General features: G+C 73.2%; 49 protein-coding genes (1 of these 49 running past the window's edge). 25 read left to right on the forward strand and 24 right to left on the reverse strand.

Annotation, left to right across the window (positions count from 1 at the left end; translation table 11 throughout):
- Positions 1–128 precede the first annotated feature (128 nt).
- Positions 129–1,556 carry a family 2B encapsulin nanocompartment shell protein gene (locus V7793_RS01870; RefSeq protein WP_335581087.1) on the reverse strand — a complete coding sequence of 476 codons (1,428 nt, stop codon included), beginning with the start codon at positions 1,554–1,556 and terminating at the stop codon, positions 129–131.
- Positions 1,557–1,892: 336 nt separating this feature from the next.
- Positions 1,893–2,723, reverse strand: coding sequence for an SAM-dependent methyltransferase (locus V7793_RS01875; protein ID WP_335581088.1), 831 nt, complete (start codon positions 2,721–2,723; stop codon positions 1,893–1,895).
- A gap of 581 nt (positions 2,724–3,304) precedes the next feature.
- Between V7793_RS01875 and V7793_RS01880 the strand changes: the two genes are divergently transcribed.
- Positions 3,305–6,964, forward strand: a complete 3,660-nt coding sequence (locus V7793_RS01880; RefSeq protein WP_335581089.1) for a BTAD domain-containing putative transcriptional regulator — start codon at positions 3,305–3,307, stop codon at positions 6,962–6,964.
- A 47-nt stretch (positions 6,965–7,011) separates the two neighbouring features.
- Here the strand turns inward: V7793_RS01880 and V7793_RS01885 are convergent, their stop codons facing one another.
- The 4 genes from V7793_RS01885 to V7793_RS01900 form a co-directional block, all read right to left on the reverse strand.
- A complete protein-coding gene (locus V7793_RS01885; protein WP_443057826.1) occupies positions 7,012–7,488 on the reverse strand; it encodes a hypothetical protein in 477 nt (158 codons plus the stop codon).
- A gap of 134 nt (positions 7,489–7,622) precedes the next feature.
- Positions 7,623–8,159, reverse strand: a complete 537-nt coding sequence (locus tag V7793_RS01890; RefSeq protein ID WP_335581091.1) for a hypothetical protein — start codon at positions 8,157–8,159, stop codon at positions 7,623–7,625.
- Between the two features lie 416 nt (positions 8,160–8,575).
- The gene (locus V7793_RS01895; RefSeq protein WP_335581092.1) at positions 8,576–9,121 is read right to left on the reverse strand and encodes a hypothetical protein; all 546 of its coding nucleotides are present in this window, start codon (positions 9,119–9,121) and stop codon (positions 8,576–8,578) included.
- Between the two features lie 159 nt (positions 9,122–9,280).
- Entirely contained in the window at positions 9,281–9,769 is a 489-nt protein-coding gene (locus tag V7793_RS01900) for a GNAT family N-acetyltransferase (protein WP_335581093.1), read from the reverse strand.
- 357 nt (positions 9,770–10,126) lie between these two features.
- On the opposite strand from V7793_RS01900, the gene V7793_RS01905 reads away from it, so the two are divergent.
- Positions 10,127–12,019, forward strand: coding sequence for an endonuclease/exonuclease/phosphatase family protein (locus tag V7793_RS01905; RefSeq protein WP_335581094.1), 1,893 nt, complete (start codon positions 10,127–10,129; stop codon positions 12,017–12,019).
- A gap of 90 nt (positions 12,020–12,109) precedes the next feature.
- Here the strand turns inward: V7793_RS01905 and V7793_RS01910 are convergent, their stop codons facing one another.
- The gene (locus tag V7793_RS01910; RefSeq protein WP_335581095.1) at positions 12,110–13,066 is read right to left on the reverse strand and encodes a hypothetical protein; all 957 of its coding nucleotides are present in this window, start codon (positions 13,064–13,066) and stop codon (positions 12,110–12,112) included.
- 223 nt (positions 13,067–13,289) lie between these two features.
- On the opposite strand from V7793_RS01910, the gene V7793_RS01915 reads away from it, so the two are divergent.
- From V7793_RS01915 to V7793_RS01930, 4 genes are all read left to right on the forward strand, one after another.
- Positions 13,290–13,943, forward strand: coding sequence for a hypothetical protein (locus V7793_RS01915; protein WP_335581096.1), 654 nt, complete (start codon positions 13,290–13,292; stop codon positions 13,941–13,943).
- Between the two features lie 8 nt (positions 13,944–13,951).
- Positions 13,952–14,971 carry an NAD-dependent epimerase/dehydratase family protein gene (locus tag V7793_RS01920; protein ID WP_335581097.1) on the forward strand — a complete coding sequence of 340 codons (1,020 nt, stop codon included), beginning with the start codon at positions 13,952–13,954 and terminating at the stop codon, positions 14,969–14,971.
- A 235-nt stretch (positions 14,972–15,206) separates the two neighbouring features.
- Positions 15,207–15,641: a lasso peptide biosynthesis B2 protein gene (locus V7793_RS01925; protein ID WP_335581098.1), complete on the forward strand. Its 435-nt coding sequence runs from the start codon at positions 15,207–15,209 to the stop codon at positions 15,639–15,641.
- A gap of 170 nt (positions 15,642–15,811) precedes the next feature.
- On the forward strand, positions 15,812–16,027 hold the full coding sequence (locus V7793_RS01930; RefSeq protein WP_335581099.1) for a hypothetical protein: 216 nt from the start codon (positions 15,812–15,814) through the stop codon (positions 16,025–16,027).
- A 46-nt stretch (positions 16,028–16,073) separates the two neighbouring features.
- Here the strand turns inward: V7793_RS01930 and V7793_RS01935 are convergent, their stop codons facing one another.
- From V7793_RS01935 to V7793_RS01980, 10 genes are all read right to left on the reverse strand, one after another.
- Entirely contained in the window at positions 16,074–16,673 is a 600-nt protein-coding gene (locus tag V7793_RS01935; RefSeq protein WP_335581100.1) for a dihydrofolate reductase family protein, read from the reverse strand.
- Positions 16,654–17,901 carry a M6 family metalloprotease domain-containing protein gene (locus tag V7793_RS01940; RefSeq protein WP_335581101.1) on the reverse strand — a complete coding sequence of 416 codons (1,248 nt, stop codon included), beginning with the start codon at positions 17,899–17,901 and terminating at the stop codon, positions 16,654–16,656. The genes V7793_RS01935 and V7793_RS01940 overlap by 20 nt, the downstream gene beginning before the upstream one ends.
- 50 nt (positions 17,902–17,951) lie before the next feature.
- On the reverse strand, positions 17,952–18,632 hold the full coding sequence (locus tag V7793_RS01945) for a GntR family transcriptional regulator (protein WP_335581102.1): 681 nt from the start codon (positions 18,630–18,632) through the stop codon (positions 17,952–17,954).
- A 129-nt stretch (positions 18,633–18,761) separates the two neighbouring features.
- A complete protein-coding gene (locus V7793_RS01950) occupies positions 18,762–20,132 on the reverse strand; it encodes an aldehyde dehydrogenase family protein (RefSeq protein ID WP_335581103.1) in 1,371 nt (456 codons plus the stop codon).
- Positions 20,129–21,133, reverse strand: a complete 1,005-nt coding sequence (locus V7793_RS01955) for a proline racemase family protein (protein WP_335581104.1) — start codon at positions 21,131–21,133, stop codon at positions 20,129–20,131. Before V7793_RS01955 ends, V7793_RS01950 begins: the two co-directional genes overlap by 4 nt.
- Before the next feature lie 66 nt (positions 21,134–21,199).
- Positions 21,200–22,108, reverse strand: coding sequence for a dihydrodipicolinate synthase family protein (locus V7793_RS01960; RefSeq protein ID WP_335581105.1), 909 nt, complete (start codon positions 22,106–22,108; stop codon positions 21,200–21,202).
- Positions 22,109–22,196: 88 nt separating this feature from the next.
- Complete coding sequence (locus V7793_RS01965) at positions 22,197–23,873, reverse strand: FAD-dependent oxidoreductase (protein WP_335581106.1); 1,677 nt, start codon at positions 23,871–23,873, stop codon at positions 22,197–22,199.
- Positions 23,854–24,168, reverse strand: a complete 315-nt coding sequence (locus V7793_RS01970) for a (2Fe-2S)-binding protein (RefSeq protein ID WP_058041797.1) — start codon at positions 24,166–24,168, stop codon at positions 23,854–23,856. Before V7793_RS01970 ends, V7793_RS01965 begins: the two co-directional genes overlap by 20 nt.
- Positions 24,169–24,269: 101 nt before the next feature.
- Positions 24,270–25,415: an NAD(P)/FAD-dependent oxidoreductase gene (locus tag V7793_RS01975; RefSeq protein ID WP_335581107.1), complete on the reverse strand. Its 1,146-nt coding sequence runs from the start codon at positions 25,413–25,415 to the stop codon at positions 24,270–24,272.
- Between the two features lie 88 nt (positions 25,416–25,503).
- Entirely contained in the window at positions 25,504–26,874 is a 1,371-nt protein-coding gene (locus V7793_RS01980; RefSeq protein WP_335581108.1) for an aminopeptidase P family protein, read from the reverse strand.
- A 127-nt stretch (positions 26,875–27,001) separates the two neighbouring features.
- Between V7793_RS01980 and V7793_RS01985 the strand changes: the two genes are divergently transcribed.
- The 11 genes from V7793_RS01985 to V7793_RS02035 all read left to right on the forward strand — a co-directional run bounded on the left by V7793_RS01985 (position 27,002) and on the right by V7793_RS02035 (position 40,627).
- A complete protein-coding gene (locus V7793_RS01985) occupies positions 27,002–28,750 on the forward strand; it encodes an ABC transporter substrate-binding protein (RefSeq protein WP_335581109.1) in 1,749 nt (582 codons plus the stop codon).
- A gap of 13 nt (positions 28,751–28,763) precedes the next feature.
- Positions 28,764–29,711 carry an ABC transporter permease gene (locus V7793_RS01990; protein ID WP_335581110.1) on the forward strand — a complete coding sequence of 316 codons (948 nt, stop codon included), beginning with the start codon at positions 28,764–28,766 and terminating at the stop codon, positions 29,709–29,711.
- Positions 29,708–30,694, forward strand: a complete 987-nt coding sequence (locus tag V7793_RS01995; protein WP_335581111.1) for an ABC transporter permease — start codon at positions 29,708–29,710, stop codon at positions 30,692–30,694. The genes V7793_RS01990 and V7793_RS01995 overlap by 4 nt, the downstream gene beginning before the upstream one ends.
- Positions 30,694–31,755 carry an ABC transporter ATP-binding protein gene (locus tag V7793_RS02000; RefSeq protein WP_335581112.1) on the forward strand — a complete coding sequence of 354 codons (1,062 nt, stop codon included), beginning with the start codon at positions 30,694–30,696 and terminating at the stop codon, positions 31,753–31,755. The genes V7793_RS01995 and V7793_RS02000 overlap by 1 nt, the downstream gene beginning before the upstream one ends.
- The gene (locus tag V7793_RS02005) at positions 31,752–32,738 is read left to right on the forward strand and encodes an ABC transporter ATP-binding protein (RefSeq protein ID WP_335581113.1); all 987 of its coding nucleotides are present in this window, start codon (positions 31,752–31,754) and stop codon (positions 32,736–32,738) included. The genes V7793_RS02000 and V7793_RS02005 overlap by 4 nt, the downstream gene beginning before the upstream one ends.
- Positions 32,739–32,929: 191 nt before the next feature.
- Positions 32,930–35,308: a collagenase gene (locus tag V7793_RS02010; protein WP_335581114.1), complete on the forward strand. Its 2,379-nt coding sequence runs from the start codon at positions 32,930–32,932 to the stop codon at positions 35,306–35,308.
- A 368-nt stretch (positions 35,309–35,676) separates the two neighbouring features.
- Positions 35,677–36,294, forward strand: coding sequence for a hypothetical protein (locus V7793_RS02015; protein WP_335581115.1), 618 nt, complete (start codon positions 35,677–35,679; stop codon positions 36,292–36,294).
- A 116-nt stretch (positions 36,295–36,410) separates the two neighbouring features.
- Positions 36,411–37,493 (forward strand): polyprenyl synthetase family protein, encoded by a 1,083-nt coding sequence (locus V7793_RS02020; protein ID WP_335581116.1) that lies wholly within the window; start codon positions 36,411–36,413, stop codon positions 37,491–37,493.
- A gap of 137 nt (positions 37,494–37,630) precedes the next feature.
- Positions 37,631–38,827 carry a UDP-N-acetylglucosamine--N-acetylmuramyl-(pentapeptide) pyrophosphoryl-undecaprenol N-acetylglucosamine transferase gene (locus V7793_RS02025; RefSeq protein ID WP_335581117.1) on the forward strand — a complete coding sequence of 399 codons (1,197 nt, stop codon included), beginning with the start codon at positions 37,631–37,633 and terminating at the stop codon, positions 38,825–38,827.
- Positions 38,824–39,837: an SDR family NAD(P)-dependent oxidoreductase gene (locus V7793_RS02030; protein WP_335581118.1), complete on the forward strand. Its 1,014-nt coding sequence runs from the start codon at positions 38,824–38,826 to the stop codon at positions 39,835–39,837. The genes V7793_RS02025 and V7793_RS02030 overlap by 4 nt, the downstream gene beginning before the upstream one ends.
- 220 nt (positions 39,838–40,057) lie before the next feature.
- Positions 40,058–40,627, forward strand: coding sequence for a universal stress protein (locus V7793_RS02035; protein WP_335581119.1), 570 nt, complete (start codon positions 40,058–40,060; stop codon positions 40,625–40,627).
- Positions 40,628–40,635: 8 nt separating this feature from the next.
- Here V7793_RS02035 and V7793_RS02040 read toward each other — a convergent pair whose 3' ends face one another.
- From V7793_RS02040 to V7793_RS02055, 4 genes are all read right to left on the reverse strand, one after another.
- Positions 40,636–41,649: a lytic polysaccharide monooxygenase gene (locus V7793_RS02040; protein WP_335581120.1), complete on the reverse strand. Its 1,014-nt coding sequence runs from the start codon at positions 41,647–41,649 to the stop codon at positions 40,636–40,638.
- 138 nt (positions 41,650–41,787) lie between these two features.
- The gene (locus V7793_RS02045) at positions 41,788–43,269 is read right to left on the reverse strand and encodes a glycoside hydrolase family 18 protein (RefSeq protein ID WP_335581121.1); all 1,482 of its coding nucleotides are present in this window, start codon (positions 43,267–43,269) and stop codon (positions 41,788–41,790) included.
- A 200-nt stretch (positions 43,270–43,469) separates the two neighbouring features.
- Positions 43,470–44,939 carry a sensor histidine kinase gene (locus tag V7793_RS02050; protein ID WP_335581122.1) on the reverse strand — a complete coding sequence of 490 codons (1,470 nt, stop codon included), beginning with the start codon at positions 44,937–44,939 and terminating at the stop codon, positions 43,470–43,472.
- The gene (locus V7793_RS02055; RefSeq protein ID WP_335581123.1) at positions 44,936–45,658 is read right to left on the reverse strand and encodes a response regulator transcription factor; all 723 of its coding nucleotides are present in this window, start codon (positions 45,656–45,658) and stop codon (positions 44,936–44,938) included. The genes V7793_RS02050 and V7793_RS02055 overlap by 4 nt, the downstream gene beginning before the upstream one ends.
- A 33-nt stretch (positions 45,659–45,691) precedes the next feature.
- Here V7793_RS02055 and V7793_RS02060 point away from each other — a divergent pair, with 33 nt between their 5' ends.
- From V7793_RS02060 to V7793_RS02075, 4 genes are all read left to right on the forward strand, one after another.
- Positions 45,692–46,246 (forward strand): hypothetical protein, encoded by a 555-nt coding sequence (locus tag V7793_RS02060; protein ID WP_335581124.1) that lies wholly within the window; start codon positions 45,692–45,694, stop codon positions 46,244–46,246.
- A gap of 178 nt (positions 46,247–46,424) precedes the next feature.
- Positions 46,425–48,821, forward strand: a complete 2,397-nt coding sequence (locus V7793_RS02065; RefSeq protein WP_335581125.1) for an FUSC family protein — start codon at positions 46,425–46,427, stop codon at positions 48,819–48,821.
- 56 nt (positions 48,822–48,877) lie between these two features.
- On the forward strand, positions 48,878–49,666 hold the full coding sequence (locus V7793_RS02070; RefSeq protein WP_335581126.1) for an aminotransferase class IV: 789 nt from the start codon (positions 48,878–48,880) through the stop codon (positions 49,664–49,666).
- Positions 49,667–49,838: 172 nt separating this feature from the next.
- Positions 49,839–50,384 (forward strand): hypothetical protein, encoded by a 546-nt coding sequence (locus V7793_RS02075; protein WP_335581127.1) that lies wholly within the window; start codon positions 49,839–49,841, stop codon positions 50,382–50,384.
- A 45-nt stretch (positions 50,385–50,429) separates the two neighbouring features.
- On the opposite strand, the gene V7793_RS02080 is transcribed toward V7793_RS02075, so the two are convergent.
- A complete protein-coding gene (locus tag V7793_RS02080; RefSeq protein WP_335581128.1) occupies positions 50,430–51,263 on the reverse strand; it encodes a class I SAM-dependent methyltransferase in 834 nt (277 codons plus the stop codon).
- 157 nt (positions 51,264–51,420) lie between these two features.
- Between V7793_RS02080 and V7793_RS02085 the strand changes: the two genes are divergently transcribed.
- From V7793_RS02085 to V7793_RS02095, 3 genes are all read left to right on the forward strand, one after another.
- Positions 51,421–52,062: a CatB-related O-acetyltransferase gene (locus tag V7793_RS02085; protein ID WP_335581129.1), complete on the forward strand. Its 642-nt coding sequence runs from the start codon at positions 51,421–51,423 to the stop codon at positions 52,060–52,062.
- Positions 52,063–52,180: 118 nt separating this feature from the next.
- Positions 52,181–52,513, forward strand: coding sequence for a trypco2 family protein (locus V7793_RS02090; protein WP_335581130.1), 333 nt, complete (start codon positions 52,181–52,183; stop codon positions 52,511–52,513).
- Positions 52,510–54,711, forward strand: a complete 2,202-nt coding sequence (locus tag V7793_RS02095; protein WP_335581131.1) for a serine protease — start codon at positions 52,510–52,512, stop codon at positions 54,709–54,711. Before V7793_RS02090 ends, V7793_RS02095 begins: the two co-directional genes overlap by 4 nt.
- Positions 54,712–54,754: 43 nt before the next feature.
- Here the strand turns inward: V7793_RS02095 and V7793_RS02100 are convergent, their stop codons facing one another.
- A complete protein-coding gene (locus tag V7793_RS02100) occupies positions 54,755–55,873 on the reverse strand; it encodes a hypothetical protein (RefSeq protein ID WP_335581132.1) in 1,119 nt (372 codons plus the stop codon).
- 69 nt (positions 55,874–55,942) lie between these two features.
- On the opposite strand from V7793_RS02100, the gene V7793_RS02105 reads away from it, so the two are divergent.
- Positions 55,943–56,434: a MarR family winged helix-turn-helix transcriptional regulator gene (locus V7793_RS02105; protein ID WP_335581133.1), complete on the forward strand. Its 492-nt coding sequence runs from the start codon at positions 55,943–55,945 to the stop codon at positions 56,432–56,434.
- 171 nt (positions 56,435–56,605) lie between these two features.
- On the opposite strand, the gene V7793_RS02110 is transcribed toward V7793_RS02105, so the two are convergent.
- On the reverse strand, positions 56,606–57,671 hold the 3' portion of the coding sequence (locus tag V7793_RS02110; RefSeq protein WP_335581134.1) for a hypothetical protein. It continues 530 nt past the right edge of the window; 1,066 of the gene's 1,596 nt are visible here — the last part of the coding sequence; its start codon lies beyond the right edge, outside the window; the stop codon is at positions 56,606–56,608.

The raw sequence follows: 57,671 nt of genomic DNA on the forward strand, positions 1-57,671 counted from the left end.
GCGGGCGCCCTGGCGGTGGGTGAGCAGCGTGGCCACGAGCCGCGCCACGTCGTGGTGGGCCGGGGGCGCGGTGATCCGGGACAGCAGTGACAAGGTTCTTCTCTCCGTTCCGCGGGGTGGGGTGCCCGTCAGGACGGGGTGTGGAAGACCTCGGCGTTCTCGAGGACGCCGAGGGCGTCGGGGACGAGAACGGCCGCCGAGTAGTAGGTGCTGACCAGGTAGGAGATGAGGGCTTGGTCGTTGATGCCCATGAACCGCACGTTCAGGCCGGGCTCGTACTCGTCCGGGATCCCGGTCTGCCGCAGGCCGACCACTCCCTGCTCGCCCTCGCCCAGGCGCATGGCGAGGATGGAGGAGGTGCCCTCCTCCGAGACGGGGATCTTGCCGCAGGGGAGGATCGGCACGCCCCGCCAGGCGGGCACGGGGTGGCCGTTCACGTCGGCGCTGTCAAAGGACAGGCCCCGCTTGTTGCACTCGCGGGCGAGGGCGGAGATGGCCCGGGGGTGGGCGAAGAAGGCCTTGGTGCCGCGCCGCATGCTCAGCAGCTCGTCCATGTCGTCGGGCGTGGGCGGGCCGGAGTGGGTGGAGATGCGCTGGCTGTAGTCGGCGTTGTGCAGCAGGCCGAACTCGGGGTTGTTGACGAGCTCGGACTCCTGGCGCTCGCGCAGGGCCTCGATGGTCAGCCGGAGCTGGTGCTCGACCTGGTCCATCGGGTCGTTGTAGAGGTCGGCGACGCGGGTGTGGACCCGGAGGATGGTCTGGGCGACGCTCAGCTCGTACTCGCGGGGAGAGAGCTCGTAGTCGACGAAGGTGCCCGGCAGGGCCGGCTCGCCGGTGTGGCCGGAGGCGAGGGAGATGTTCGCCTCGCCCTTCTTGTTCTGCGGACGCGCCTTTTCGGCCTGGCGCCGGCGGACGTGTGCCCGCAGCTCCTCGTGGCGGCCCGCCACCTCCTCGTAGGCGTACCGGGGCAGGGCCAGGACGGTGCACGCGGTCATCGCGCGCGCCGTGAACTCCCACTTCCCCGGTTCCTCGGCCACCGCCTGCGCGCCGAAGAACCCGCCGTCGGCCAGCACGCCGCGCCGGGTCTCCTCGCCGTACTTGCCGGTGCCGGCCTTCTCGACCTTGCCGTGGGCGATCAGGTAGACGTGGTCGACGGGACGGCCCCGTTCGGCGATCACCTGGCCGGGTTCGTACTCCTGCTGCCGGCAGCGCTCGGCCAGCGCCCGCAGCGCCTCGTCGTCGTGGAATCCGCGCAGCAGCGGCAGCTCCCCCAGTTCGGCGGGGACGACCTTGACCGCGGCGCCTTCCTGGACGAAGGTGACCCGGCCGTCGCCGACCTCGTACACCAGGCGCCGGTTGACGCGGTACGTGCCGCCCTTGACCTCCACCCACGGCAGCATGCGCAGCAGCCACCGCGAGCTGATGCCCTGCATCTGCGGGACGGTCTTGGTGGTGCTCGCCAGATTCCGCGCAGCGGCGATCCCCAGGCTGAGCTGGGCCCGGCCTGCGTGCTGTTCGGGCTGCTCCGGCTGCTGCCAGTGCGCTGCGGTCGACATCCCGGTCCCTCTTCCGTCTCGGCGCATGCGTCAAGAGGGAGCCCCTGAAGTCGCCCGATCGGGCGACGGGAGCTCCCGCCGCGCAAGTGAAGCAGCGCCCGATGATGTTGGTCGAGGTGACCGGGACGGCACCGTCGTCTTTGCGCCATGAAGGGGACACATGTTCATGCGGCCCACACCGGCCTTCCGGAGTGTTCAAGGAGGGAAACCAAGGCCGACCTGGTGCGATTATCCGCATTTTCCTCGCTCCGGACCGGCGCCCCGGAAAGCCCTGCCTCAGTGGCGAGGTGGCTGATTATGTGCGGTTGCGCCGTGCGCCCGAGGTATGACGGCCCGTCAGGTCGGCTTCTGGGCAACCAGCAGCACGGCGCCGAACTCGTCGACGTCGATCATGTCGGCGGGGCCGAACTTCTCCCCCGCGGCCTCGTCGAACGCGGTCCGCATGCCTCCCTGGCCCCGGCGGGACCTGCTCATCCGGTCGAACGTCCGGCGCACGCACTGCTCGGTGATGTCGAGGAGTTCCGTGAAGCGCAGCCCCGCCCGGCTCAGCATGGGCACGTATTCCTCGGGCCGCGCCAGGGTCATGATGAAGTCCCGCAGGCACCGGTCCATGGCGGAGCGCAGCCCGGCCGGGATCGGATCCCGTTCGAAGAAGTCGGTCAGCACCAGCCGGCCCCCGGGGCGCAGCACCCGCCGGATCTCGCGGAACACCTGCTCGCGGTCGGGCATGTGGAAGATCGATTCGATGGCGATGGCGGCGTCGAAGGAGTTGTCCTCGAAGGGGAGCCGCATGGCGTCGGCGTAGCGGAACTCCACGCGGTCGCGCAGCCCCGCCGCGTCGGCGAGCGCGGTGGCGCGGGCGACCTGCCCGCGGCTGACGGAGATGCCGGTGACGTGCGCACCCGTGCGCCGGGCGATCCGCATGGCGGGCTGCCCCACTCCACAGCCGACGTCGAGGACCCGGTGGCTCTCGTCGACCTGCAGGCGGTCCGTCATCATGTCGGTGAGCCGGTCGGCTGCCTCCACGAGCGGCACACCGTCGTCCTCGGCGTCCCAGTAGCCGAGGTGGAGGCTGCCGCCGACCGTGCCGGTGTCGAGCGCGGTCAGGCGGTCGTAAAGGCGTCCGACCTCTTCGGGGACGGGGAAGACGGTGTGAGCACTGGACACTAAGGTCCTCCGTTCTCTTCTGGACGTTTCTTCCGGACGTGTTTACTGAAGGGCCTGCCGACCTGCTGGGGGGCTGCTGAACGGGGCTTCTGGCAGGGGCTTCTGAACGGGTCTTCCGACCAGGGAAAGCGAAGTCCCTCACACCACCCCCGTTGGCGTGAGGGATTCCGTGCGTTCTGCCACGCCACGTTTGCCGTCGGCAGCGATGGCTCTTCCGATGACGAACATCGTGCGACACCGCCCTTGCGGCAGCCTGGCCGTGCCACTGACATTTCCTTGCCGGTACCTGCGGCCGGATTCGGCCGCACTGGCGAAGTCCCTGCAGTACCCTCGCCGTCCGCTTGCCATGCGCTTGCCGATGGCTTGTCGTGATCTTGGATTGCCCTGGTGCGTATGCCAAGATCCGATTTGTAGGACACCGGCCTCTCTACGCCGGACGCCCGTCATCAGTCGCGCGTACGAGAACGATTGGGACCGACATGCCCGCATCTCCGACGCCGGAGCCGACACCGACAGCCCAGCCGGCAGCCGAGCCGGCGACCAGCACCCCGAGCGAACCCCTCCTGAGCGTTCTGGGTCCCATGTCGGCGCGCCACGACGGGCACGACCTCCCGATCGGTCCCCCGCGCAGGCGGGCGCTGCTCGCCCTGCTCCTCATACGCCCCGGCCGCGTGGTGCCCACGGAACTGCTCGTCGAGGAGCTGTGGGGTGAGGAGCCGCCGGGCCGGGCCGTCGCCACGCTCCAGAGCCACGTCTCCCACCTGCGCCGCGCCCTCCAGCCGGCGGCCGGGCCGGACGGTGCGTCGGTGCTCCGCCACCGGGCTGGCGGCTACGTCCTGGAACTCGACCCCGCACGGATCGACGTCTGCCGCTTCGAGCTCCTGGTCACCGAAGGACGGCGGCTGCTGGAGCAGCGCGACCCGCCGGCCGCGCGGGACCGGCTCACGCAAGCGCTGGCGCTGTGGCGGGGCACGCCCTACGGGGAGTTCGACGGGCATCCGCCGCTCAGCGACGAGAGCACACGGCTGGAACACGTCCGGCTCACGGCCGTGGAGTCCTGCGCGGAGGCGCGGCTGGCCCTCGGAGCGGCCGAAGAGGTGGCCGCGGACCTCGAGCAGGAAGCGCGCCGCCATCCGGCGCGGGAGCGCCTCGTCGGCCACCTGATGACCGCTCTGTCCCGGCTCGGCCGGCAGGCCGAAGCCCTCAAGGCCTACGAACGGACGCGCAGCCACCTGGCCGATGAGTTCGGTGTGGGCACGGCCGCCGCGCTCCGCCGCGTCAGGACGGCGATACTCCGCCAAGAACCGGGAACGGCGGGCCCTGCCGAGGAATCGCGCCACGGACGCGTCGATCCCGTGGTCCGCGGCACGGAGGGCCGCGTGGCCGATGCTGCCGATTCGGCGGATGCAGGGAATGCAGGGGTTGCAGCGAATGCAGGTGGGGCACTCGGGGCACTTGGTGCAGCCGAAGCAGCCGAAGCAGTTGGTTCGGCTGACATCGCCGCTGTCACCGCCGCCGTCACCGCAGCCGTCACCGCCGTGCCCAACGGAACCGTCCCGGCGGGCGGCCCCATGGGCGTCGTACAGAACGCGGAGCGCGAACGGCCCGGCACGGCCGCGGCCACCGCCGGCGGCGGACCAGCCGGAAGCACCGGAGCTGCCGTACCAGCCGGAGCAACACGTACAGCCGACACCGCCGACACCACCGATACGGTCGACACGGCCGATACAGCCGATACAGCCGATACGGCCGATACGGCCGATACGGCCAGCACCTCCGACACTACTTACACCACTGACCCCACCGACACCCCCGAGCCCGGGCTCCCCTTGGGTCAGTCGCCGTTCACCGGCCGCAGCGAGGAGCTGCAGCGGCTGACCGCCGCGGCGACGAGCGCGCTGTCTGGGCACGGGCACGTGGCCGGCGTCCTCGGCCCCGCCGGAGTCGGCAAGACCCGGCTTCTCCTCGAACTCGCCCCACGGCTGGAGGCGGTCTGCGCGACCCGGGGCGGCGCGGACCTGGAAGTGATCTGGAGCCACTGCTTCCGCAGCGAGGGCGTACCGCCCTACTGGCTGTGGACGCAGGTCCTCCGGCGGCTGTCCGCCACCCGCCCGGAGGCCTTCCGCCGCGCGGCGGAACCTTTCGGCTGCCTCCTCGCCCCGCTCATGCCCGAGCGGTCGGCCGGGCCGGGTGGCTGCGGGCCGGGCACCGATTCCGACTGGGGGCAGGCGCGGTTCCTCACCCACGACGCGGTCTGCGAGGTCCTGCTCACCCTGGCCGGGCAGCGTCCCCTCGTGCTGTTCCTGGAAGACCTGCACTGGGCCGACACCGCCTCGCTCGACCTGCTCCGGCTGCTGAGCACCCGCCGCCAGGGCCACCGGCTCGGCATCGTGCTGACCGCCCGCGAGTTCGAGGTCGAGGCCGACGCCACGATGCGCCGGATGCTCTCCGAGGTCCTGCGCGGGCCCAGGACCGAGACCCTGCGGCTCGACGGGCTCTCCCGGCAGGCCGTCGCGGCCATCGTCCTGGCGCAGGCCGGGCCGGGCGTGGACGCGAAGGTCGTCGAGGTGCTGCACCGGCGCAGCGAGGGCAACCCGTACTTCGTCATGCAACTCCTGTCCCTCCTGGGGGATCCCCGCAGCCTGCACCGCCCCGACGCGGCGGACGTGTTGCTCGCACGCGTTCCGACGGGGGTGCGCGAGGTGCTGCACCAGCGGTTCGCGGCGCTGCCCGAACCGGTGCTGCAGGTGCTGCGGCTGTGCGCCGTGATCGGCTCCGAGGTCGACACCGATCTGCTGCACCGCACGGCCGCAGCGGACGAACCGGTCGCCGCGGCACTGGGGTCGGCGATCCGCGCCGGGCTGCTCGGGGAGGAGCCGCACCATCCGGAACGGATCCACTTCGCCCACGCCCTGGTCCAGGAGACGCTCATCGAGGAGCTGGCGCGCGAGGACCGGCAGCGGCTGCACGCCAGGGTCGCCGAGGCGCTGTGCGCCCGCAGGCACGGGCAGGCGGGGGACGGGGACGTCGAGCGGGTGGCACACCACTCCTGGCACGCCGGCAGTGTGCTGCCGCCCGCGCAGGCGCTCCCGCGGCTGCTGCGCGCCGCCGACCAGGCCGAGCAGCAACTGGCGTACGAGCGCGTGGAGACGTGGCTGCGCCGGGCGGCGCACCTCGTCGGTCTGCTGCCCCACGACGACCCCTCGGCCCTGCCCCTGGAACAGCGGCTGAACATCCAGCTCGGGCAGGTGCTGGCCACGACCCGGGGCTACGGTCACCCCGAGGCCGAGACGGCGCTCGCGCACGGCCGGGCCCTCAGCTCGGCCACCGAGGCGCCCGAGGACCCGTCGGTGCTGTGGGCGCTGTGCGCGGCGTACCTGGTGACCGGCCGCTACGACGCCTCACGGCGGTTCTCCGGCCTGCTGCGCGGCCTCGCGGAACAGACCCGGGAGCCCGTGGCGGTGCTCGGTGCGGCATACGGCGAAGGCATCGTGCTGCACATCCGCGGGCGGCTGCCGCAGGCGCTGGCCGAGCTGGAGCACGGGGTCGACATGGCGGACCGCTACGCCCGCGAAGGCCATGCGCTGGCCCGCACCTTCCAGCACGACCCGCGCGTCTCCTGCCGCTCGTACGACACGTTCACCCACTGGCTCCTCGGCGACCGGCGGACCGCGGCGGCGCGCCGGCGCGAGCTGCTGCACCTGACCGAGTACGACAGCAGGCCCTCCGACCGGTCCTTCGCCCTCTACGTGGACGCGGTCGTGGCGGCCTGGGAGGGCGACGCCCGTACGGCCCGCGCCTCCGGCGCCGAAGGTGCCCGCCTGGCGGGCGAACACGGGCTGCTCTACTGGAAGGCGATGCTGGGCCTGCTCGAAGGGTGGGGCCTGACGCATTCGGGGTGGGAGGACGACGGGCTCGCCCTGATGCACGTCTCCCTGGCCGAACTGCGCCGCTCCAGCACCCTCTTGCGCCACCCCCTCCATCTGGGTCTGCTCGGCGAGGCCCAGCACCGCGCCGGGCGGCCCGAGGAGGCGAATGAAACGTTCCGCGCACTGCTCGCGGCCGTCGAGCAGCGCGGAGAGCACGTGTACCTGCACGAGGCCCTGCCCGCCACGCGGCTGCTGCGCGACCTCCTGGGGAGCGGTGCGGCGGGGGCGGTGGAGAGGGCGGCGGCCGGGGCGACGCCTCCCCATGCCCGGTGGGGGTCCCGGAGGCCTCCGGGTGGCCTCGCCGCCATCTGACGCACGGAGACGCCTCGCGTGCGGGCTCCTCGCGTGCGGGCTCCTCGCTACGTGGCGGGCTCGGCTTCGAGCCAGCGCTGCCGGCGTGCCCCGCGGTACTCCAGCGCCGGCCACCCCAGGCCCTCCAGCACGCGGGCACAGCGCCGGAGGGCCTCGTGCTGCCCGGCGGCAGCCCCGCTCCCCGGCGGGCCGAGCCACTCGACCCGTACGCTCCCCGGCTGTTCCCCGGGGCGGACGCGATAGCCGGTCGCGGAGCGCCGCCCGTCGGCGTCGAGAGCGGAGGGAGGGATGCCTGCGGCTTCGAGGGCGAGGGCGACGGCACGCACCGGCTGACGCCGTTCCCAGTCGGCGGGGCCGGACACCGGGTCCGTGAGGTGGCCGTTCATCAGCCGCCGGATCTGCAGCAGCCCTTCCATCGCCTCGCGCACCGCAGCCGCCCGCCCGGAAGCGTCCCCCGGCGGCGGGCAGCCGTCTCCGGTGTCCACCTCGAACGTCCCTTTCACGTGCCTGGCCTCCTCGCGCATCGGTCCGGACATGGATCCGGCGTCGTCCGCCCGCCCGGCTCCCCGTCCGGCTGCCCGTCCGGCTCCCCGGAACCCACTACGGGCCCGGAATCCCACTATGGGCGCAGCCACTGACAACACCGCGCGTACGGCCGTCAGGCGCGGCGCCGCCTCAAGCGGCCGTACAGGATGAACGCCTCCATTCCGGCCAGCAGACCCCCGCAGGTCCAGGCCATGCCCGGCGACAGCCCCGGGGCGTCGCCGCCCAGGCGCGGCCTCAGCCAGTCCTCCGGGTCCGTGACAATCGTGGCCTTGTCGCCCTGCCGGACGCTCTCGTCGCAGCCCCTGCGGTCGCCCACTTCGGCTCTGTGCGTCTCCCCCGAAGCGGACCATACGACCGAGCAGGTGCGGCCTTCGCTGCTGTGTTTCCGGGTGTACGTGGAGATGTCGTCGACCAGCGCCTCGTGGACGGTGCCGCGCTGTCCCAGGACGTAGTCGTCCAGAGCCGGGCCGGTGAAGAGGACGAAGAAGAAGCCGAGGATCGCCATGCCCGCGCCCGGTCCCGGGCCGCACATGCACCAGGCGGCGATCAGGATGATCACCGTCAGGGCGAACCCCGCGAACAGCAGCAGCATGTCATCGGGCGGGTTCAGCCACGAGACGGCGGCAAGGAGGGCCGGTGTGAGCAGCATCGTGGCCACCGTGCCCGGCCACCGGGGCCTGCCGCCGGCCCGCCGTGCGGGCGCCGCGCCCGGGTCCGCCGGCAGCTGTCCCCGGCCCAGCGCCCCTCCGCGTATGCCGGTATCCGCATCCGCATCCACCCTGCCGTTCACCACGAGCTCACCACGCCTCGATCTTTCCCGCTCCGTACGGGGAGCCCCGTCGGAGGACCCCGACGGGTGAGGTTACGCGGTGACGGAATCCACGGGGCCGGCCGTGTCGGCGATACCTGCGGTGCCGGCTGCGCCGCCCTTCGGTGATGGGGGGACGGGGCCGTGCCCCCGGCGGGGTCACGGACCCTCACACGAGCGCATGCGGTCATGAGGATTGCCACGCGGCACGACCTCGGGGTGTCGCCCCGGAGATGACGGCTCGGGGCAGCCCGGCCTTACCGTTTCGCCTGGCCGAGGCCCTCGCTCCGGTGGGCCCACAAGGTCGCCTGCGGGTCGACGTAGGGGGCGGCGCCCGCGGCGCGGTCCTGGTCGTGGCCGCAGCGCAGGCTGATCGTCGCGGAGCTCGTGCTGGTGAAGGCTCCGTGGACGCTGACCGTGGTCACGAAAGTGCCCGTGCCGGCGCTGCCCGGGCCGGGGCTCCCGACGATCGCGCTCGCCCCGCCGATGTTGGTGTTGCCCGTGTACAGCATGCAGCGCGTGTAGTCACTGGGTCCCCAACTGACCAGCGTCGCGTTGGCCGACAGCACCCACGACCCCGCGGGCACCGACTCCGAGACCACCGTCGTGTGCGCTCCGCCCGCGGTGCTGAGCTGCACCGCGGACGTGCTCTGTCTCACGACGTCCTGTCCGTTCGCGAGGTTCGGCGCGTCCACCACGGCTCCTCCCGCCGTGCCCGCCGAGGCCGTCGCGCCCGTGAGAACTCCACCGGCCACCAGCACACCGGCGCCCAACCCCATCACCAACCGGAACGACATCTTCATGTTCCTGGCTTCCTCTCGCAGAACCGGTGAGTCCTTGCGTGCCAAAGGATGCTGCCGGGGAGGGCGACTGGATAGGGCGAGTTCGGCCGTCCGGGACCGGGCCCGACTCGGGAGCCGGAGCCGGCCCCGGACGCGCAGACGCCATTACGCCGCTTTCGTTCAGAATTGGCGGTACATGAGATGCAGGCCCACCGGCCCGAGTTCGGGATGCATGAACGCGCCGGGAACGGTGCCGAGGACGGCGAAGTCGAGGCGCTTGTACAGGTCCACCGCGGCGTGGTTGGACTCGACCACGGCGTTGAACTGCATTCCCGCGTAGCCGCGTTCCTGCGCCCAGTCCACCGCGAACCGGCACAAGGTCCCGCCCACGCCCTTCCCGCGCGCGTCGGCCGCCACCATGAAACTGGCGGTGGACACGTGGGAGCCGGGGCCCGGCCGGTTCGGTCCCATCTTGGCGGTGCCGAGGACGCGTTCGCCCTCGACCGCGACGACGGTCAGCCCCGGCGGCTCCTCGACCCACATGCGGGCGTCCGCCTCGGTCATCTCCGGGTCGTAGACAAAGGTTTCCCGCTCCTGGACGACGTCCCGGATGATTCCCCACACCTGGGGCCAGTCGGATTCTGCGAATTCACGGATGTGCAGGTGCATGGCCGTACGCTAGCCGGACCCTCGAGGCTGGCAGCGTGCGGAGGGCGTCGCGAGAGGGTGCGCCGGGCCGCGGCCGTCGGCATCGTGGACGGCTTCGGCCGCTGCGCCGACGGACTCCTGGTCGGTGATGTCGGCCACATGACGGCGAAGTACCCATCCTTGGAGGGGAGTTCGTCTGCTTGCAGACTCGTGCGGCCGGACCTGCCGGGACGATCCGGCCGGGCGCCGGCGCCCGGCCAGATCGCTCGCCCGCGGGGGGCACGTGGCGCGCGAGGAGCCCCTTGACGCGGGCCTTCCGACAGTGAACGGATCGTTACTGCGGTTGTTCGTACCCGATCGCTCCGTGAGGAGACCACGATGCGTTTACCGTTACCACCGCCGCCCTCCAAGGACCGCCCCGGACCACGCGGATCGCGACTGACGGCGGCCCTCACCTCCGCCTTGCTGGCGGCCGGACTCCTGGTCGGCGCCGCTCCCGGGCCGGGCGGCTCCACGGCGCAGGCGGCCGACCGGCCGACGAGGCCGGCCGCCCCGGCGTCCGGCGGCAACCTGCCGTTCGCCACCTACAACATGCAGGGCTCCGACCACGGGCTGCGCTGGAGCGGCGAGGTCGGCCCCTTGACGATGCGCCACAACGTGGTCGCAGTCCAGGAGGCGGGCAGCGGGCCGCCCGCCGAACCGCACCAGCACCGCGGCACCGGTGAGTCGATCCCCATCCCCGGCCCGTTCCCCGCGGGCCTGCCGAGCGCGGTGAACCACACCCAGTGGGAGTACCGCCACCACCGCCGCCACGTGTACTTCCTCCAGACCGACCCGCAGCGCGACAGCACCACGAGACGGGACCGGTGGACCGGCGGCCGGGTCAACCTGGCGGTGGTCACGCACGCACGCGCGGACGAGGTCCGCGTCATCGAGAACCCGCTGTACAACCGGGACGAGCCCCGCAATGAGTACCGCTACCGCCGCGCCCTCGGCCTCCGGTTCGGCAACACCGTCTATTACAACGTCCACGCGCGCGGCGCGGACGTCGCCCCGCTGCTCAGGCGGATCCGTGCCGCCACCCGGGCCGGCGAGAACTGGGTCATGGTCGGCGACTTCAACCTCGACATCCGCAACCGCACCGACCGGCAGGCCCGGGAGCAGACCCTCCACCTGCGGCCCGACGAGCAACTGGCCCGGCCCGGCCGCTCCACCCACCAGCGGGGCGGCGAGCTCGACTACGCGATCACGCACGGCACTCCCCGGTTCAACGCGGGCATCCCCGCGGGGCGGGGCTCGGACCACTATCCCGTCCAGTTCGAACCCGCCCCCACTCCGGTACCGGCCGCGCCCGACGGCCCGGTGCACAACTTCTCCACCGCCCTCGAGAACGCCGCGACCGGGCAGGTCCTGGATGCTCCGGACACCGCCGGAGGCCGGGTGACCACGGGCCGGCAGCGGTACAACCTCCGTCAGCGGTTCCGTATGGACACCGTGCAGGGGCACTGGTACCGCTTGGCCCGCGGCAACAGCCCCCGAGCCGCGTCCGGCGCCCTCGCCGCCCGCGCCGACGGCGAGCTGTGCCCCGGCATCAACCCGTTCCTCCCGCTGTCCGTCATCATGCTGCCGTGCAACGCGCCCGGGGCGCAGTGGCGCCCCGAGGACCCCGGCGCGCCCGGCGGCCCGCTGCGCTGGCGCAACTCCCGCCACCCGGAGCTGTGCCTGACCGGTGGGGGGAACGGGGTTGTCGCGGCCCTCGCGTGCGGAGACAGCCCCGCCCAGCAGTGGTGGGACAACTCCCGTGCGGTGGACGAGCGCGCGTGGGAGGACGAGGAGAAGCGGGTCCAGTTGCGGGCGTACAACGGCCTCTTCCTGGACAACTTCTCCGGGCCCGGCCACGACGGCACGCCGCTGACCACCCGCCGGCGTGACATCGGGGTCATCAGCCAGCGCTGGGACGTCCGGTACGCCGGCAGCGGCGACAACCTCGTCCGGATCAAGGGACACGGCAGCGGAAGGTGCGTCGACCTCCTGAACGAGGAGCGGCCCCGCCCCGGTGACCGTTCCGTGCTGCACGGCTGCACCGACCGCGGCAGCAAGATCGACGGCACGGGCCACCGCTGGCAGGCGGAGACCTACGCCGACGGCAGCCTCCGCTTCCGCAACGAGGCCGCGCACATGTGCCTGGTGGCACCCGCGCGGGAGACGGGCTACGTCACGATGGAAACGTGCAGCGACGACGCCCGTCAGCGCTGGACGGTCGTGCCGTAACTCCGTAGCCGCGAGGCGAACCGGGCTTGAGCTGGGCGGCGCGCGCCGCCCGGCTCAAGCCCCCCGGGACCCGGTACGGGCCCTCCCGCCTCAGCCGAAGAAGACCGAGGAGATGTCGTTGTCGAAGCCGATGGAGGCCAGGTCGGCGACATCGCCGTTGACAACCTTGGACTTTCCGGTGCAGTTGCGCCCGGACCAGATCTTCAGGCTGCCCTGAACCTGGAGGGAGGAGGCCACGTTGTCCCGGGCCACGTTCTGGCAGCCCTTGCCGGCCAGGCCCTGGGAGGGGTCGCCGAAGTTGCGGTTGTCGAAGAGGACGACGCTGGTGGCGGGCTTGGCCTGCGAACCTCCGCTGCCAGTGCCGCTGCCACTACCGCTACCGCTCCCCGTACCCCCACCCGCGCCGCCGCCGGCCTTCTTGCCGTCGGGGGTGACGCCGAACCAGGTGCCCCCGACCCCCTGACCCTTGGCGTCGCCGGGCTTGGTGTCCTTGCTGAAGCGGTAGACGGGCCAGCCGCCGACGGTGACCTGCCGGGTGCCGTCGTCCCGCTTGACGGTGCCGACCTTCGACTTGTCGACGCCGTCGAGGAAGATCCTGCCGCCCTGGGCGACGACGACCGGCGGCCAGGTGACCGCGCAGTCGCCGTTGCAGGCGGACTTCGACGGGTTCGCGGTGTCCTTGTCGAAGCGGTAGAGGGTAAAGCCGGCGCCGTTGACCACGACCGGGTTCAGACTGCCCGCCTTGGACGCGGAGAGCTGCACCCAGCGCTGCGCCTCGGGCTTCGTGGCGGGCTTTCCGGGCTCGTTCGCCCAGTCGCCCGTCATGGGCTGAGCGTTGTTCTTCTTCGCCGTGCCGCTGAGGAAGTCCGGCGCCTGCCCGTCGGACGGGGCGCCGGCGTTGGCGCCCGCCCGGGCGGCAGCACCGGCGGAGGCCGACGAGGCCGGCGCCGAGGAGTCCTTGCCGTCACCGCCTCCTCCGCAGGCGGTGAGTACCAGCGCTCCGGCGACGGCCGACGTCACGATCGCTGCAGTGCTCTTGCGGAACATAGGAGATCCCCCCACCTGTGGGCCCCGGTTCCCTCCCGGGGCCGTCTCCCCCCTGTACGGAACCCGTTCCGCGAAGACCTCAGCCGGTTACCGTTCCGATACACGACGTGGACGATGTAACAGCGCGATCAGCCGCTGCCGGCGCGGCGGCGGTGCCCGCCCTCAGCTGAACCGGGCTGCGGAACAGGCCGCCGCACGGATCACGGCGGACGCCCGGAACTGCATGCCCCTGCGCAACGTCACCGTGGCCGGCGCCTTCGACCCCTTCTGGGAGGTGCTGCTCAGCCTGCACATGCTGCAGGAGCGCGGCAGCATACCCCTGGCCCTGGGCGCATGGCGCCGCCGCGTCCGCTCCGCCGCGGGGCGGTCGGTCTCCTTGCGCCTGCTGACCGAACTGGCCCGGCCCTGGGGCTACTCGCCCGACTTCCTCACCCCCGGCCGGGGCGACGCCGGATTCCGGACGCAACCGGACCGGGTCCTCTCCACACCCCGCAGCCGGCTGCGCGCCGAGTTCTCGACCCTGGCCGGGGAGAGCCCCGCCACGACCTGGACGCGGGCGCTCGGCCACGGGGAGCCCGCCGCGCTGCGCCGGCTCGGCGGCGCCCTGAGCACGTACCACCGCATCGCCCTCGCCCCGTACGAAAGCGCCATGCGGGCACGGGTCGAGGCCGACCGCGCCCGGCAGGCGGCGGCGCTGCTCGACGGTGGTACCGGGGCTGGTCCAATGCGGCTGAAGCCTGGTCACACGGCTATGTGCCCGGCGCACACCTGGTCATACGCAGCCACCCGAAGCCGGGCGTTCCCGTCTGCTGACCCTCCGGTTCCCGGCTCTGCCCGCAGCAGATCCCTCTTGGTGCCCTGCGTACGCGGTGCTTGAGTGACCGCATGGAGATCTTGGTACTGGGCGGGACCGCATGGTTGGGCCGGGAAGTGTCGCGGCAGGCGCTCGGGCGCGGCCACCGGGTGACGTGTCTCGCGCGCGGCGAGAGCGGGCAAGTGGCGGACGGTGCGGCGCTGGTGACCGCGGACCGGCGCGATCCTTCGGCGTACGATCCGCTGCTCGACCGCGAGTGGGACGCGGTCGTCGAGGTGTCGTGGCAGCCCCGCTTCGTCCGCGAGGCGCTGGAGGCCCTGGGCGGCAGGGCGAAGCACTGGGCCTACGTGTCCTCGGTCAGCGCCTACGCCTCCCACGGCCTGCCGGGCGCGGACGAGTCCGCGGAGCTGCTGGCGCCGACCGGCCGGGACGAGGTCGGCCGCGAGCTGTACGGCGAGGCGAAGTCCGCCTGCGAGCAGGCGTCGGCGGCCGCGGTGGGCGACCGCCTCCTCATCGCGCGCGCAGGCCTCATCGGCGGCCCCGGTGACCCGAGCGGGCGCTGCGGCTACTGGGTGGCCCGCGCCGCGCGCGATCCGCACGGGCCGATGCTGGTCCCCGACACGCCCGCCATGCCGACGCAGGTGATCGACGTACGGGACCTCGCCGCCTGGCTGCTCGACGCCGCGGAGGCGGGAGCCACCGGCACGTACAACGCCGTCGGGCCCATCCTCCCGTTCGAGGAGTGGATCGAGATGTCCCGCAGCGCGGGCGGGCACACCGGGCCGCTGGTCCGTGCCGGATCGGCCTGGCTGCTCGACCACGGCGTGGCCGAGTACATGGGGCCGGAGTCGCTGCCGATGTGGCACGTCGAGCCCGGGTGGGAAGGGTGGTCGGCCAGGGGCGGCGCCGCGGCCCTCGCCGCCGGGCTGCGCCACCGCCCCCGGGCGGAACTGCTGGCGGACACGCTGGTGTGGGAACGCGAGCAGGGGCTGGACCGGGAACGGCGGGCCGGGCTCAGCGCCGGGCGCGAGCGCGAACTGCTCGACGCCCTCGGCCGGGGCGTCAACCCGGCGGTGCCGCACCTCCCTTGAGCCGGCCGGCCTGCGCCGCGGGCCCGGGGATCGCATCGGATGTCCGTCACGCCCCGCCGTCCACCACTCCTTCGGGTGGACGGTGCCCCCGGCCGGCGTGACGGGTCCATGCCCGGGCAGGGACCGCCGGGTCGTGGTTCGACCCCGCACAGCCGCCACCGGAGGTTTCCATGCCCCTGAGCTTGCCCAGCACCGTCTCCGCCCCGGGCACCCGCGACGACGGCATGGTGCCGGCATGAGCCGGGCCGTGGTCCCGGAGCTCGGCGACCGCGCCGCCGTCCCGTGGCACCGCCGCCCGCCGGTGCTCCTGGCCGTCGCCGTGGCCCGGCTGCTCGTCCTGCTGCCGCCCCGCCGCATCCGCCGCGTCCTGACCGCCGTCCGCAACGGGGCCGCGCCGGCCACCGCCGAACAGGCCCTCGACGCCCGTCAGGCGGTCACCGCGCTCAGCCCGCGCTGTGCCGGAGAGGGCTGTCTGCAGCGCTCGGTCGCCACCGCGTTGCTGTGTCGGATGCGGGGCGTCTGGCCCGACTGGTGCACCGGGGTGCGTACCGGCCCGTTCCGTGCGCACGCGTGGGTGGAGGTGGACGGACGGCCGGTCGGTGAAGCCCACCAGGCTCCGGGGTACTACCACCGCCTCATGACCGTTCCGGCGCGGGAGCCGCGAGCCTGATGGTGCGTGCGGCATCGCGCCGCCCTCGAAAGCCGTCCCTGCGAGGGGGCGCAAGGGAGTTATGAGTGCGCCGGGCGCACACTGCCGCGCACCGAGCGGCCACCGTTTGTCGGACTACCGGACGGAAAGAAACTCGACTCGCCCCGCGCCTGATCACCCAGGGAGAGTCCATGAAGGCCACCGTCCAGCGCGTCCTGATCGCTTTCGCCGCCACCGCCCTGCTCACCGCCGGGTCGGCGGCACTGGCAGCAGCACCTGCACACGCCGAAATCAACTCCTCCGTCCTGGGGGGTGTGGTCGGGGTGAATGGGAACGGCACCTTGGCCGTCTCCCTCCAAGGCCAGGACATCCTCGTACTCCCGAACCCCGTCTCCCCGATCGTCTGACCCGGAGCGGATCAAGGCCGAGGGCCCGGCCCGGCGGGCCGCTGTCCTACTGCCCGCCGGCGACCGGCCGGTACGTGCTCACCTGCACCCCCGCGCTGCTGGTGACCGCCGAGACCAGTTCCAGCGTGTGCTGCGCACCGTCCTCGGGGAAGACCGACTTTCCGCCGCCGAGGAGCACCGGCATGATCATGAGGCGGAGTTCGTCGACGAGACCCTCGCTCAGGAGGGTGCGCACGAGCGTGGGGCTCCCCATGACCAGCAGGTCGCCGCCCTCCTTCGCGCGCAGCTCCCGGATGCGGGCGACGGCCTCGCCGCCGGGGATGCGCGTGGTCCTGTCCCAGGTCAGGTCGGCGTCGCTCAGCGTCTCGGACACGACGTACTTGGGGATGGCGTTCATCCGGTCGGCGAACGGGTCCCCGGCCCGCTCGGGCCACGCCGCGGCCATCGTCTGCCAGGTGCGGCGGCCGAACAGCAGCGCCTCGGCGCCGGACAGCGCGTCGTCGAAGGCGCCGCCCACCGTCTCCGGGTCGAAGAACGGGTGCGACCAGCCGCCGTGGGCGAACCCGCCGTCGGTGTCCTCCTCGGGGCCGCCGGGGGCCTGCACGACGCCGTCCAGGCTCATGAACTCACTGACCACGATGCGCACGGGACTTGCTCCTCTTCCTCGCTCCAGGGGGCACGACACGCGGCCGCGGCGAGGCGGCGGTGGCGTTCGGAACGATCGTCGCACCGACCACTGACAACGCCCGGGGCGACAGGCGGACGACGCGCACCACGTCCCCGGCGCGGCCGCCCGCGACCACGTCGATGCGGACTCCCGCCACCGGATCGGTGAAGGACTCCCCGGGGGCGTGGGCCCGGGTCCTCACGACGCGGACCGGTCCTTCTCCGGTGGGGGTGGCGGAGTCGACCTCGTAGATGAGGACGCCGGCCGAGGGCGCGTCCTCGTCGTTGCCCTCGGCGCGCCGTGACTCGGCGACGTAGGCCGTCGCCGGGCCCGTGCGCACCACCGCGATCTTGGTGCCTCCCGGCCGCTCCACCGGGGTCAGCCGGACCGTGCGCCGGCCGGGGGCGGCGAGGCAGGCGACCTGGTCGTCCCGCGTCCAGCCGAGCTTCCAGGAGTGCCAGCCGAGGTACTGCGGGGCGGTGCCGGCGATGTTGCCCATGAGGTCCCAGCCGCCGACGTGGCGGTGGGTCTCGCCCGTGAAGGCGTAGAGGTCGGGCAGGCCGAAGACATGGCCGGTCTCGTGGGCGGCGACCTTGTGCCCCCAGCGCCACATGTCCTGCCCGAAGGTGACGGCCCATCGGATGCGGGAGCCGTCGGCCGTGACGCCGGGGGTGGCGGGGTCGAAGAGGTAGGTCGGGGAGAAGGAGATCGCGGACGCTTCTCTCGCGGGGACGACGTACACCATGTCGTAGCGGGAGAAGTCCGCGTACGGGTCGGCAGCCGTGACCGCGTCGCGGAGGTAGCGCTCGTGGGCCTCGAAGGTGAGGCCGCGCTGGAAGCCGTAGGAGGCGGAGGGCGCCGGCATCCGGATCCAGCGGTGCAGCGGCGTGACCTCCAGCCGCGCCCGCCCGTAGGAGGCCTTGCGCAGCCAGTCGGCGGCGGGGGCGAGGTGGGCGGCGTACGGGGCGGTGGGTCCGGTGGCCGGTGCGTCGGGGAAGTCGGCGAACAGGGTCAGGACGCGGTGCGTGCCGGTGGCTCGCCGGAAGCGGACGGGGTCGGTGTCGTGGCCCTCGTCCGTCCAGCCCGTCGCGCCCTTGAGCGCACAGGCGCGTGCGGACGGGGGCCGGGCGGGGGACGACGCCCGGGCCGTCGCGGGGACCGCCAGGCAGCCGGCGAGGGCCGCCGCGATCAGGGGTGAGGTGCGCATGTCCGCCCTCCTTCTCGCGCGCGCCGAAGCCGCCGGCCTCCCGCGCGCGGTCATGAGTCCTTGTCGCTGCTCCCCTTCGCCCACAGGGAGCGCACGTGTCCGAGGTGCCGTGCCATGCACTGCTCGGCGCCCTCGGCGTCGCCGGCCAGCATCAGGTCGAGCAGTTCGAGGTGTTCCTCGGCGGAGGGGATGAGTTCGCCGCGCCGGTCGAGCGCGGTCAGCCCGTACAGGCGCGAGCGCTTGCGCAGGTCGCCGACGGTCTCGACGAGGCGTTCGTTGCCGGAGAGGGCCAGCAGGGTGAGGTGGAACCGCCGGTCGGCCTCCAGGTAGCCGATGAGGTCGTGATCGCGGGCGGCGCGCACGATCTCCTCGGCGACCGGGCGGAGCGCTTCGAGGTCCTCGCGGGCGGCGGTGCGCGTGACACGGCCGGTCGTGGGGACCTCGATGAGCGTGCGGATCTCGGTGTACTGGTCCAGGTCGCGCTCGTTGACCTCGGTCACCCGGAACCCCTTGTTGCGGACCGGCTCGACCAGGCCCTCGCGGGCGAGATCGAGCATGGCCTCGCGCACCGGGGTCGCGGAGATACCGAAGTCCTCCGCGAGCTGCGGCGCGGAGTAGACCTCGCCCGGGTGGAGTTCGCCGGAGATGAGCGCGGCCCGCAAGGCGTGGGCGACCTGGTCGCGCAGCCGCTCGGTGGCGGTGATGAGAGTGCGCTGCTTGAGGTGGCCCATGGTCCCGTGTCCCTTCGTCGCCGGTGCGGCGGCCGAGGTCCGGCAGCCGCGTCCGCGGTACGTGCGCAGCCGCGCCCCCGGCTGGTCCGTACCTGGACGGACCAACGAGCGTACAATGTCACATCTTTCTCAGGGAGCGAGGGTGTAGGTCCGGCTGGAGGTGTAGAACTCCAGGGCCGCGCGGCCCTGCTCGCGCGGGCCGTGCCCGGAGGCCTTGGTGCCGCCGAACGGCAGGTGGAAGTCGACGCCCGTGGAAGGGGCGTTGACGCGGATCATGCCCGTGTCGAGGCCGTCGAGACCGTGCAGCGCCGCCTCGAGCCCGCCGGTGTGGACCGAGGTGACCAGGCCGTACGGAACGGAGTTGCTGATCCGTACGGCGTGCGCCAGGTCGTCCGCGGGCAGCAGGGCGGCGACTGGGGCGAAGACCTCTTCGGTGAGCAGCCGGTGGCCGGCCGGGACCTTTTCGGCCACGGTGGGCGCCGCGTACCAGCCGGGGCCCTCCGGAGCGGCGCCGGCGGCCAGGACGGAGGCGCCGGACAGGGCCTGGTCGAAGCGTCCCCGGGCCCGGGCCGAGATGAGGGGGCCGCACACGGTGTCCGGGTCGGCCGGGTCGCCCACGGGCAGGGCGCGCAGGGCGTCGGCAAGGGCCTCGCGCAGGGGATTGAGGGCCGCGCCGACGGCGATCACCCGGCTGGTCGCCGTGCACTTCTGCCCGGCGTATCCGGCGACGGCCGCGGCGATGTGGGCCGCCGCCCGGCCGATGTCGGCGTCGGGCAGGACGATCGCCGCGTTGAGTCCGCCCGTCTCGGCCTGGACCGGGATGCCCCGGGCGGTGGTGTCCCGGGTGACCACGCCGCCGACGGCGGTGGAGCCGGTGAAGGAGACGGCGTCGGCGGTCGCGAGGACGGCGTTCCCCTCGGTGGCGCCGCCGGGCACGACCGTGAACACCGCGGCGGGCACCGCCTGCTGGACGAGCTCGGCGAGGCGCAGGGCGCACGCGGTGGCCTCGGGCGCGGGCTTGAGGACCACCGCGTTGCCGGCCGCGAGCGCGGGCGCGGCCTTCCAGGAGGGGATGGCGAAGGGGAAGTTCCAGGGCGTGATGAGGCCGGCGACGCCGTGCGGGCGGCGCCGGGTCAGCAGCAGGCCGGGGCCGCCGGCCGTCTCGTGGACGGCGCCGGTCGGCTCGTAGGGGGCCTGGGCGTAGTACCGCCAGATCGCGGCCGTACGGGCCACCTCGGCGCGCGCCTCGGCGAGGGGCTTGCCCACCTCGCGCACGGCCAGGGCGGCGAGTTCGCCGGCCGCGGCATCGATCGCCGCGGCGACGGCGGAGAGCGCGGAGGAGCGGGCGGCGGCACCGGCCCGCAGCCAGCCGGGCTGGGCGGCACGGGCCTGCTCGACGGCCTCGGCGGCGCCGGAGGCACCGGAGGCGGGCACGTCGCAGACGACGTCGGACGGGTCGGCCGGGTTGTGCGAGGCGAAGGAGGTCGGGGCGGCGGTCACAGGAGGAAACCTCCGGGGAAGGGGTCGTCCGGGTCGAGGAAGTACTGGGCGGTGCCGGTGATCCAGGCGCGGCCGGTGATGGCGGGCACGACCGCCGGCACTCCGCCGACCTGCGTCTCCCCCACCAGGCGGCCGGTGAACCGCGTGCCGATGAAGGACTCGTTGACGAAGTCCCTGTCGAGCGGGAGCGCGCCGCGGGCGTGCAGCTGTGCCATCCGGGCGGAGGTGCCCGTGCCGCAGGGGGAACGGTCGAACCATCCGGGGTGGATGGCCATGGCGTGCCGGGAGTGGCGGGCGTCCGAGCCGGGCGCGGCGAGGTAGACGTGCTTGAGGCCGCTGATCTCGGGGTGTTCGGGGTGGACGGGCCGGTCCGGCGAGGCGTTGACCGCCTCCATGACGGCGAGCCCGGCGGCGAGCAGGTCGTCCTTGCGGGCCCGGTCGAAGGGCAGCCCCAGGGCGTCGAGTTCGACGAAGGCGTAGAAGTTGCCGCCGAAGGCGAGGTCGTAGGTGACCGTCCCGTAGCCGGGGACGTCGGCCTTGCGGTCGAGACCGACGCTGAAGGAGGGCACGTTGACGAGCGTGGCGGACTTGGCCGCGCCGTCCTCGACCTGGACGTCGACGGTGACCGGGCCGGACGGGGTGTCGAGGCGCACGGTGGTCACCGGTTCGCTGACCGGCACCATGCCCGTCTCGACGAGCACCGTGGCGACCCCGATGGTGCCGTGCCCGCACATCGGCAGGACCCCGGAGACCTCGATGTAGAGGACCCCGTAGTCGGCGTCGGGCCGGGTGGGGGGCTGCAGGATCGCGCCGCTCATCGAGGCGTGGCCGCGCGGCTCGTACATCAGGAGCGTGCGCAGGTGGTCCATGTGCTCGATGAAGTGGAGCCGGCGCTCGGCTATGGTGGCGCCGGGGATCACGCCGACGCCACCGGTGATGACGCGCGTGGGCATGCCCTCGGTGTGCGAGTCGACGGCATGGAAGACATGACGGGTACGCACGGATGTCCTTTCCTGTCGGCAGCGGGGAACAGCGGGAGAGAAGGAGGACCCGGAAGCCGGCGGCGGTCAGTGGTGCCCGTCGGCGACGGCCTTCTCCGTGGCGGCGCGCACCGCGGCCTCGCTCTCGCCCGTGAGCGGGAGGCGCGGCGGGCGGGTGGGGCCGCCGTGGTGGCCGGTGATGTCCATGGAGAGCTTGATGGCCTGCACGAACTCGGTCTTCGAGTCCCAGCGCAGGAGCGGGTGCAGCGAGCGGTAGAGGGGCAGTGCCGTCCGGAGGTCCCCGGCGACGGCGGCGCGGTAGAGCGCGGCGCAGGTGGTGGGGAAGGCGTTGGGGTATCCGGCGATCCAGCCGACGGCGCCGGCGGCGGCGAGTTCGAGGAGGACGTCGTCCGCGCCGATCAGCAGGTCAAGCTCGGGGGCGAGTTCGGCGATCTCGTAGGCGCGCCGGACGTCGCCGGTGAACTCCTTGACGGCCACGATGGTGCCGTCGGCGTGCAGCCGGGCCAGCAGGGCCGGGGTCAGGTCGACCTTCGTGTCGATGGGGTTGTTGTAGGCGACGACCGGTATCCCGGCCGCGGCGACCTCCGTGTAGTGGGCGCGGACGGTGTGTTCGTCGGCGCGGTAGGCGTTCGGCGGCAGCAGCAGGACGGAGCCGCAGCCCGCCTCGGCGGCCTGCTCCGCCCAGTGGCGCGCCTCGGCGCTGCCGTAGGCGGCGACGCCGGGCATCACCCGCGCCCCGTCCCCGGCCGCCTCGACGGCGGTGCGTACGACGCGGGCGCGCTCCTGCGGGGTGAGGGTCTGGTACTCGCCGAGGGAGCCGTTGGGGACGACGCCGTCGCACCCGTTCTCGACGAGCCTGCGGACGTGTTCGGCGTAGGCGTCGTAGTCAACGGAGAGGTCCGCGCGCAGCGGGAGGGCGGTGGCGGCCATGATGCCGCGCCAGGGGCGGTCGGGGGTCCAGGAGGAGGCGGTCATACCGATAACCCTTCTATGGCGTTCTATGGCGTGGGACGTGCGCGAGCGCGGGTGGGGCGGTGCCGCGGCGGTGCGGTGGTGCGGTGGTTCAGGCCTCTCCGGGTTCCTCGGGCCCGGCGGCGAGGGATCCCAGTGGTACGGGCACGGCGAGCGGCCTGCGCTCGGCGGACGGCGGTACGGTCCCCTGCGCCGTACCGGACGCCGCGAGGCAGGCCACGGCCGCGCCGCACATCCGGCCCTGGCACCAGCCCATGCCGGCCCGGGTGAGGAGCTTGACGGTCCGGGCGTCCCGGGCTCCGAGGCCGGTGACGGCCTCGCGGATGCTTCCGGCGGTCACCTCCTCGCAGCGGCAGACGTCGGTGTCGTCGTCGAGCCATGCGCTCCAGCCGGGGCCGGGGGCGTGGGCGGCGGCCATGGCGTCGGCGAAGGCGCGCATGCGGTCGCGGCGCCGGGCCAGGTCCCGTACGTGCCGGCTCCGGGTGAGCGCGGGGAGCGCCCGCAGCCGGGCGGCCACCGCGATGCCCGCCAGCTCGCCCTCGACGCGGGCGAGTTGCCAGCCTCCGGTCCCGCCGGCCTCTCCGGCGGCCCACAGGCCGGGCACCGAGGTCTCCTGGAGGCCGTCCAGGACGAGGGCGTGCGTGCCGTCGGGCGTACGGCGGGTCGCGCAGCCGAGTCCGGTGGCCGGTTCGGTCTGCGGCGCGAGCCCGTGGCCGACGGCCAGGGCGTCGCAGGCGATGCGGCGGCCCGTGCCGGGCACGGGGCGCCAGTCGCGGTCGAGCCGGGAGACGGTGACGGCCTCGACGCGGTCGATGCCGTGCACCTCGGTGACCGCGCTGCGGGTGTGCAGCGGGATGCGGTGGCGCAGGAGTGCCGTGCCGTGGACGGCGGCTTCGAGGAGCTTGCGGGGGTTGGCCGCCAGGGCACCCGGTCGGCGGGCGTAGCCGAGGTAGCCGGACGCCTCGGCCACCGCGGGGACGCGGGCGCCGGCGGCGGCGAGCGAGGAGGCGACGGCGAGCAGCAGCGGACCGCTGCCCGCGACGACGATCCGCTGCCCGGGCAGGACGAGCCCGGACTTCAGCATGGCCTGGGCGCCGCCGGCCCCGACGACGCCGGGCAGGGTCCACCCGGGGAAGGGCAGCTGCCGCTCGCCCGCGCCGGTGGCGAAGAGCACGGCGCGGGCGTGCAGGCGCACGGGGCGCTCGCGCTCTCGTTCGCCGCTGAGGCCCGCTGGGGTGCGGTCTTGGCTGTCACTGCCGGCGCCGCTGCAGCTGCCGCTGCGGGTATCCGGAGCCTCGCCGTTTCCGCTGCCGGAGCCGCCTGCGCCGCCGCGGCCGCTGCCCGTGCCGTCTCGGCTGCCGTCCCGGCTGCCGTCGGCGAGGGCGCCGTCATCGCCGGGGGCCGTACCGCCCTCGCGGCCGACGTGCGCGCCGCCCTCTTCGCCCACGAGCGCGTGCACGCTCCACCCCTCCTCGCCGTCCTGCCGCGTGACGGCCCACACGTGGTGCCCGGCCAAGTGCGCGGCGCCGCTCACCTCGAAGCGCGCTCGCAGCTCGGTGAAGGCGGCCCAGTCGTGGTGGAGGGCCTGCGGGTGCGCGGCGCCCAGGCCCGGGGCGGGGTGGCGGAAGTACTGGCCGCCCACCTGTGCGGCGGCGTCCAGGACGGCGACGGACAGGCCGAGCCGGGCGGCGGTGGCGGCTCCGGCGAGGCCGGCGGGTCCCGCGCCGATCACGGCGAGGTCGTACGGTTCAGACGGCGAGCCCGGCACGGCCGTGTCCTTCCTGGGTGGTGATCGCGTCCCCGGGCCGGGCGGGCACCAGGCAGGCCCGGCGGTTGGGCTCGCCGTTGACGGTGGCGAGGCAGTCGTAGCACTGCCCGATGCCGCAGAAGGCCCCGCGGGGGCGGCCGCCGTAGCGGGTGGTGCGCCAGGCGAGGATGCCCGCCGCCCACAGGGCGGCGGCCACGGACTGGCCGGGCAGGGCGGTGACCGTACGGCCGTCGAAGGTGATCTCGAAGGGCGGGTCGGGCTCCGCCCTGACCAGGTCGGCGGGTGTACGGGCCACGTGCGGGCCTCCTCTCGGGACGGTTCGGAGCAACGGGCGGGCGCGGGACGGGAGTTCGAGCGTCGGAGGTTCGGGGAGGCGGAGGTTCGGGAGGCGGAGGTTCAGGCGGCCGGGGCGAAGCGGCCGGGGCGGAACGGGCCGAGGCCGAGCGGGGGTTCGCCGCCCGTCAGCTGCCGGGCGACGGCCAGGCCGGTGGCGGGGGCGAGCCCGATCCCCGCGCCTTCGTGGCCGCAGGCGTGCAGCAGCCCGGGGACGCGGGGGTCGGAGCCTATGGCGGGCAGGTGGTCGGGAAGGTACGGGCGGAAGCCGGCGTACGTGCGGATGGCCCGCACCCCGGCCAGCACCGGGAACAGGGCCGTGGCCTGGGCGGCCAGGCGCCGGAGCACCTCCACCGACAGGGTCCGGTCGAAGCCGACCCGTTCACGGCTGGCGCCGATCAGGACCGGGCCGGCCGGGGTGCCCTCGACCACCGCGGAGGTCTGCAGCGCCGCCGAGCCGCTGGCCACGTCGGCGACGTAGTCGGCCGCGTAGACCTTGTGCCGCACCACGCGCGGCAGCGGTTCGGTGACGAGCACGAAACCCCGGCGGGGCAGTACGGGCAGGTGCCCGCCGGCGAGCCGGGCGACCTCGCCGCCCCAGGTGCCGGCGGCGTTGACGACGAAGGGGGCGTGCAGCTCGCCGGCCGCGGTGCGCACGCCCCGCACCCCGCCGTCGGTGCCGGTGAGGACGGCGGTGACCTCCTCTCCGGTACGCACCCGTGCGCCGGAGGCGCGCAGCAGGTGGGCGGCGGCGAGGGCGGGCTGGACCTGGGCGTCCTGCGGATAGCGGAAGCCGCCTCCCAGGCCGGGGGCCAGGTGCGGCTCCACGTCGTGCAGCCGGTCGGCCGGGACCTCCTCGGCCGTGACGCCCGCCCCGGCCTGCGCGGCGGCGAACTTCCGCAGCGCGGCCATGGCGGAGGCGTCGGAGGCGACGACGAGGCCGCCCTTGGCCTCGTACTCGATCCGGGCCGGGAGCTCCTGGGCCAGCTCGTGCCACAACCGCGTGGAGAGCAGGGCCAGTTCGAGCTCCGGTCCGGGTTCCTTGTCGGAGACCAGGAGGTTTCCCTCTCCGGCGCCCGTGGTTCCGCCGGCGACGGGGCCGCGGTCGACCACGGTGACGGAGAGGCCGCTGCGAGCGGCGTAGTAGGCGCAGGCGGCGCCGACGACACCCGCTCCGACGACGATGACGTCCGAGGAGGAGTTGCTCATGAGCACGTCAGTAATATTTCACATTGCACTGCATGCTGCCAAGAGCCGGTCCGTACCTTGTGGTTGACGATTCGCCTGCCCCCTCCCCCTATCCCGCGAGGAGTTCCCCCATCCACGCCTCGACCGCGTCGGGCGTGCGGGGCAGCGCGTGCGACATCAGCCGGGCCCCGTCGGCGGTGATGACCAGGTCGTCCTCGATCCGTACGCCGATGCCGCGCAGTTCGGCCGGCAGCGTCTCGTCGTCGGGCTGGAGGTAGAGCCCGGGCTCGACGGTGAGGACCTGCCCCTCCTCCAGGACGCCGTCGAGGTAGGCGTCCGCCCGCGCCTGGGCGCAGTCGTGGACGTCCAGGCCGAGCATGTGGCCGCTGCTGCACAGGGTGTACCGGCGGTGGAAGTCGCCTTCGGCGCTCTTGAGCACGCCCCACTCGGCGAGCCCTTCGGCGATGACCCGCATGCCGGCGCGGTGGAAGTCGCGGAAGCTCGCCCCCGGCTTGAGGGCCGCCATGCCCGCGTCCTGGGCGGCGAGGACGAGTTCGTAGACCTGCCGCTGGACGGGCGAGAAACGTCCGGACAGCGGCAGGGTGCGAGTGATGTCGGAGGTGTAGAGGGTGTCGGTCTCGACCCCCGCGTCCAGGAGGAGGAGTTCACGGGGGTCGAGGCGGCCGTCGTTGCGTATCCAGTGCAGCACGCACGCGTGCGCGCCGGAGGCCGCGATGGTCTCGTAGCCGGGGCCGTTGCCCTCGGCGCGGGCCCGCAGGCCGAAGACGCCCTCGATCCACCGCTCGCCGCGCGGGTGGGCGAGGGCACGGGGCAGCGCCCGCACGACGTCCTCGAAGCCGGCGGTGGTGTGGTCCACGGCGAGCTGCAGCTGCCCGACCTCCCACGCGTCCTTGACCAGGCGCAGTTCGCTCAGGGCGGCGGCGAGTTCGCCGTCGCCGGACGCGTCGCGGCCCGGCGGCAGCCGGTCGTACTCCCCCCGGTGCACGCAGCGGATGCCGGTCATGCGCTCGGCCTCGGCGAGGTCCGGGCGGCGGCCGACCCAGAACTCGCCGTAGCGCCGGTCGCGGTAGAACTCCTCGCCGGCGCGCGGCGACCGCGGCCGCACGTACAGCACCGCCTCGTGCCGGTGCGGGCCGTCGGGCTCCAGGACCAGCACGTGCCCGGCCTGATCCTCGCCGGTCAGGCCGGTCAGCCAGGCGTAGGCGCTGTGCGGGCGGAAGCGGTAATCGCAGTCGTTGGAGCGGACCTTGAACTCGCCCGCGGGCACGATCAGCCGCTCGCCGGGAAAGCGTGCCGACAGCTTCGCGCGGCGCGCCGCGGCGAGGCCGGCCACGGGCAGCCGGATCTCGGCGGGCAACGGCGTCGCCGCCCAGCTGTTCGCCATGAACGCCTCGAACTCGGCCGAAACCGGCAGGTCATGACTGACCGTACGGATCGCGGCAACTGCGGGTTCCTGCACGGGACTCCCCCTCGGACACAGGTGGGTAACGGAGCGACTGACGCCTTGTCAGTGCAATTTCACATTACTATGTTACGGGTCACATTTCAGCCGTCCGGCTGTTCGACTGTTCACGGAGTGACCACTGATGAACAAGCGCACGTGTACTGCCATGGCCACCGTGCTGGCGGCCTCCCTCGCCCTGGGGACGGCCGGTTGTTCCGGCGGAAAGCGGTCGGCCGGCGGCAAGGACGGCGGGAAGAACCCCGCCGCCGCCCACGAGGGCAAGACGATCGGCGGCACCCCGCAGAAGGGCGGCACGCTGACGGTGCTGTCCAACCAGGACTTCACCCACCTCGACCCGGCCCGCAACTGGGTCATGAACGACATGGACTTCGGGACCCGGCTCCTCTACCGCACCCTGGTCACGTACAAGGCCGCGCCCGGAGCGCAGGGCGGCGGGCTGGTCCCCGACCTCGCCACCGACCTGGGCACGCCGTCCGCCGACGCCAGGACGTGGACGTTCCACCTCAAGCCGGGTGTGAAGTACGAGGACGGCTCACCCGTCACCGCGCAGGACGTCAAGTACAACGTCGAGCGGTCCTTCTCCCCCGACCTGCCCGGCGGCGCCGACTACGCCGCCCGCTACCTCGTGGGAGCCGAGGGCTACCGGGGCCCCGCCCAGGGCAAGCACCTCGACTCCGTCAGGACGCCGGACGACCGCACCATCGTCTTCGAACTGCGCAAGCCCTTCGCCGAGTTCCCCAACGCCACGGTCATGCCCGCCTTCGCGCCCGTACCGCAGGCGCAGGACAAGGGCCCGCAGTACGACAACCGGCCGTTCTCCTCCGGCCCGTACAAAGTCGGCTCCTACGCGCGCGGCAAGAAGCTCGTCCTCGTCCGCAACGAGCACTGGGACCCCGCGACGGACGAAGTCCGCAAGGCGTACCCGGACAAGCTGGTCGTCATGATGGGCCTGAAGGCCAACCAGATCGACGACCGGCTGATAGCGAGCCAGGGCGCGGACGCCTCCGCCGTCTCCTGGGGCGCCCTGCGGCCGGAGAGCGCCGCGAAGGTCCTGCCCGACGCCGGAGTGCGGGAGCGGCTGCTCGCCGAGTCCACCAACTGCACCGACATGGTCCAGATGCACACCGGCCGGGCTCCCTTCGACAACCCGAAGGTCCGGCAGGCCGTGCAGTACGCCCTCGACCGGGACGCCGTCCTCACCTCCTCCGGCGGCCCCGCCTTCAACGACCCGTCGACCGCCTACATGCCGGCGTCCCTCTTCGGCGGCAAGCAGCCCGACACCCTCAAGGTCCCCGCGACAGGCGACCCGGAGAAGGCGAAGCAGCTGCTGAAGGAGGCCGGAAAGTCCGGCGGCTTCACGACGGAGATCACCGCGTCGGCCGGTGACAAGGGCCGGGCCGAGGCCATTCAGCAGGCCCTGGCCCGGGCCGGCATCAAGGTCACCATCGAGACCGTGGACCCGTCCGCCTTCTACGCCACGATCGGCGACACGAAGAACCGCACCGACATGGTCTACACCGGCTGGTGCCCCGACTACCCCTCCGGCTCCACCTTCCTGCCCTTCGTCTTCGACGGCCGCTTCATCAAGGAGAAGGGCAACTCCGGCAACCACTCCCTCTTCCGCGACGACGCGACGATGAAGCGGATGGACGCGATCGCCGCCATGACGGACGCCAAGGAGGCCGCCGGGGCCTGGCAGCAGCTCGACGGGCAGATCCTCGCCCAGGCGCCGGCCGTCCCGGTGCTCGTCCGGCGGTGGCCGCTGGTCCTGGGCACCAACATCGCGGGAGCGTACGGGCACACCTCCTTCGGCGGCCAGATCGACTACGCCACGGTCGGTCTCAAGGACCCCGCCAAGGGCCGGGACTGAGGGCCGGCACGCCATGACCACCACCGCAAACACCACCCCACCCGCCCCGGCGGCCGTCCCCGGGGGCAGCGGCCCCTGGCAGCTGGCCCGCGCCGAACTGCGCCGCCGCACCGCCGTCAAGGTCTCTCTCGCCGTCGTCGCGCTCTTCCTGCTGATGGCGGCGGGCGCCCCGCTGCTGAGCTCGCTCGCCGGCTGGTCGCCCGAGGAGTTCGACAAAACCGCCGTCGACCCCTACCTCGGCGGCCGGCCCCTCGGCCCGCTGGGCGGCATCTCCGCCGACCACTGGCTCGGCGTCGAACCCGTCACCGGCCGCGACCTGTTCGCCCGGGTCGTGCACGGCGCCCAGGTGTCGCTGCTGATCGCCCTCACCGCCACCGCGATCGTCGTGCTCGCCGGGACGGCGGCCGGTATCACGGCGGGCTACTTCGGCGGCCGCACCGACGCCGTCCTCTCCCGCCTCATGGACCTCACGATGTCCTTCCCCTCCCTCATCTTCATGATCGCGATGATGTCGGTGGCCAAGGACGTCAACCGCATCCTGCTGATGACCGCCGTCATCGGCCTGTTCGGCTGGCCGGGCGTCGCCCGCGTCGTACGCGGCCAGACCCTCTCGCTCCGGCACCGCGAATACGTCGACGCCGCGCGCGTCGGCGGCTCCGGGCCCTGGCGCATCCTCACCCGCGACATCCTCCCCGGCGTCGCCGGGCCCGTCATCGCCTGCACCACCCTCATCGTCCCCGGCATGATCGCCACCGAGGCGGCCCTGAGCTACCTGGGCGTCGGCGTCCGCCCGCCCACCCCCTCCTGGGGCCAGATGATCGCCGAGAGCGTCGCCTTCTACGACACGGACCCCATGTACTTCGTCGTCCCGAGCACCTGCCTGTTCCTGACCGTCCTCGCCTTCACCCTGCTCGGCGACGCGCTGCGCGACGTCCTCGACCCGAGGAGCGGCCGCACATGACCCTCTACCTCGGCCGCCGCCTGCTGGCCGTCGCCGGCGTGCTCGTCGCCATCGCCGCCGTCACCTTCACCGTCTTCTACGTGCTGCCCTCCGACCCCGCGGCCGCCGCCTGCGGCAAGTCCTGCAGCACCGACCGCCTGGAGGCCATCCGCGCCCACATGGGCCTGGACCGGCCGCTGTGGCGGCAGTTCGCGGACTTCGTCACCGGCATCTTCACCGGCCGCACCATGGGCAGCGGCCGGTACGCCCTGCACTGCGACTTCCCCTGCCTCGGCTACTCCTACGAGAACTCCGAGGCCGTCTGGGACCTGCTGACGGACCGCCTGCCGGTCTCCGCCTCCCTGGCGCTGGGCGCGGCCGTGCTGTGGCTGACGCTCGGCCTGAGCGCCGGCGTCACCGCGGCCCTGCGCAAGGACACCCTCACCGACCGCGCCCTGATGGTCGGCGCCGTCGCCGCGGCCTCCCTGCCGGTCTACTTCACCTCGATGATGCTGATCCACGGCCTGATCCGGACGGCCGGGCTGCTGCCGTACCCGCAGTACGTGCCCCTGGGCGACGACCCCCTGCGCTGGGCGTCCAACCTGCTCCTGCCCTGGCTGGCGCTGGCCGTGCTCTACGCCGCCATGTACGCCCGCCAGAGCCGCAGTTCGATGATCGAGACAATGGCGGAGCCGTACATCCGCACCGCCCGCGCCAAGGGCCTGCCGCGCCGCACCGTCGTCGTCAAACACGGGCTGCGGGCCGGCATGACGCCGGTCCTGACCCTCTTCGGCATGGACCTGGGCGGGCTGCTCGCGGGCGCCGTCATCACCGAGTCGATCTTCGGGCTCCCGGGGATCGGCCGGCTCTTCTACGGCGCGCTGTCCACCGGCGACCAGCCGGTCATCCTCGGCGTCACGCTGATGGCGGCCGCCTTCATCGTCGTCGCCAACCTGGTCGTCGACCTGCTCTACGCCGTCGTCGACCCGCGAGTGAGGTACTGATGGCCATCCCAGCCGCCCCAGCCGCCCCAGCCGCCCCAGCCGCTCCGCAGGAACAGCCTTTGCTGTCCGTCACGGACCTGACCGTCACGTTCCCCACCCGGCACGGGGACGTACGGGCCGTGGACTCCCTGAGCTTCGCGGTGCGCCGCGGGCAGACGCTCGGCATCGTCGGCGAGTCCGGCTCCGGCAAGTCCGTCACCTCCCTGGCCGTGATGGGGCTGCACACCGGCGCCCGGGTCAGCGGCTCCATCGCCCTCGACGGCCGTGAGCTGACCGGCCTGCCCGAGCGCGAGCTGAACCGGCTGCGCGGCCGCCGCATGGCGATGATCTTCCAGGACCCGCTCTCCAGCCTCCACCCCTACTACACGGTCGGCGAGCAGATCGCCGAACACCACCGGGTCCACTTCGGCTCCCGCAGGGCGGCGGCCCGCAGACGGGCCGTCGAGATGCTCGCGGAAGTCGGCATCCCCGAGCCCGCACGGCGGGCCGGCGAACACCCGCACCGGTTCTCCGGGGGCATGCGCCAGCGCGTGATGATCGCCATGGCCCTCGCCTGCGAGCCCGACCTGCTCATCGCCGACGAGCCGACCACCGCCCTCGACGTCACCGTCCAGGCACAGATCCTGGAGCTGATCGCCCGCCTGCAGGAACAGCGCGGACTCGCCGTCGTCATGATCACGCACGACCTCGGCGTCGTCGCCCGCGTCGCCCGCGAGGTCCTCGTAATGTACGGCGGCAGGGCGGCCGAACAGGCCCCGGTCGACACGCTGTTCACCGACCCCGGCCACCCCTACACCCGCGGGCTGATCGACTCGCTCCCCCGCCTCGACGACGGCGACGACGCACCCCTGCGGGCCATCCCCGGCAGCCCGCCCTCGCTGCTGGACCCGGCCCCGGGCTGCGCCTTCGCACCGCGCTGCCCGCGCGCCGCCGCAGCGGCACCGGCCGAGCGCGAGCACTGCGCCGCCACCCGGCCCGGACTCCGGCCTTCCAGGGGGCATCTGGTCTCCTGCCACCTGCCCCTGCACACCGCCTCCCCCGTGCCGGGAGGCACCCGATGACCACCCGAACCGCACCCCTGCTGTCCGTACGGGACGTGACCATGACCTTCCCCGGCAAGCGGGGCCGCGCGGCGCCCGTCCGGGCCGTCGACGGCGTCTCCTTCGATCTGGCGGCGGGCGAGACCCTGGGCCTGGTGGGCGAGTCCGGCTGCGGCAAGTCGACCACCGGCCGCATGATCGTACGGCTCCTGGAGCCGACCACGGGGTCGATCACCTACGACGGCCGCGACATCAGCCGCCTCGGCAGGCGCGAGCTCAAGCCGCTGCGCAAGGACCTGCAGATGGTCTTCCAGGACCCGCACTCCTCCCTCAACCCGCGCCAGACCGTGGCCCGCATCATCGCCGACCCGCTGCTGGTCCAGGGCGTGCCGGCGGCGGGCGCACGCAAGCGGGCGGCGGAGCTGATGGAACTGGTCGGGCTCATCCCCGAGCACATCGACCGCTATCCGCACGAGTTCTCCGGCGGGCAGGCGCAGCGCATCGGCATCGCCCGCGCGCTGGCGACCGGGCCGCGCCTGATCGTCGCCGACGAGCCGGTCTCGGCCCTGGACGTCTCCGTGCAGGCCCAGATCGTCAACCTGATGGAGCGCCTCCAGCGTGAGCTCGGGCTCGCCTACCTCTTCATCGCCCACGACCTGTCGGTGGTGAAGCGGGTGTGCGACCGGGTGGCCGTGATGTACCTGGGACGGATCGTCGAAGTCGGCCCCAAGGAGCGCGTGTACGCGGCCCCGGCCCATCCGTACACCCAGGCCCTGCTCTCGGCGGTGCCGCTGCCGGACCCGGCCGCCGAGCGGACGCGCGAGCGGATCACCCTGCTCGGCGACCTGCCGAGCCCGGCGGCTCCCCCGCCCGGCTGCACGTTCCACCCGCGCTGCCCCAAGGCGCAGGAGATCTGCCGGACCGAGGCGCCGCTGCTGCGGGTCGCCGTGCCGGGCGAACCACGGGAAGTGGCCTGCCATTTCGCCGTCATGGACAACCTGTAGCGCCTGAGGGGTTGTCAGTACCATTTCACATTACTACGTTACGCATGACATGGCGCAGCAGCAGACTCCCACGTCTCTTCTGGCAAACGGCAGTTGAACAACTCCCTGCGCCACTTCCTCCGCTGTTGCCGTGCGCACACCCTCACTTCGCGTACGCGCGGCAACCCACACCTCCCACACAGGAGTCATCGGTGTCCCACTCCAGATCGCTGCGCAGATCCCTGCGCGCATCGCTGCTCACCACCGCCATAGCCACGGCGCTCTGCGCCACCGCCGTCCAGCCCGTTCACGCGGACTCCCCCTCGCCCGCCCCCAAGCCGTCCTCCGCCGCTTCCGCCCCGGCGCCGGCGGCGGGCGTGCGGCAGGACACCCCCACGCCCAACCCCTTCGACGAGGTCACCCGGCTGGCCGATGCGCCCGAGCCGGCCGCCGCTTCCCCCACCGCACCCGGCGGCCTCACGCACGGCCGCGTCCCCGGCGCTCTCACCGCCAAGCCGAAGCCCACGGCCGCACCGCCCCGCGCCACCCTCGGCGGCACCGCCGTGCCGTGCACGCTCGACGGCATCACGCGCCTCTCCCCCGAGCAGTTCGCCGACTTCCTCGCCGACCGGGCCGTCACCGCCGACGGCTGCCTGCGTACGCTCATCTGGACCTGGGACCAGCGGCTGGTCCCGGTCATGTCGAGGCCGCACGTCCAGGCGGTCTCCCGCCGGATCGAGGGCCTGGCAGCGGCGCACGACGGCAAGAACAGCAGCCACCTGCTGGAGATGTTCACCTACCTCCACGCCGTCGCGTACCACGACTTCTCCCGCAGCGAGATCGACCTCACCGACGCGCCGACCGTGGAGGCGATACGCCGCGCGGTGTCCGCCTTCGGCACCGCCTCGCGCACCTTCGAGGTGACCCGCACCAACGCCGAGACCCTGCGCGAGGCCCTCTACGCGGCCAGTGCCCCGGGGCTGCGCCGGCACCAGTTGCCGCTCGTCAAGCGCGTCCTGGCCACCATGGACGCCGCGCACCCCGACACCGCCAAGGACACTTCCTGGGCCGGCGCCGCGCTCGCCGCGCTCTCCCTCAACTACCTGGGCGTCTACCCGGGCAACCACGACACCGCCTTCCACGCCGCCGTCACGGCCGACGCCTCCTACCGCGCGGCCTTCAAGGCCTTCGCCGGCTACACCCACCTCAAGGGCACGTCCAACGCCTGGGTGGTGCGCGACGCCGTCGGGGAGTACGGGCGGATGGGCCAGATCGACGCGCTCAAGGGGCAGATCACCTCCGACCTCGGCGGGCTGCTGGCCACCACGACCCGCAACTTCGGCGAGGGCAGCGAGCCCTGGGCCAAGGTCGTCACCTGGCTGATCGAGTTCGACGCCTGCAAGCAGTACGGGGTGTGCAAGGCCGACATCGAGCGCCGCATCTTCCCGTCGGCCTACACGTACGACAACGGCGCCATCAAGGTCCGCACGGCCCTGCCACGCGCCACCGTCGACCGCCTCTACTACGCGAGCAAGCAGGTCAAGGCGCAGTTCCACCGGGTCCTGGGCACCGAGCAGCCGCTGGCCGGCGACACCAACACCACGCTCAACATCGTGCTGTACGCCTCCCGCGCCGACTACGAGGTCTACCACCCGCTGCTGACCGGCATGGGCACCAACAACGGCGGCGTCTACATCGAGAACGGCGCCACCTTCTACACGTACGAGCGGCGCGTCCCCCAGGACTCCACGCTCACGCTGGAGGAGCTCTTCCGGCACGAGTACACGCACTACCTCAACGGCCGCTGGGCCGTCCCCGGCTCCTTCGGCGAGGGCCCGTGGTACCAGGGCGACCGCACCACCGCCATGGACGAGGGCACGGCCGAGTTCTTCGACGGCGCCACCCGGGGCGAGGGCATCAAGGTCCGCAAGTCCCTGGTCCAGAGCATCATCAACGACACGGCGGGCGGCACCAAGCCGCGCATGAGCGTGTACGAGCTGCTGCACGCGGAGTACGACCGGGACGGCTTCCGCTTCTACTCCTATGCGGGCACGTTCTTCGAGTTCCTGTGGACGGAGCGCCCCTCGCTGCTCAAGGAGATGTACGGCCTGCTCCGCGCGAACGACGTCGCGGGCTTCGACGCCTGGCGCGACCGGCTCGGCCGGGACACGGGCCTGCAGCGCGCGTACGACACCTTCCTCGACCAGCAGATCGCCAAGGTCAAGGACCTGTACGTGCCGGACACCTCGTTCACGCCCGTCGGCGGGCTGGACGCCGGCCACCCCGCCACGGTCCGCGCCTCCTTCCAGGCCACCACCGGCATCGCGCCCGAATGCCGCACCAACGAGGCCCCGGAGCGCCCCCGCTTCACCTGCACCGGCCGCATCACCGCCAACCTGAGCGGCCCGGGCAGCCCCGACCTGGTCTTCAAGGACATGTCCGGGACGGTCGACTACTTCATCCTCGACCGCACGAAGAAGGGCACCAACAACTTCGCGGACATGAACTGCTCCTTCGGCAAGGTCGACCTCTGGCCGGACCGCCCCGCGGGAACGGCGGACTTCACCTGTGAGGGGCCGCTGAGGGGCTGATTCCACGGGGGTTTCGGGCCGCCCGTGAAGGGCAGTCCGAAACCCCCTGCTCATGCGTGCTCACGCACCCGCCCAAGGAATGTACCGCGTCACACATTCCCCAGAAGAGCGTTCGCCGTTCCGCGACCGCCAATTCGCCGCACGGCCCGGAATGCATACGGATCAATAGCCGCCCATTCCCTTCATGACCTGCGAAGCTTGCGATTTCCTCCCGAGAGTGTTCAGGTTTATCGGGCACCGAGCCCGGCCCTTCCCCGAGAAAGTCTCATTCCGGCAACAAGCCGATAACGCACGGCCGGTCATCGACAAGCCTTTCCGCTGTAAGGTCCTGCGTCCGCCGCCAGGGCCTGTGTTGGGAGAAATTCCGCGTGTCCGCTCTTCCGTCCGAGACGCCCCTGTCCGTCGTCCGCCCGCCTGAACAGACCCGCACCCCCGCCTCCGGCGCCCGCCACGCACGGCCGCTGAGCCTGTACGACTCCTGGTGGACGGTGGCCGGTGCCGCGCTCATGCTGTGCGCGGCCTGGGCGGCCTGCGTGTGGATCTCCTTCCACCTGACGGCCGACGCGACGCTCCACACCGCCGCGCTCTTCGTCCACCTCGCGAGCCTCGTCCTCGGCTTCGGCGCCGTGCTGGTCGCCGACTACTACGGCCTGCTGTGGATCACGGGCCGCTGCAGCCTCCAGGAGGCCCTCGGCAGCGCGGGCCGGCTGCACCTGCCCATCTGGGCCGGTCTCGTGGGACTCGTCCTCAGCGGCATGCTGCTCCACCCCAGCCCGTCCTCCACGCTCACCGCCGTCAAGCTGGTGCTGGTGCTCCTCCTCGGCCTCAACGGCCTGCAGGCGGGCCTCCTCGACAAGCGCATGGCCGAACGGGCCTCCGCGTCTCCCGCACCGCGGCTCCTGGCCTGGGGCGGCGCCACCGCCCTCGTCTCGCAGATCTGCTGGTGGGGGGCCGTCGTCATCGGCTTCATGAACAGCCGGAGTTAGCGCACCGGCCGGTTCCGGCGCGTCACGGCCGGCGCCCGCCCGGCCTGGCCGCTGCCGGGCCGATGCGATGATGGAGACGCATCGCCGAGCGCCTGACCTGCTGAAATGGTGGTCCCATGGATAAATCGACCGCGGCCGCCGCCCAGCAGCGGGTCGCCGGCTACCGGCGCCGGTTCGACAGCCGCTTCGAGGCGTACTTCGACTCCCTCGCGCAGAGCCTCGACACCCCGCCGCTCAGCCGCTTCACCCCGCGCTGCCTGGAGCTCCTGCGGGACCTCTCCCTGCGCGGCGGGAAGCGCCTGCGGGTGGCCCTGCTGTACGAGGCGGCCCGGCTGGTGACCGACGAGCAGGTGCCCGGCCTGGAGGAGGCCGCGCTGAGCATCGAACTGCTCCAGACGCACGGCCTGGTCCACGACGACATCATCGACGACTCGCCCGTGCGCCGCGGCGGCCCGTCCACGTACTACGCCTACCGCCGGGAGTTCCCCGGGGACGAGGGCACCGCGCTGGGGCTCGCCGTGCTCGCGGGAGACCTCGCGTCCTTCCTGTCCATGCACGTCCTGCTGGGGGCGGACGCCCCCGCCGAGCGCAAGCAGGCCATGCTGGAGGTGCAGTTGCGTGCGGGCGCGGAGACCGTCGCCGGCCAGATCGCCGACCTGGAACGCGACTTCCAGCCCCTGCCGTCCGAAGACCTGCTGCACACCGTCTGCGAGTACAAGACCACCCGGTACTCGATCCTCGCCCCGCTGCGGCTGGGGCTGCTGGCCGCCGGCGAGGATCTGGCCGGGCACGACGAGCGGCTGCGCCGCTACGCGACACCGGCCGGCATCAGCGGACAGATGCGCGACGACTACCTCGACCTCTTCGGCGACGAGGACGTCATCGGGAAGTCACCGGGCTCCGACATCCGCTCCGGCCGCCGCAGCTACGCCGTCCGCGCCGTCCTGGCCGCCGCCACGCCCGCGGAGCGCGGCCTGCTGGAGTCCGCGCTCGGCGACCCCGGCTGCACGGCCGGAACGATCGACCGCATCCGCCGGATCGCCCGGGAACACGGCGTGGACGACGCGCTCCGGGCCGCCATGCTCCGCCACGCCGAGGAGGCCGCCGGGGAAGCCTCCGGCTGGCGTGCTCACTGGCGCGAGGAGGCGGTGGCCTTCTTCGAGGGGCTGCCGCTGTGGGCCGTCCGGCGCGCCCACTGAGTGGGGCTGCCCGCGGAATCGGCCGGCGCTCCGCGGCACGCCCTGACCCGACTGGCCCTACCCGGTCGAGGGCGACGAACACGGAGACGTCGAGTTTTTCTTAGTGGCTTCTTAAGGCGTTTCGCCAAGCTGCGGCCATGGCTACAGCAGACGACAACCTTTCGGTGGTCATCGGCGCAGGCGGGACCGGCGGTCATATCTACCCCGGGCTGGCCGTCGCCGACGCGCTCCGCAGAGCAGTGCCGCACGCCGTCATCAGTTTCATCGGTACGGAACGGGGTCTGGAGACCCGTCTGATACCGGGCGCGGGATACCGGCTCCACACCGTGGACATGATCCCCTTCGATTCCTCGCTCGGGGCCCGCCGGTATCTCCTCCCCGCCGATCTGTTGCGCTCGGGGAGACAGGCGCAGCGCGTGATCGAGGAGCAGGGTGCGCACGTCGTCGTGGGCATGGGCGGCTATCCGAGCGCGCCCGCGGTGCTGGGGGCGCGGATGGCGCGCCGGCCGGTGCTGGTGCATGAGTCGAATGCGGTGCCCGGCAGGGCGAACCGTTTCGCCACGACCCTCACCCCGCACATCGCGCTCGCCTTCGACCGCACCCGCGAGCACCTGCCGGCGCGTACGGCCCTGCGCGCGGAAACCGTCGGCATGCCGCTGGTCAGCGATGTCGCGGGGCTCGACCGCGGCGGGCGGGCGGCTCTGCGCGGGGAGGCCCGCCGCTGGTTCGGCGTGCCGGAGAGCACGCGGCTGGTGCTGTTCAACGGCGGGAGCCTGGGCGCGGCGCGGCTGACGGAGGCGGCGCTCCAGCTGGCCTCGCGGTGGCGCGGGCGGCCGGACGTCCACCTGGTGATCAAGTCCGGGCCGGGCGCGCTGGAGCAGGTGCGGGCCCGCCTCGCCGCCGAGGGCGGCGACCGGGTGGCCACCGCGGTGGGCTACCTGGACCGGATGGACCTCGCCTACGCGGCCGCCGACGTGATGGTGTGCCGGGCGGGATCGGCGACGGTGGCGGAGCTGTCGAGCGTGGGCGTGCCCGCGGTGCTGGTCCCGTACCCGCACGCGCCGCACGACCACCAGACCCACAACGCCCGCGTACTCTCGGACGCCGGCGCGGGGCTCCTGCTCCCCGACGGCGAGGCCACCGGCGACCGCCTCGCCGGCCTGATCGAGCCGCTGTTCGCCGACCCGGCCCGGCTCGCCGCGATGGGTACCGCGGCGGCCCCGGGCACCCACGCCCTCGCGGCCGGCCTCATGGCGGCCTGGGCGCTGCGCCTGGCAGGCCGCGCCCCCGCGAATCCCCTTCCGTTCCAGGCTGTTGAGAGGAACCACGCATGACCACCGAACCGAACGACACCATCGACTGGGCCGGCCGCAGCGTGCTGGTCACCGGAGCCGAGGGCTTCATCGGGTCGACGCTCGTCGACCTGCTCGTCGAGCGCGGGGCGCACGTGCGGGTGCTCGTGCACTACAAGCCGTACGCCGAGCGCGGCCACCTCGCCCGCTACCTCGGGCCCGATTCGCCGGTGGAGACGCTCGCCGGTGACGTCCGCGACGCCGGGCGCGTGATGGACGCGGTGGCAGGATGCGACACCGTCTTCCACCTGGCGGCGCTCATCGGCATCCCGTACAGCTACGCGTCGCCGGAGGCGTACGTGCAGACCAACGTGGCCGGTACGGAGAACGTGGCCGCGGCCTGCCGCCGCCACGGCGTGCGGCGCATGGTGCACACCTCGACCAGCGAGGTGTACGGCACGGCCCTGACCGCGCCGATCAGCGAGGAGCACCCGCTGCAGCCGCAGTCGCCGTACTCCGCCTCGAAGATCGGCGCGGACATGCTGGCCCTGTCCTACGCGCACTCCTTCGAGCTGCCGGTGACGGTCGTGCGGCCCTTCAACACCTACGGGCCGCGCCAGTCGGCGCGGGCGGTGATCCCCACGATCCTCGCGCAGCTGCACTCGGGGGCCGAGGAGATCCGGCTGGGGTCCACGTCGCCGACGCGAGACTTCACCTACGTCACCGACACCGCCGAGGGGTTCCTGGCGCTCGCCGGCTGCGACCGGGCTGTGGGACACGCGGTCAACCTGGGCACCGGGCGGGAGATCTCCATCGGCGACCTCGCCGAGTCGCTGGTCCGGGCCTCCGGCCGGGACGCGAAGGTCGTGGTGGACCCGTCGCGGCTGCGGCCCGCCGGCAGCGAGGTCGAGCGGCTGCTGTCGGACAACCGCCGGGCCCGGGAGTGGGCGGGGTGGCAGCCCCGGGTGGGGCTGGAGGAGGGCCTGACCCGCACCTCGGACTGGGTCCGGGAGAACCTGCACCTCTTCGCCCCGGACCGCTATCAGGTCTGATCAGGGCCGATCGGCGACCGGCCCGCCACTGTCCGTGACGGGCGACGGTGGTGGCGGGCTTCGCCTTCACGGGCGGCGGCTCCGCCGGATACCCCCTCCGACCGGAGGGTGTATCAACCGATTTGCTACCCATTAGGACGATACGGATGCGGCGGGCGCTTCGTAGCGTGGATCACGTTGCCGTACAGCGCACAGACGAATCCCGAGGGAGGCGGACGGTATGGCTCGAACGGTGGAGCGCGTCGTCGTAGGCGTGGACGGTTCGGCAGGGAGTGTCGCCGCGCTCAGGCAGGGCGCACAGGAGGCGGCCCGCCACGGCGCGGCCCTGTGTCCCGTGCTGGCCTGGTCGCCGCCGGGCGGAGAGGCGGCGGACGCCCTGCAGCCCGCCCCGGCCGACGTCCGCGCGTACTGGGAGGCCCAGGCTCGCAGCGCCCTGACGAAGACGTGCGAGAGGGCGCTCGGCGCCGCACCGTTCCGCCTGAGGGTGGCCCCGCGGATCGTCCGCGCGGAGCCGGGACCGGCCCTGGTGGCCAGCGCCCGGCACGACACGGACATGCTGGTGCTGGGCGCCGGCAGCCACGGGCTGTGGCACCGGTTCCTCCACGGCTCGGTCAGCCGTCACTGCCTCCGGCACGCCCGCGGACCCGTCCTGGTCGTCCACCCCGACGAGGCGGACGTGAAGGACGCCCGCGGGGCCGCGCGACCTCCCCGGAGGCACCCTCCTGTGGTGGTGCCGGTCGGCCCGACGGACACCTGGAACCGCACGGCCGGCCCCGAGCGCAACAGCTGACCCGGACCTCAGGCGTGGTTGCGGGCGGAGCGGCGCCGCACGGCCAGGAACAAGGTGGCGGAACCGACAGCCAGGACACCGGCGCCCGCGACGGCCAGCATGGCCGTACTGTCCTCGCCACCGGTCTCCGCGAGGCGCCCGCCCTGGGCGGCCGGGGCGTTGGCCGCCTTCACCGAGGACCCGGGCTCGTTCCCGGCACCGCCGTGACCTCCCGCGCCATGGCCTCCCGCACCCGGACCGCTGTCGCCGGGGCCGTCACCGCCGTGCCCGCCGTGGTCGACGGTCGACTTCCCGGCCTCCTCGGCTATCTGCCGGTCGCTGGGAGCGGACGCGGCCGGGGCTGCGGCCGCGGCCTGCGCCGCCGTCTCAGCCGTCGCCGCCTTCCCCTTCCCGCCGAAGTCCACGTCCGAGCAGGTGTAGAAGGCCTCGGGGCTGTCGGAGCGCTGCCAGACGCTGTACACGAGGTGGCGGCCGGACCGCTTCGGGACGGTGCCGTCGAAGACGTAGCTCCCTTCCTTCAGCGTGGGGTTGGTGACCTTGGCGAACGGCTTGGCCTCCAGGTCGGACCACTTCAGCGGCTTCCTCGGGTCGTAGCCGTCCTTCGTGAGGTACAGCTCGAACGTGCCGCGGTGCGGTGCGGTCGCCCGGTACCGGAAGGTGTGCTTGCCCGGGGCCAGCTTCGAGCCCGGCCAGTCGGCGCGCGGCAGGTCCAGCCCCTTGTACTTGGCGCGGCCGGCGCTGCACAGCTTGCCGTCCGGGATGATCTGGCGGTGGCGCCCGGCGGCGTCGCCGATGTTGACCTCGTTCCAGTCGTAGAGGGGCTGGGTGCCGCCCGCCGCGACCATCGCCTTGCAGGCGGCCGAACGCGGATGCTCCGGCCCCTCCGCGAAACAGGCGGACACCCGGCTGACCGGGTCCGTCATGGAGCCGTGCGCCTGGGCCGGTGCGGCGGTCAGCGCGGTGAGCGCGAGAGGGGCGGCGCCGAGCAGGGTCATCCGTACGGCCTTGTGACGCGTGCGCATGAGGGTCTCCTTGTGGGTGAGGGGTGGCCCCGCACGCCGGCCGTGAGGTGGGGGGTGCCGGACGTGCGGGGCGGTGTGGGGGGTGTGGGGCTGCTACGTGGGGGGCTTGAGGGGCGGGAAAGGGGAACGGGAAGCGCGTCAGCCCTTGCGGGCGGCGAACGCCTTGGTGAAGGCGAGTTCGTCCTGGACGATCGAACTGCAGGTCGCGGACGCGGAGTTCTGCGCACCGCCCGGGCACTGCTTGTCGCGCGCAGCGGACCACATCGACAGCCAGCCGATCCCCTTGGACCGGCCGAACGCGGCCAGCTGCGCCGCGTCGTCGACCTTGAAGACCTCGGCGGCCACGTCGTTGACACCGATCATCGGGGTGACCGCCACGGCCTTCCACGCGGCCTTGTCGCTCAGCCCCAGCACGCCCTTGACCTGCGCCTGCGTCGCGGTGGCGGCGTCGATCGCGTACTGCCCCATGTCGCCGTTGAAGGACGAGCCGTAGTCCATCGCCATGATGTTGACCGCGGAGACGGAGACGCCGTTCTTCTTCGCGTTCCCGACCAGGTCGACGCCCTCCTGGGTGAGGCCCGTGGGCATGACCGGGAGGGTGAAGGAGACGTCCAGGCCGGGGTGCTTCTTCTGGAGCGTGGCGATCGCCTGGGCGCGCCGGGTGTTGGCTGCGGCGTTGGGCAGGGCCGCGCCCTCGATGTCGAAGTCGACCTTGGTGAGCTTGTACGCGTCGACGACCTTGCCGTACGCGGCGGCGAGTTCGTCCGCGGAGGAGCAGACGAGCCCCAGTTCGGAGCCGGCGGCGCCGCCGAAGGAGACCCGTACGTCGCCGCCCGCCTGGCGCAGCTTGCCGATCTGCTGCGCGACGGGGTCGTTCCCGAGGTCGGTGACCCCGCCCCACTTGGGCGTGCAGCCGCCACCGGAGGTGACGAAGGCGAGGTTGAAGTTCTTGACCCCGGCCTTCTTGGCGGTGTCCAGGAGGTCGTAGGCGGGGTGGAGGGAGGTGTCGACGTAGGGGGCGAAGGCGGCGTTCGCGCCGGCGGGGGCCGGGGAGGTCACGGTCGGCTGCGGTTGCGGCTGGGGCGGGGCGGACGTGGGGGTGGTGGGCTTGGTGGGCCCGGTGGAGCCTGTGGACCCCGTCGACCCCGTGGACGGCTGCGGGCCGGGGTCCTTGTCCACGGAGCACTTCGTGCCGTTGATCCGGCAGTTGGCCGGGGCGTCGGCCGCACCCGCGCCGATCCCGTTGCCGGCCGCGACGAAGCCGACGGTCACGGACTGGCCGGGGGCGATCGTCGCGTTCCAGCCCTCCGGCTCGACGGTGACGCTGCGGCCGCTGACCGTGTGCTTGCCGTTCCACAGCGAGGTGATCTTCGCGCCGGCCGGGAGGTCGAAGGTGAGCTTCCAGCCCGCCAGGTCCTTGCCGGTGTCGTTGGTGAGGACGTACTGCCCGGTGTAGCCGTCCGACCAGGCGCCGGTCCGGGAGAAGGCCGCGCCGACCGAGGCGGCCTGCGCCGTACCGGTGAGCGTGAACGCGGCGCCCGTCGCGATCGCCGCGGCGAGGCCGGCGCCGGCGAGCTTCGCCTTGCGGCTCACTCGTCGGCGGTGTGCGGAGGAACCCATCGCGTGCCTGCCTGTTCTGGGTTGGGGGGTGGGTACGTGCGGCACGCTAGCGAGACCAAAACCGGCAAATCGTCGAATCGGCTTTCCGGGCCCGGTCCTTATGGCGGAGTTAAGGAAGGCATCGGCGGGGGTTAATGAGGAGTGAGAGGTGAGAGGCGAGAGGTGAGAGGTGAGGGGGCCGGCGACGGGGCGGGCCGGGGTCAGCGGCGCGACCGGCCCCGCCGTACCCGCCGGCGGCGGCGCTCACGGCCCTTGGAACCACCGCCGTCCGGCGAGAGCCACACCCGCACCTCCGTTCCGCCGAGCACCGACCGCCCGATCCGTACGTCGCCGCCCGTCGACTCCGCGACGCGGCGCACGATGTCCAGGCCGAGGCCGGTGGAACCGGGGCCGCCGTCACCGTGGCCGCGGCGCAGCGCGGCGTCCGGGTCGGCGATGCCCGGGCCCGCGTCGGAGACGAGCACGATGACGGCGTCGTCGCTGTGGTGCACGTCGACCGCGAACGCGGTGCCCTCGGGGGTGTGCCGGAAGACGTTGCCGAGCATCGCGTCGAGGGCGGCGGCGAGTTCGGGGCGGGCGACGGGGACGCGTACGGTCGCGTCGACGCCCGAGAGCCGGACCGTGCGGCCCTCGTCCTCGGCGAGCGCGGACCAGAAGTCCATCCGTTCCCGGATCACTTCACTGGCATCGCAGCCGAGGGTGGGCCGTTCCTTCTGCTCGCCCTGCTCGCGGGCCGCGCGGATCAGCTGGTCGACCTCGCGCTCCAGCTGGGCGACGGCGGCGCGGGTCTGCTCGGCGGCCGGGCCCTCGCCGAGCGACGCGGCGTTCAGGCGCAGGACGGTGAGCGGGGTACGGAGACGGTGGGAGAGGTCGGCGGCGAGCTCGCGTTCGTTGGAGAGCAGCTGCACGATCTTGTCGGCCATGGAGTTGAACGCGACGGCCGCGGCCCGCAGTTCCGCCGGCCCGTCCTCGCGCACCCGGACGCCCAGCTTGCCCTCCCCCAGCTCGGCGGCCGCCTTCGCGAGCCGCTCGGCCGGGCGCACCAGGCGCAGGCCGAGGCGGTCCGCGGTCACGAGGGAACCGGCGATCAGGCCGAGGCCCACGCCGGCGAGGATCACCCAGGACGTGGTGACGCCGTTGCCGACGGCGCGGTGCGGCACGTACACCTCGACCACCGCGAACTCGCCGGTGCTCAGGGCCGTCGGCTGCAGCAGGGCGTAGCCGCCGGGTACGGAGGTGACGGTGGAGCGGCCGCGGCGGGCCGTCTCCACGTCCCGCGGGTCGGCCCGGCGGGGGCCGATGTCGTAGGCCTTGTGCCCTTCGGCGCCCGCACCCTGCTGCGTACCGTCGTTCGATGCGCCTTCGCTCGATGCACCGTCGTTCTGCTTGCTGTCGTTCTGCTTGCTGTCGTTCTGTTCGTCGACGTTACCGGGTACGTGGACGGCCATCCGTCCGTCCCCGCCGGCCTGTGAGCTGGCGACGGCCCGTTCCAGTTGGTCGCGGTCGGTGGTGATGGCGAGCGCGGGCCGGATCTGGGCGGCCTGCCGTTCGGCGTCGGCGAAGGCGCGGTCCCGGGCCAGTTCTTTGACCACCAGGCCGAGCGGCACGGCGAAGGCCAGCACGACCATCACCGTGACGGCCAGCGACACCCTGACGAGCGCCCATCTCACGGCTGCTCCGGGAGCGCCGTCCCCGCCGCCGGGGGCTCCAGCTTCACCCCGACCCCGCGGACGGTGTGCAGGTAGCGCGGGCTGGCGGCGGTCTCGCCGAGCTTGCGGCGCAACCAGGACAGGTGCACGTCGATGGTCTGGTCGTCCCCGTAGGACTGCTGCCAGACCTCGGCAAGGAGCTCCTTGCGCGGGACGACGACGCCCGGGCGGCCGGCCAGGTAGGCGAGCAGGTCGAATTCACGGCGCGTCAGATCCAGGGGAACGCCGTCCAGTTCCGCCAGGCGGCGCAAGGGGTCGACCGACAGGCCGCCGACCTGCAGCGCGGCCGACGGCGCGGGCTCGCCCGCCGGCCCGCCCCGGCCCGTCCGGCGCAGTACGGCGGCCATGCGTGCGGTCAGGTGCGCCACGGAGAACGGCTTGACCAGATAGTCGTCGGCACCGTCGGTGAGCAGCCGGATGATCTCGGCCTCGTCGTCCCGGGCGGTGGCCACGATGACCGGCACGTCGGTGATGCCGCGCAGCATCTTCAGCGCCTGCGCCCCGTCGAGATCCGGCAGCCCCAGGTCGAGGATGACCAGGTCGAAGCCGACCTGCGCCACTTCGCGCAACGCCTCGAGAGCGGTCCCGACGCTGCGCACGGTGTGCGAAGCCTCGGTGAGCTGCCGGATGAGGGCGGAGCGCACGAACGGGTCGTCCTCGACCACGAGCAGTCTTGCCATGGCCCGCACCGTACGCCATTCGAGTGAGGCACCATGAGCCAGGTGAGACGAGGAATCATGCAGGCCCTGGCGTGGATGCTGGCGACCGCGGCCGCCATGGCGGTGTCCTGGTACGGGGTGCGCACCGTCCTGGCGGGCACGGCCTACGAGCCGCCGCGCGCACTGCCGATCTCCGGCACCGCGGCACCGGCCATAGGCGAACCGGCCTCCTCGGCCCGCACCCCGGGCCCACCGCCCTCCCCCGCGCCGCCAGGCACCCCGTCCCCTTCCGGGAAGCAACTCGCGCCCCCGGCCCCGGACACGTCCACGCCCGGGTCCGGACCCGGGTCGGCGCAGAGCCCCGAGGCCCAGTCCCGGCCGGGCTCCGGCGAAGTGAAGAGCTATCCGGTCCGGGGCGGCCGAGCGGTCTTCGACCTCGGCGAGAAATCCGCCGCGCTCGTCTCGGCGACGCCGGAGGAGGGGTGGCAGATGCGGGTGTGGAAGCAGAGCGCCTGGATCCGGGTGGACTTCATGGCCGGCACGAAGACGACGTCGGTGTTCGTCACGTGGAACGGCCATCCGCCGCGCGTCCAGACCGTGGAGAACTGACGACCGCAGCGGCTCCCGGGTTGCTGGAGCGCCTGCTGCCCACCGTGCTCCGGAACGCACTCCGGGATCTCGAAGACGGCAGGACCTCGCAAGGATCACTCCCGGTTGCGAAGGTACGTGGTTCGCCTAGGGTGGCGAGCGTGACGCCTCCCCCCGCCGGCCGGGAGCCGTCGTGGTGGTGACCGGCCCGCTCCGGTGGCTGCTGCGGCAGGACCAGGGGCCGGAGTACCTCCGGCGTGCGACCTGGGCCGCCGTCGCCGGGCTCACCGGCTTCTACGCCTTGCGCTACGGCTTCGACGCGCCCGGCATGGCCCTCTACGCCCTGTTCGGCGCGCTGCCGCTGACGCTGTTCTCCCAGGTCCCGGGGACCGCGGAGCAGCGGACGCGGACGTTCCTCGCGGTGCTGCCCGCCGGCTGGGTCCTGGTCACCGCCGGCACGCTGCTCGCGGCGCACTCGTGGAGCGCCGCCTCCGGCATGTTCGTGGTGGGCTTCACGGCCTCCTACCTGGGGGTCGGCGGCCCCCGCCTGGGCGGGCTGGCCGCCGCCTTCCAGCTGTACTACCTGCTCCCGTGCTTCCCGCCCTACGCCCCGGAGACGCTGGACGAGCGGCTCGGCGGGCTCACGGTGGGGATCCTGCTGACCGCCCTCGTCGACCGGCTCCTGTGGCGCGACGAGCAACCGGTCCCGCACCGGGTCCTCCTCGCCGACGCGGTGGACGCCGTGGCCGGCTACTGCGCCTCCACCGGGCGCCTCTTGGCAGGCCCCGGGTCCGGCCCCGGTCTCGGGTCCGGGACCGGCACCGGGACCAGTTCCGGTTCCGATTGCGGTGCGGGTGACGGCGCGGGTGACGGCGAAGCCGCGGACCGCTCCGCCGCGCGGCGGGACCAGGAGGCGGCCTACCAGGCGTTGCAGGCGACGCTGCTGTCCCGGGTGCCGCCGGCGGAGCGCCCCACGTCCGCCTCCCTGCGGGACCGGGCCTGCTACGACGTCCGTGCGGCCGTGCGGCACGTACGGGCCCAGTTGGACCGGCTGCTCGCCGGCGCCAGGGGGCCGGACCCCTGCGCCGCGCATCTGCTGGACCGCACGGCGGCGGCCTTGCGGGACGCCGGCCGGGTGCTGCGGTCCGGGTCCCCGGGGCCGCGCGACGATGCGTTGGCCACCGCCTTGTCCTCCTTCCGTGCGGACCGCGCCCGGCGCCTCGCGGGCGTCACGGCCCCGCGGCTGCGGCAGGACTCCGTCGTCCAGGCGGCCGCCACGGGCGCGTTGCTGGCCGGCGAGGGCGCCCGGATCGCCTTCGGGGCACCGCTCGACGCCCGGTGGCAGCGGCCGGGCGGCCCGTTCCCGTACGCCGCACTGCGTCCTCCCGCCCGGTGGTGGCGGCGGCTGCGGCTGCATCTGACCCCGCGCTCGGTCCTCCTGCAGAACGCCCTGCGCGTCGCCTTCGCGCTGGCGGTCGCACGGCTGGTCGTGGGTGTCCTGGACCTGCCGCACGGCTTCTGGGTGCTGCTGGCGATCATCAGCCTGATGCGCACCTCGGCCGCGGACACCCGGGGTGCCCTGCCACCGACGTTCCTCGGCGTGGCCGCCGGCGCGGCGCTCGCGACGCTGATGCTCATCGTGGTGGGCGATACGCCGGCCTTCTACATCGCCGCGGCGCCCGTCGTGTTCCTTGTGGGCTTCAGCGTGGGCCCCGTACTGGGCACCGCCTGGACACAGGCCGCGCTGACCCTCGTCCTCATCCTGCTCTTCGCCCAGATCCTGCCCCCGGACCGCCACCTGCCCGCGGTACGGCTCCTCGACGTGGTCGTCGGAGGGTCCCTGGGCGCCGCGGCGAGCCTGCTCGCGTGGCCCAAGGGGGCGGGCGGCGAACTGCGGCGCTCCGTCGTGAACTTCATGGTCCGGGGCGCGGAAGCGTGCAGAACCGTGACGCTCGGGCTGTGCCTCGGCCCCGGCCGGGAACAAGCACAAGCCCAAGCACAAGCCCAAGGCCATCACCACGGCTACGGCTACGGCCTCGATCGCGCCCCCACCCGCACCCGCGACGGCTCCGCGGATCTCCTGCGCCCGGCCCACGCCGCGATGCTCCTCGCCCAGGCGGCCCACACCCAGTACCGGACGGAGCACGCCGGCCGGGACCGGGCGAGCCCTCCCTGGGAGACGGCCATGCAGCCCGGCCACCACGCCGTCAGCGGCGGCGCACTGCTGCTCGCGGCCCGCCGGGACGGGGAGGGTGCGCAACTGCCCGCGGACGCGACCGCCCTGCTCGTGGCCCTGGCCGACCGCGTGGCGGACGACTGCCTGCGGGCCACCGAGTTCGTCCGCTCGGCGGGGGCGGACGCGCCGCAGCTCTCCGGACCGTATCCACCGGCCGACTCGGCCCCGTTGCGGCGCGCGGTCGCCCAGGCGCAGGCACAGGTGCGGGCGCAGCTGCCGGATGCCGACGCGGGTACGGATGCGGATGCCCATGCCGATCCCGCCACGGTCCTGCTGATCGCCGACACCGAGGCGTGGCTCACCGGCGTGGCGCACGACGCGGCCCGGGTCGTGAGCAGGGCAGAGGCCGCCGCCCGCTGAGCGCGACGCAGGCTGCCGCCGTCCCTCCCCCTCCCCCGCGACGTACGGTGGTGAGCATGAACGATCTTTCCACCCCGTACGTCCAGGTCGACGGCCGTGCCCTCGATGCCGACCCGCTGTTCCTCGCGCTGATGGGCGGCTACGGGCACATGACGGCCATGCAGATCCGGGACGGGCGGGTGCGCGGGCTGGACTTCCATCTCACCCGGCTGGACACGGCCACCAAGGAGCTCTTCGGCGAGGGGCTGGACGGCGGGCTGGTGCGGGACCGGATCCGGTCCGCCCTGGACGAGGCGGGCGTGCGCGACGCGTCGGCGCGGGTGTACGTGTATGCGCCGGAGCCGGGCGACAGGACGGTGACCGCGGTGATCCTGCGGCCCGCCGTGCCGGAACCCGGCCCGCAGCGGGTCCGCAGCGTCCCGTACGCCCGGCCGAGCGCCCACCTCAAGCACGTGGGGGTCTTCGGGCAGGTCTACCACCTGCGGCAGGTGAAGGCCGCGGGTTTCGACGAGGCGCTGCTGGTGGAGCCCGACGGCACGGTGGCCGAGGGCGCCGTCACCAACGTGGGCTTCCTCGACGGCGATACGGTGGTCTGGCCCTCGGCCCCCGCCCTGGACGGCATCACCATGCTGGTGCTGCAGCGGGAGCTGGACCGGGCGGGCCTGCCGTGGCGGCGGCAGGCGGTGCGGCTGGACGAAGTGGCGCGCTTCGACGCGGTGTTCGTCTGCAACTCCGTGGGCGTCTCACCCGTGCCGCTCATCGACGACGTGCGGTTCCCCCCGGACGCGGAGCCCGTGCGCATGCTGAAGCGGCTGTACGAAGCCGCGCCGTGGGACGTGATCTGAGCCCGGCGGTCCGGAGCCGGGCCCGGCGCCCCATGCTGCGCGCCGGCGCCCGCCGCAGGTGATCCTGCGGGCGACCGCCCGTCGCACCGATTGGATCTTGACCTGCTCCGTGGTGTAGAAATCCCCCTCGATCGATCATGATCACGTCATATTTCACTACGGGGGATCAGAAATGACTCGCACTCGACGTCTCATCAGTACCGTCGCCGTCGTGGCCGCGCTGAGCGCCGCCACCGCCTGCGGGCCCGAGGAGGACACCGCCGCCGGCTCCGGCGCCTCCTCCCAGCCGTCGGCGAAGCCGAGCACGGGCAACGGCGGCAACGGAGGCAGCGGCTCCGCGGACAACGGCGGCGGCGACTGCGGTCAGCCGCCGAAGCTCCCGGCCGGCCACAAGATGGTCGAGGTCGCCGCGCCCCCGACCAAGGGGTCGATGACCGCCAAGGACGCCAAGCCGGCCTGCACGCCCAACGACTGGATCTACCACGGCGACGGCAAGGCCAACTACTACCTGTTCTCGGAGAACGTGAAGGCGGAGCTGGCCACCGGTGGCGGCGCCACCAAGACGGTCCCCGTCGGAGAGCTGTGGACGCACGCCGGTGACTGCATGACGAACAGCTCCGCCGTGAAGTCGCCCTACAGCTGCTCCGGGAACATCTACGACATCACGCTCGACTCCGAGGGCAAGGTGAAGAGCATCAAGGAGATCTGGCACTCCTGATCCGGCCCGTCCGGTCCCGGGGGCGGTTGACTACGCTCCCGGGCGCTATGCCGAAGTGCCCGCTGCGGGCTCGCCGGCCGGCCGTTGTCCCTGAGTCGAGTACATCAGGCAGGAGCTCGCCAGGAAGTCGGGGTGGCGCATGGCCGCAGCCGCCTCTTCGAGCTGCTCCCCGGTCATGCCCGCGGCGAGGAACCGGTCCCGCAGGTGCCGCGTGTTGTGGACCTGCAGGGCCGTTCCCGGCGAGTGGGCGCGCCACTGCTGGACCTCCGGCTCGGCGTCGATGCCGACGAGACCGGCCCGGTGCATGGCCGTGGCGGCGGAACGCCCCCAGGTGAGGTCCGCGCCGGCGGATTCCAGAAGGCGGAGCTTGGCCCCGAGGTAGCTCCGGTACGCCGCGGCGGCCGCGTCCCCCGATGCGCCGAGCGGGACCAGCGGTCCGTACGTGGTCTCGTCGAACTCGTCGAGCTGCAGCCAGCCTCCGGGTCTGAGCGCCGCGACCAGGCGCCGGAGCACGTCGATGCGCTCGGGCAGGTGCAGGAGCACCAGCCTGGCGTGGATGACGTCGAAGGCGCCCTCCGGGAGGGGGTCGCGCGTGATGTCGTGGGTGAGCACCTCGACGCCGGGCGTGGAGGGGGTGTGCTGCGGCTTGACGTCCGTGGCCAGCACCGAGCCGCCCGGAGCCACTCTTTCCGCCAGCCATCGCGCGACACTGCCGGCCCCCGCCCCCACCTCCAGGCACACCGATCCCGGCGCGAGGGGAAGGCGGGACAGCCGGCGGGTGGTGAAGGCGTCGTACGCACCCGCCAGGCAGCGGTGCTGTTCGGCGGCGTCCGCATGCTCGTTGTCGAACACGTAGCCCGGGACCTGCGTCGTCGTCATGTACCGATGCTACGGAGCGGCAACACCCCGTAGCGGCAGGCTCGACGGCCCGGCATCCGATCGGTTCCCGCAGGTACGGCAGCCACCGGAGCGGGCCGGAACCGGCGCTGCGATCATGGACGGGAACCGGTACGTCCTCCGTAAGGAATGATCAACCATGCCCGTTCCCGCCGATCCGACCGTGCTCCACCCGATGCCCGGCCAGCCCCGGGTGGTGCTGCTCAAGCCCCTGGTGAAGTCCGCCTTGATCGAGGTCGGGGAGTACTCCTACTACGACGACCCGGACGACGCGACCGCGTTCGAGACGCGCAACGTGCTCTACCACTACGGGCCGGAGAAGCTGGTCATCGGCAAGTTCTGCGCGCTGGGCACGGGGGTGCGGTTCATCATGAACGGCGCCAACCACCGCATGGACGGCCCGTCGACCTTCCCCTTCCCCACCATGGGCGGTTCGTGGGCGGACCACTTCGACCTGCTCACCGGCCTGCCGGGGCGCGGCGACACCGTCGTCGGCAACGACGTCTGGTTCGGCTACGGCACCACGGTCATGCCCGGTGTGCGGATCGGGCACGGCGCGATCATCGGCTCGGGCTCGGTCGTCACTGCGGACGTGCCCGACTACGGGATCGTCGGCGGCAACCCGGCCCGCCTCATCCGCACCCGCTACGGTGCCGAGGACGTCGCCCGGCTGCTGGCGGTGGCCTGGTGGGACTGGCCCGCGGAGCACATCACCGAGCACGTGCGAACGATCATGTCGGGCAGCATCGACGACCTGGAGGCCGCCGCCCCGGGGGTATGAGACACCTCGGGGTATGAGACACCTCGGGGTATGGGACACCTCGGGGGTATGGGACACCCACCTGCTTTACTCTGGGTCAGCATATTTTCGAGACGAACGACAGCACGAGGGGGATGCGTTGGGGTCCGGGGACATGGAGCTCGCCGAGGCGGTGCAGGCCGTGCGGGACGAGTTGATGAGTGCCGCCGCTCAGGGCGCCGGAAGCGACGTCACCTTCAAGGTGGGGCCGATCGCGCTGGAGTTCACCGTCGAACTGCGCAAGGACGCCCGTGCGCGGGGCGGGATACGCGCCTTCGTCGTCTCCGGGGAGACCGACGCCGGTGTGAGCCGGACGCGCACGCACCGCGTGTCGCTCACCCTCGAACCCGTCCTGGCCGACGGGACGCCCGTGCTCATCTCCGACGACGACGAGGGTGACGTGTCCGGCCTCGCCGGTGCCGGCCCGCTGTGAGCGGATCCTTACGTGCCGGCCGGCCGGTGGGCCCCGAGCACGACCGCGTCGCCGCCGTGCACATCACCGGCGGCCGGGGCAGCGGCTATCTGCTGACGCCGCGGCTGGTCCTCACCGCCGCCCACGTCCTCGGGGACGCGCCCGAGGCGCGGGTGACGGTGGTGAGCGGCACGGGCAGCCACCGCGCCCGGGTCGTGTGGCGAGGAGAGGGGGCGTGCGACGCCGCCCTGCTGCTCTCCGGCAGCGACCTCGTCCGGCCGGAGACCGCCGCCCGGCTGTCCCCGGTGCACTGGGCGCGGCTGACGGACGACTCGCCTCTCCGCGGCTGCCAGGCCATGGGTTTCCCCCGCGCCCAGCACGACAAGTCCCGGGGCGTGGACGTCGAGCACATCGAGTGCGCGCTGCGCCCCGGGTCGGGCTTCGTCCGCAACCGGTACGTCCTGGACGTCAAGGATGTCTCGCCGGAGCCGGCCGGCGGCAATTCGCCGTGGCAGGGCATGTCCGGCGCCGCGCTCTTCGCCGAAGGTCTGCTGCTGGGCGTCGTGGCGGAGGCTCCCCGCAACTGGCGGCATCAGCGGCTGGAGGCGGTCAAGGGAAGGACCCTGCTCGACGACGCGTCCTTCGCCGACGCCGTCACCCGTCATGCCGGGGCCGCGCCGCTCGTCACCGAACTGTCGCCGGCCACGCGGGCGAGGAAGCCGCTCGCCCTGGCCGGGGTGCTGCACTCGACGCCGCGGGACCTGGCGCGGACCGTCCGCGCGCACTGGACCGCCGCCCGGCAGCAGTTCTTCGACCGCACGGGCACCGCGTCGGGGCCCACCGAAGGCCGGCGCGATCTGCTGGCGTGGCTGCAGCAGTTCGACGACCCGTTCAGCGACGACGTCGAGGGCCGGCGCAACCTGATCGACCGCCGGCTGACGGCCCGGAACCTGACGCCCGATCTGAAGGTCCTGCACCTGCTGGGCTGGCTCGACCCGGACGGGGAGGCGGTCTGGAAGGGCACGCGCGTGACCATGGAGTCGCTGGCCACGGCGTGCTTGCAAGGCCGCCTGGACACCGACGGCCCGGCTTCGGAGGTCTACCGGGACCTCTGCGCGGGCGGGCTGCTGGACGCCCTGGCGGCCTTCACCGAACTGCGCGGCCTGCGCGGGACGCAGGAGGCGTGGGAGGACGCCTGGGAGGCCTGGCGACAGGCGGCCGGGGCGGTGGTCCACTGGCCGGCTCCCGCCCGGGAGTGGGCCGAGGGCGGCGCGCGGGGCTTCCTGCTGGCGGCGCTCCTGCCCGATCCCCTGGCCGGCGAATGGATCCGTACCGCCCTCGGGCGTGTGGTGCCGCCCGCCGCCGGAAGCGTCGGATGGTACGACCAGTTGTGCGCGGCGGGCGGCGATCCGGGCTCCCCCGTCGGGCGGCTCGTGCGCACCGACTTCGCCGCGTACGCCGCAGTCGATGCGGAGCGGCTCGCGCGGCAGGCAGCCCACGATGCGCAGCAGCGGGCCGGACAAGCGGCCCGGGAGGAGAAAGCCCGCGCCCTCGCGGCCGCCCATGCCGAATCCGAGCGTCAGTGGGCCGCCTACGAGGTCGCCAGGTGCACACCCGCGGCCCGGCTGGGGGCGGCCGGCCGCGTGACCCTGTGGCTGGGGGCCTGGGGTGTGCTGCCGGTCTCGGCGGCCTGGCTCGTATGGGGCGCGACCTGGCCGTCCATGGCCGCGACGATCTCCTGGCACATGCCCTTGCCGACCCTGGCGGCCTACGCCGCCCGGCTGCCGAAGGCCGTACGGCTGGGCGCCGCCTATCGACCACCCCTCCGCAGCCCGCGGAAGTGGATCCCGGCCGACCTGGCAACCCTCCGGGGAGGCCTGCTGAAGGCGGGCTTCGTGTTCGGCACGGTCCTGGTGGCCGGGGTGGTGCTGCACGACGTCGGCCGGATCCTGACGACCGTCTGCTTCCTGTGCCTGTGCGTCGTGGTGTTCCTGTTCTCCGCCCACGACGAGGGCGAGGCGTCGTGGACGCTCCGCAACTGGGACGACGAGCACCAGGCGAGGCTGCGGGCCCGGGAGCGCCTGATGAATGGGCGACCCTTGCCGGCGGAAAAGCGGGCGGCCACCTACCAGGCGCTCCTGAGGGACTTCGCCGACGACCGCATCGACATCGCCGGCTACCGGCGGCAATTGCGCTCCACCGGCGGCGACGGCGACTAGCGGCACCTGCGGCGCAGGCGCCGCCGAAGGCCCCCGCGGCCGCTCAGACCTGTCCCACCGCGCCGCCGTCGTCCAGGCGGGTGATGCGCCGCTGCGCGGCGTAGGCGGCGGCCGGGTAGCGCGGGTCGGGGCGCAGGGCGTACTCGCGCAGGCACGCCTCGGTGAACTTGATGACGTGCTCGTCGCCGTGTTCGGCGGCGCGGGCGCCCAGTTCGTCCAGCGGGGGCAGGTCCCCCGCCTCCGCTCGCCAGGCGTCCGTGCCCTCCTCGCGCCGGTCGGTGGTGAAGGCCAGCAGGAAGGCGGTGTGCACCTGCCAGAGCCGGGCCAGGGTCGGCTCGTGCAGTGCGTACGGCAGGTGCGGGAGCACGATGCGGACGGCGGCGGGGGCGGTGACGCCGTGGACCAGCGGGACCGGGAACACCTCGGGGTGGCCGAGGTAGACGTCGGCGAACCGGAGGGTCATCTCGCTCAGCAGCCGGGGTGCCTGCTCCGGGGCGAGCCGGCCCAGCGACTCGTCGTAGCCGGGCAGCCGGTCGAGCGTGTCCAGGCGCCGGCGGGCGACGCCCGGGCCCATCGGGCCGTCCGGGGCCACGCGGGGCAGTGCGGCGACCGCGGCGTGCAGGTCGTAGGAGCCGCCGAGCCGTGGGTGGCCGGGGAGTTCGGCGTACCGGGCGGCCCAGTAGGCCAGGCCGCGGGCGAGCTCGTTCAGCTGGAGGGGGGTCGGCCTGTCGGCGGCCGCGTACAGGCCTCGTACGGCGTGGGCGGTGCGGATGAGTCCGTGGGTCAGGCCGGCGAACAGGCCCGGGATCAGGCGCGGCCACCAGCGGACGAGGACCTCGCGCCAGTGGGCGCCGGCCAGTTCGCGGGCGAAGAGGCGCTCCCAGTCCCCGGCCCGGTCGAAGGCCCCGAGGGCGGGGCGCCACGAGGACTCGTCCGCGGGGTCCAGGGCGAAGCGGGCGGCCGGGGGCTCGTGGTGCTCCATCGCCTTGCGGTAGCGCACCACCCAGCGGGCAACCTCGTCCTCCTGCCCGAGCAGGGCGAGCGCCTCGGCGCCCATGGGGCCGTGGTTGGCGAGGTCGACGCCCTGCCCGCGCTCGTACCCGAGGTCGTCCATCCGTTCCAGAGCATCGTTGAGCGCATCGCTGTAGCTGATCGACGTCATGGCGAGACCCTTCGCTTATTCTTCGATTATCCAAATAGTTTGGAGATCAAAACCATATACACTCGTAGTATGCAGCACACCCCAGAGGCCGGGAAGACCCCGCGGAAGCCGACACCGGCCGATCTCGAAGTCGTCGGCCTCGTACCGCTGTTGGAGCCGTTCTACCGAGGAGCGGTGGTTCGGGGACTGATGCCGGCGCCGCTGCGCGAGGCGATGGAGACCCACGGGCTGACCCCCCGTCACGGCGCGGTCCTGCCCCAGCTGCTGGCCGGCCGGCCGCTGACCGTCAGCGAGATCGCCCGGCGGCTCCAGGTGTCGCTGCCCACCGCCAGCGACCTGGTCGGCGGTCTGAGCCGGGCCGGGATCGTGGAACGCGCCGAGGACCCGGCGAACCGCCGCCGCGTGCTGGTCTCCCTGGCCGAGGAGTTCCGCCCGCCCCTCGAAACCTTCATCGTCCGGCGCACCGAGCCGCTGCTGCGCGCCCTGGACGGGCTGTCGGCCGACGAGCGGGCGGGTTTCCTGGCAGGGCTCACGGCCTGGGTCCGCGAGGTGCAGAAGTAGGTGCCGGCACCGCGGGACGCCGCGGACGGCCGGTCAGGGGGCGCCCGGACGGCCCGCCGTGGCCCGTGTGCCGGGCGCCGCACGCGGTCCCGGCCGACGCCTGCTACCTGCCCCGGCCCTGGAAGGCCGGCGGCCGGCCTAGTGGAGCGTCGTTCAGAGCCCTTCCGGCTCTCAAGACTCTTCCGGCGCCTCCGGACCCTCCGGCTCTTCCGGCTCTTCCGGTCGGTCGAGCACGAGGATCCGTCCCTCGGCCGTTCCGATGACCACTCCCCCGCCCGGTGTGACGCTCAGGCTCATGGGAGTGAAGTCGTGCGCGCGCACGGCTGTCGGCCGGCGGCGTACCACCTCGCCGTCGGCCGGCCGCAGGGTCAGCAGTTCCTTCGCGCCGGTCACCGCGTAGAGGAGCCCGCCCCCGGCGTCCACCGCCCGGACCTCCGCATCCATGCGGTGCGCCCACACCACCTCGCCGTGGGGCAGCGCCCGGCGGAGCAGGAACGGCCCTTCGGTGGTGGCGGCGACGTGGACGACCCCCGGTCCCGGGCCGTCCTCGACGTACACGCCGGGCCCGCCGGCGATGTGTCCGGCGGGGCTCTCCTCCCACCGCAGCGGGAACAGGGGCTCGATGCCCCGGGGAGTGGCCTCGACCACCCACTTCTCAGGACGGGGCTCATCGCCGTCGCCTTGCAGGAAGAGCAGGTGCGGAGAGCGGCGGATGCCGAACTCGAAGGACCTGTCGCACTCCCCCAGCGCCACGGTGCCCAGCCGGCGGCCCGTGGGCGTGAACACGGGCGTCTCGGAGGGCGGCCACCTGGCCGGCGGGAACAGGTCGCGCGAGTCGCGGGCGGCCCACGCGCCGTCGGCCCGCGCGGAGAGCCGGGCCGGGAAGTCGAGCCAGTGCTCGGCGACGACCGTGCCGTCCGCGAGGTCGACCCGCTGGAGGATCGTCCGCCGGTTGTCACTGGTCCCGACGAGCACGGTGACCCACGCCGTGTGCTCGTCCGGCGCCACATACATCTGGCAGCCGGAGCGCTGGAAGGAGTCCTCGGGCACGGGCACGGACCACAGCAGGGAGCCCGCGGCCGACCAGCATTCCAGCAGGCTGCTGCTGAGCAGGCTGCAGAGCACCCGGCCGTCCCGCAGCGCTTCCACTGCCATGACGGTGTCCCGGAACGCCCAAGTCTGCCCCGCCTCGGCAGCCAGGGCGACGAGGCGGTCGCCCACCCGGTAGCCGGGCTCC

The organism is Streptomyces sp. KLMMK (genome assembly GCF_036961605.1).
Lineage (GTDB): Bacteria > Actinomycetota > Actinomycetes > Streptomycetales > Streptomycetaceae > Streptomyces > Streptomyces telluris.

Bases quoted from the DNA above. Each gene is read 5' to 3' on its own strand.
- V7793_RS01870 (WP_335581087.1), bottom strand. From the start codon at position 1,556: ATGTCGACCGCAGCGCACTGGCAGCAGCCGGAGCAGCCCGAACAGCAC.
- V7793_RS01880 (WP_335581089.1), top strand. From the start codon at position 3,305: ATGTCGGCGCGCCACGACGGGCACGACCTCCCGATCGGTCCCCCGCGC.
- V7793_RS01885 (WP_443057826.1), bottom strand. From the start codon at position 7,488: ATGCGCGAGGAGGCCAGGCACGTGAAAGGGACGTTCGAGGTGGACACC.
- V7793_RS01890 (WP_335581091.1), bottom strand. From the start codon at position 8,159: ATGCTGCTCACACCGGCCCTCCTTGCCGCCGTCTCGTGGCTGAACCCG.
- V7793_RS01895 (WP_335581092.1), bottom strand. From the start codon at position 9,121: ATGAAGATGTCGTTCCGGTTGGTGATGGGGTTGGGCGCCGGTGTGCTG.
- V7793_RS01900 (WP_335581093.1), bottom strand. From the start codon at position 9,769: ATGCACCTGCACATCCGTGAATTCGCAGAATCCGACTGGCCCCAGGTG.
- V7793_RS01905 (WP_335581094.1), top strand. From the start codon at position 10,127: ATGCGTTTACCGTTACCACCGCCGCCCTCCAAGGACCGCCCCGGACCA.
- V7793_RS01910 (WP_335581095.1), bottom strand. From the start codon at position 13,066: ATGTTCCGCAAGAGCACTGCAGCGATCGTGACGTCGGCCGTCGCCGGA.
- V7793_RS01915 (WP_335581096.1), top strand. From the start codon at position 13,290: ATGCCCCTGCGCAACGTCACCGTGGCCGGCGCCTTCGACCCCTTCTGG.
- V7793_RS01920 (WP_335581097.1), top strand. From the start codon at position 13,952: ATGGAGATCTTGGTACTGGGCGGGACCGCATGGTTGGGCCGGGAAGTG.
- V7793_RS01925 (WP_335581098.1), top strand. From the start codon at position 15,207: ATGAGCCGGGCCGTGGTCCCGGAGCTCGGCGACCGCGCCGCCGTCCCG.
- V7793_RS01930 (WP_335581099.1), top strand. From the start codon at position 15,812: ATGAAGGCCACCGTCCAGCGCGTCCTGATCGCTTTCGCCGCCACCGCC.
- V7793_RS01940 (WP_335581101.1), bottom strand. From the start codon at position 17,901: ATGCGCACCTCACCCCTGATCGCGGCGGCCCTCGCCGGCTGCCTGGCG.
- V7793_RS01945 (WP_335581102.1), bottom strand. From the start codon at position 18,632: ATGGGCCACCTCAAGCAGCGCACTCTCATCACCGCCACCGAGCGGCTG.
- V7793_RS01960 (WP_335581105.1), bottom strand. From the start codon at position 22,108: ATGACCGCCTCCTCCTGGACCCCCGACCGCCCCTGGCGCGGCATCATG.
- V7793_RS01975 (WP_335581107.1), bottom strand. From the start codon at position 25,415: ATGAGCAACTCCTCCTCGGACGTCATCGTCGTCGGAGCGGGTGTCGTC.
- V7793_RS01985 (WP_335581109.1), top strand. From the start codon at position 27,002: ATGAACAAGCGCACGTGTACTGCCATGGCCACCGTGCTGGCGGCCTCC.
- V7793_RS01990 (WP_335581110.1), top strand. From the start codon at position 28,764: ATGACCACCACCGCAAACACCACCCCACCCGCCCCGGCGGCCGTCCCC.
- V7793_RS01995 (WP_335581111.1), top strand. From the start codon at position 29,708: ATGACCCTCTACCTCGGCCGCCGCCTGCTGGCCGTCGCCGGCGTGCTC.
- V7793_RS02000 (WP_335581112.1), top strand. From the start codon at position 30,694: ATGGCCATCCCAGCCGCCCCAGCCGCCCCAGCCGCCCCAGCCGCTCCG.
- V7793_RS02005 (WP_335581113.1), top strand. From the start codon at position 31,752: ATGACCACCCGAACCGCACCCCTGCTGTCCGTACGGGACGTGACCATG.
- V7793_RS02020 (WP_335581116.1), top strand. From the start codon at position 36,411: ATGGATAAATCGACCGCGGCCGCCGCCCAGCAGCGGGTCGCCGGCTAC.
- V7793_RS02025 (WP_335581117.1), top strand. From the start codon at position 37,631: ATGGCTACAGCAGACGACAACCTTTCGGTGGTCATCGGCGCAGGCGGG.
- V7793_RS02030 (WP_335581118.1), top strand. From the start codon at position 38,824: ATGACCACCGAACCGAACGACACCATCGACTGGGCCGGCCGCAGCGTG.
- V7793_RS02035 (WP_335581119.1), top strand. From the start codon at position 40,058: ATGGCTCGAACGGTGGAGCGCGTCGTCGTAGGCGTGGACGGTTCGGCA.
- V7793_RS02040 (WP_335581120.1), bottom strand. From the start codon at position 41,649: ATGCGCACGCGTCACAAGGCCGTACGGATGACCCTGCTCGGCGCCGCC.
- V7793_RS02045 (WP_335581121.1), bottom strand. From the start codon at position 43,269: ATGGGTTCCTCCGCACACCGCCGACGAGTGAGCCGCAAGGCGAAGCTC.
- V7793_RS02055 (WP_335581123.1), bottom strand. From the start codon at position 45,658: ATGGCAAGACTGCTCGTGGTCGAGGACGACCCGTTCGTGCGCTCCGCC.
- V7793_RS02060 (WP_335581124.1), top strand. From the start codon at position 45,692: ATGAGCCAGGTGAGACGAGGAATCATGCAGGCCCTGGCGTGGATGCTG.
- V7793_RS02070 (WP_335581126.1), top strand. From the start codon at position 48,878: ATGAACGATCTTTCCACCCCGTACGTCCAGGTCGACGGCCGTGCCCTC.
- V7793_RS02075 (WP_335581127.1), top strand. From the start codon at position 49,839: ATGACTCGCACTCGACGTCTCATCAGTACCGTCGCCGTCGTGGCCGCG.
- V7793_RS02080 (WP_335581128.1), bottom strand. From the start codon at position 51,263: ATGACGACGACGCAGGTCCCGGGCTACGTGTTCGACAACGAGCATGCG.
- V7793_RS02085 (WP_335581129.1), top strand. From the start codon at position 51,421: ATGCCCGTTCCCGCCGATCCGACCGTGCTCCACCCGATGCCCGGCCAG.
- V7793_RS02100 (WP_335581132.1), bottom strand. From the start codon at position 55,873: ATGACGTCGATCAGCTACAGCGATGCGCTCAACGATGCTCTGGAACGG.
- V7793_RS02105 (WP_335581133.1), top strand. From the start codon at position 55,943: ATGCAGCACACCCCAGAGGCCGGGAAGACCCCGCGGAAGCCGACACCG.